This window comes from Corynebacterium sp. HMSC074E01, assembly GCF_001808885.1.
Taxonomy (GTDB): Bacteria; Actinomycetota; Actinomycetes; order Mycobacteriales; family Mycobacteriaceae; genus Corynebacterium.
Genome location: NZ_KV794854.1, coordinates 292,712 through 340,262 on the forward strand (window position 1 = coordinate 292,712; position 47,551 = coordinate 340,262).

Here is a 47,551-nt window from a genome sequence, read left to right on the forward strand (position 1 = left end):
CGGGAACCCTACTGCTGATTTCCGGCATCATCGTGGCCCTTATCTACATGACCTTCAACGAGAACGGCCGCTACAAGCTGGAAGCTTCCGAGCTGCTGGCTAAGTTCGGCGAGGTTATCTCCCGTATGAAGTTCTCGGCGCTGACCATCATCCTGGTCCTGGCGCTGGCCTACACCATGAACTACTCCGGCCAGACCATCTCCATCGGCCAGTTCGTGGCTTCCGTTGGCGGCATCTTCGCGCTCTTCTCCCCCGTCCTGGGCTGGATCGGCACCGCGGTGACCGGTTCGGATACCTCCGCCAACGCACTCTTTGCCAACCTGCAAGTCACCGCCGCCGAGCGCATCGGCGTCAACCCGGACCTGATGTTGGCCGCCAATACCTCGGGTGGCGTTGTGGGCAAGATGATCTCCCCGCAGTCACTGGCCATCGCGGCCACCGCCGTGCAGATGGAGGGCGAGGAATCCCGCATCTTCAAGGCGGTCGTGGGCTACTCCGTGGCCTTCCTCGCCGTCGTGTGCGTCATCGTCTTCCTCATGAGCAACGTGCTGGGCTTCCTGGTTCCTTAAGTTCTCAGTCCTCAGCACCATCTACCCCCAGAATCGGGCACTTCGCTCCCCGCGTCTGGGGGTTTTCGCGTGCCCACGTTTTGTGACCGCTTTATCTCTGCACGTAAGGAATTTCACAACATTAGTGTTGCGATAAAACACCAGGTAGGAGGACTAATCCCATCTCGATAATGTGAGTTTTGGGCGGTAGGCTCAAAGATACAAACTCGAAAAATGCCCAGTGCGGCTGTCCTGGTAGCGCGCATCCGAGCACAACTCCGCTGTGCACAGCACGGGACAAGCCACATGGAGGCAGATTAAGGAGCGCTCACAAATGCGAATAGCATTGTTTTCCACCTGCATCGGTGACTCACTTTTCCCCGATGCCCACAAGGCCACGGCCCTGATCCTCTCCCGCCTGGGCTACGACGTCGTCTTCCCCGAGGAACAGACTTGTTGCGGCCAGATGCACATCAACACCGGCTACCAGGAGCAGACCTTGGGCATGATCCGCACCTACGCGGACGCCTTTGCGGACCCCTCCATCGACTACGTGGTCTCCGCCTCCGGCTCCTGCGTGGGCGCCGTGCGTGAGCAGCACGAGATGATCGCTGATCGTTTCGGTACCTCCGCCGATGTGGACGGCGCCAAGAAGGCAGCCGGCAAGACCCTGGATCTGCCGGAGTTTCTTGTCGACGTCGCCGGGGTCACCAACGTCGGCGCTTTCTTCCCGCACCGCGTGACCTACCACCCCTCCTGCCACGGCCTGCGCTTCCTCAAGTTGGGTGACCGCCCCTACCAGCTCCTTAAAGAGGTCGAGGGAATCGACCTCGCCCCGCTGCCTAATGCTGAAGAGTGCTGTGGCTTCGGCGGCACCTTCGCGCTCAAGAACGCCGAGGTTTCTGCCGCGATGGTGGGTGACAAAACCCGCCACATCCGCGAAACCGAGGCCGAATACGTCACCGGCGGTGACTCCTCCTGCCTGATGAACATCGGTGGCGCTTTGGCTCGCCAGCGCTCCGGTGTTCGCGCTATCCACCTGGCGGAAATCCTCGCCTCCACCAAGGAACACCCGTGGACTCCCACCTCCGCGGCCTACTCCAAGGAGAAGATGCTCTAATGACTTCCTTCCTCGACACCACCCCTCCCCGCGCCCCAGAAGGCTACGGCAACCTGCGCGGATCGAAGGCCTTCGTGCCGCTGGCTCACGTGGGTCTCAACAACGCCACCCAGCGCCGCAACCTGCACCACGCCACCACCACGATTCGTGACAAGCGCCAGCACGCCGTTGATGAAACACCGGACTGGGAGCAGCTTCGCGACGCCGGCTCTGCACTCAAGGATGATGTCGCCGTGCGCATGGGCGAACTGCTGCTCCAATTCGAAGAGCAGGTGACCAAGCGCGGAGGCATCGTCCACTGGGCACGCGACGCCAAGGAAGCCAACGAGATCATCGAGGGGCTTATCCGCGAAACCGGTGAGACCGACGTGGTCAAGATTAAGTCCATGGCTACCCAGGAAATCGCTCTCAACGAGCACCTGGAAGAGGCCGGCATCCACGCCCAGGAAACTGACCTGGCGGAGCTCATCGTCCAGCTGGGTGAGGACAAGCCTTCCCACATTCTGGTCCCGGCTATTCACCGCAACCGCGCGGAGATCCGTGACATCTTTGTCAACAAGATGCCGAATACGGATGACTCCCTCAAGGCCGAGCCGGCGGAGCTGGCCGAAGCATCCCGCCAGTTCCTGCGCGAGCAGTTCATGAAGGCTAAGGTCGCCATCTCCGGCGCCAACTTCGGTGTGGCAGAAACCGGCACCATCAACATCGTGGAGTCTGAGGGCAATGGCCGCATGTGCCTGACCCTGCCGGAGACCCTCATTACCGTGATGGGTATTGAGAAGCTGGTCCCGACTTTCCAGGACCTCGAGGTCTTCCTGCAGCTGCTGCCGCGCTCCTCCACCGCGGAGCGCATGAACCCGTACACCTCCATGTGGTCGGGCGTGACCGAAGGTGACGGCCCGCAGAACTTCCACATCGTGTTGCTGGATAACGGCCGCACCGCTGCACTGTCCTCCCCCAAGGGACACGAGGCACTCAAGTGCATTCGCTGCTCTGCCTGCCTGAACGTCTGCCCGGTCTACGAGCGCGCCGGCGGCCACGCCTATGGCTCGGTCTACCCGGGCCCGATCGGCATCTCCCTGACGCCGCAGCTGACTGGCATGAAGGACCACAACGATCCGTCGGCAAGCTTGCCCTACGCCTGCTCCCTGTGTGGCCGCTGCGATGAGGTGTGCCCGGTGCGCATCCCGCTCTCCCAGGTCATTCTGGAAAACCGCTACCAGAAGGTCACCCACGCCACCCCGCCGGTCGAGGAGAAGCTCTTCCAGGTCGTGGAGCTGGTGTGGAAGAACCCGAAGATTTGGAACCAGATCACCCACATGGTGGCGCTCGGCCGTGTCCTCGGTGGTTTCAACGGAGTCATCGACAAGCTGCCGCTGTTCATGTCTGGTTGGTCCGAGGTACGCGATACTGCCGTTCCGCCGAAGAAGTCCTTCCGCCAATGGTTCAACACCGACGAAGCTCAAGAACTCCTCGCCCAAGCCAAGAAGGAGGGCATCAAGTGACCACCGCCAAAGAGGAAATCCTCAACCGAATTTCAGCCGCCCAGAAGCAGGCCGGCCTGCCGGAGCACGTAGACATTCCGCGCGAGTACCAGAAGCAAGGCACGCTCAACGAAGATGAGCTGCGTGAGATGCTGGTGGACCGCCTCGAAGACTACAAGGCTGATGTGCACGTCACCGATGAGTCTGGACTGAACTCCACCCTTGTGGACATCCTCACCGAGCGCGGCTGCTCGAACGTCGTCTACGCACCCGGCATGGACGCTGGGCTTCTCGACGGCTTCGAGGGAACCATTACCCCGGATGACAATGCCAAGGACCCGCGCGAGCTCGACGCCGTCGATGCAGTGGTGACCGAATCCCACGTCACCTCCGCCCAGACCGGCACCATCGTGCTCGAGTCCAATGAGACCTGTGGCCGCCGCGCGCTGACCTTGGTGCCGGACCGTCACGTGTGCATCGTGCGCAAGGACCAGATTGTCTATGGCGTCCCGGAGATGGTCTCCCGCATGAACCCGGAGCGCCCGGCAACGTGGATCTCGGGCCCTTCCGCGACCTCGGATATCGAGCTCTCCCGCGTGGAGGGTGTCCACGGCCCGCGTGATCTCATTGTGGTGATTGTTAAGTAATGTGACGTTCGGGGGCACCCGCCCCTTCCGAACACTCGGCTCACATCACCCCCGGCGCATAGGATAAGGCACGTACTAATTAACGATTCTAGGAGCCTTATTCTATGCGTCTTTCTCGCGTTTTAGGTTCGGTTCTGGGCCCAGTAGCTGTTGCTGCCGGCCTGGTTGCCGTGCCCGCTGTTGCTCACGCCGACCAACCCACCATCAACTGGGGCCCGTGCCCGGAGGGGGTCACCGAGGAGCGCGCCGAGTGCGGCCACGTCACCGTGCCGAAGTACTACGACGCACCGGACAAGGGCACCATCGACGTCGGTTTCATCCGCCTCAAGGCCACCGGCGAGCGCAAGGGCAGCCTGTTTACCAACCCGGGCGGCCCGAGCGGCGATGCATACGCCTGGGTGAACAACGCGAATTGGCCAGACGAGATTGAGCAGGAGTTCGACATCATCGGCGTCCAGCCGCGCGGCCTGCGCGATTCCGGCGCGCTGAACTGCTCCATGACCGCAGCCACAGGCAATCCGCTAGAGACTCTCACGAAGGCAGGTGCCGTTACCCGCAACAACTGCGAGAAGAACACCCCGGGCTACACCGACTCCCTTACCACAGAGAACACCGCCCGCGACTGGGAGGTTGTACGCCAGGCACTCGGCGATGAACGCATTAACATCGCTGGCCTGTCCTACGGCACCTTCCTGGGGTCGACCTACGCCACTCTCTTCCCGCAGCACACCGACAAGGTGGTGCTGGATTCCGGCATGAATCCGGACATGGCCTGGAACCAGATCTTCGCATCCCAGCAGGCAGGCTACGAAAATGCCCTGCATGACTTCTTTAACTTCGTGGCGAAGAACGATGACACCTACCACGCGGGCAAGACTCCGCTGAAGGCCTACGAGCGCTGGTCTCAGATTGTCGCCGCCGAGGCCGGCGTGCGCCCCACCGTATTGCCGCCGGACGCCGAGATTGGTGATCTCCCGCCGGGCCTCGAATTCGCCGGCCAGCCGGGCGCGAATATCATGACCGCCACGGGCGAACTGCGCGTGCAGGCCGAGCACCTCGCAGGCAAGGCATCCAACCCGCAGGGCATCCAGGCTACCTCCCCCACCCTCCAGGTAACGCGCGACCAGGTAGTCCCGCGCCCAGAGGCCTGGGACGCGATGGCCAAGCACATCGGTGGCATCGAACCGCTCGACTTCAACGCAATCGAGCCGCAGGCTAGCGAAGCGGACCAGGAAGCTGCGATCCAGAGCCTGGTGAATACCCAGAGCATGCAGAACATCATCATGTGCAACGAGAACACCGCCCCGATGGATCCGACGCGCATCCCGGCCTTCCTGTGGTCCAACTACGTCACCGTTGACCCCTTCACGCTGTTTAACTCCATGTACGCCTCCGGCGTCGGCTGCGGTGGCCGCGCACCAATCACCAAGCCGGTACAGGTCAGCGGCGCGCAGCTGGCTACCAAGCCGCTGCAGATTCAGTCCACCGGCGACCCGCAGACCCCGTATGCCTTCTACCGCGGCCTGTCTGACCCGATGCAGTCCCGCGTGGTGACCGTCCACGGCCCGGGCCACGGACACTTCGCCATGGGAAACCAGGCTGTGAACCAGATTGTGGTTGATTACCTGCGCACCGGTGAGGTCCACACCGCAGATGCGCCGGGCTTCTTTGACCAGCCCCAGGCTCAGGAGCAGCCCACCCAGTAACACAGGTGCGGAGCGATGAAGGGGCGGATTACTTACCTAGCCGCCCCTTCCTCCCATCACACCCCCATCGGCGTGAGGCCAATTACTGCGCTTCAGTCTTTATAGGCTAGAATCGCATCGTTGGCATTTCGCCAGCAATGCCCTTGTAGCTCAGCGGATTAGAGCATCGGTTTCCGGTACCGAAGGTCGCAGGTTCGATCCCTGTCAGGGGCACTTTTTCATGCCTAAACCGCCCCGCACTATGCCGCGCCTCGGCCCACCGTTTCAACGACGCCACGTGTGCGGGGCCGCAACCGTGCGCATTTTGCATTCCCCCAGACCTGAAACCCGCAACCTGCCCAGGTGGGCGTCGCCCAGCGCTTGCCGACGTCTCACCACCCACCAGGAGGTTTCGGGATCGAGGTCTGGGGATATGGAACTAGCGCAAGCGCGACTCAATATCCGCGACCACTTCTTCCGGATTCTTCGCGGAGGCAATCACGCAGCTGCTGCCCTGTTCAATGCGCACAGTCGGCCCGGACACGATGTACGCCGAAGCTCCGTCGACAATGCGCGGGCCTGCGCCTTCCTTGAGCCCGGTCGCGGGACCGACGCTCGCCCCGGTGATATCGCTGAGTGGAATCCTCTTCGTGAATATGCCCAGGATGGAGACCGCAACGTCGTCGTCACTCACGACGATCTTCACCCGCATCAGAATGCAAGCCACAGTTGCGGCGAGCACCAGGGCGCCGAAGAGGATTGCCGCCCACGTGGAGTCAATCATCGTGGGAACCACCGCGGCCACGACGGCAAAGCCAACGATAATTCCCAGCCACAGGAGCGGGCCGTTGAGATAGCGAACGTAGATGCGAGAGTCCATGGAGTTCAGGCTATCGGATGAATACACTCCCTGCCTGATAGATACTCCCTTCGCGCTCACCGAGCATGTTTGTGGCAGCAGATTAAGGCCCACGGTGAGCGCGAAGGGCGCGGGCGAGAAGTGAGTGAGCGCGAAGAGAGACGGATGAAAGGTTGAGAGGGTGGCAGGTGAGAAGGATGAAGCCCCAGCAGGCAATTCTGCTGGGGCTTGAAGTCAGCTGTTTTCCCCCGCTTGGCGGCAGCGTGAGGAGCGAACCAGTTACTGGGTGATGTACTGGTTGACGATCGGCTGGGTGATATCCAAGGTGCCGTGCTCGATGTAGTACATGCCGAACATCAAGGCGCCCAGCATCACCACGGAGAGAAGCATGGAGGGAATCCACTGAACGAAGACGGATACCCAGCCGTCAGCCTTGTCACGTGCAGCTGCTTCGCGCTGCTCCTGAGCCAAAACGCGCTCGCCGATCATGTTTAGTCCTTTCACTTAGCTCCCCTAGCCAGACTGCGCTCTCATTGAAGCTGTCTTTAAAAAGCATGGGGGATGCTCGCCCTTTAACACAGAGTATCTTAGCAGTTTATGCAGAGCCGTCCGTAGTTAAACGCAGATATTTCCGCCGCTATCCGCCTTTAGTTTGACACCGACTGTGGGCTAGACCCCAGGGTCCTCGTTGTTATTGAGCGCTTCGACGAAATCTTCGCGGTCCTGGAACATGCGCTCAATATCTTCTTCCGCGCCGACGATCCACAGCTGCGAAGCGTCATCGAAAATCAATGCACCCTCCGGATGCTGTTCAAGGGCAGTCTCAAGTGCGGTGGCTTGTTCCTCAGTGAGCTCCTCTAGGTCCTCAACGGGGCCTACCTGAGCGCTGAGCTCTGTCAATGGGGTGATGCCATACGTGGTGTACTGACGCTGCGGATGCTCAAACAGTTCTTGTCCCATCATGGTGCGGGAAAGTCACCTCCTAGTGCGTAAACGGACGGGCCCTACTCTACTCGCGCTAAGCGGAGCTAGTCGGCGTGGAGGCCCAAGCGTTCATCCGGAACGAAGCCCTCATAGCCCGGAAGGTTGCTCTCTGAGAGGACCCCCTCACAGAATCGCAGGAGTGCAGGGGCATCGGCAGGATCGAGGTGATCAAAGACCATGCGGCGTACGGACTCAACGTGCTCAGGCACCGCCGCCTCAAGGCGCTCCTGTCCGAGCTTCGTCATAACGACTTCAACACCGCGCGCATCGCCCGCGCACTTTTCTTTGCACACCAAACCCCGCTTCTCCATGCGGGTGATTTGGTGGGAGGCGCGGGAGCGGTCCCAGTCCAGTTCCGAGCACAACTCGCGCAAACGCAGCGTGTGCTCAGGTGCCTCCGAAAGCGAGACGAGGACTGCAAACTCCGCCGCAGAGATATCGCTACAGGCTAAGAGAGTTTCCTCCATGCCGCGATTAATCTTGCGAATGCTGGCCAGAATATGCCGCCAGAGGTTCTGTTCGCTTTCGGTGAGCCATCGAGTGTCCGCTGTCATGGCTCATACCCTACACGCTAGGACTTAGGAGCTTGTAAGTTTCTCCATATCTAAGTCCGTGCGCCCAGATACCCACGAGTAGCGCTGCGGCATACAGGTCAGCACAATGACCTGCGTGTTCCTTCCAGCCTTGCTAAACAACGCCGCCATGAGCTGAAGGCGCTGTGAGTCAGTGGAGCCCAAGGCGTCATCGATGATGACCGGCACCGGTTCTTCAGAGACCAGCTGCGCTATGGCAAAGCGCGTCAAGATGCTCAACTGCTCCTTGGCGCCACCGGACAGCGCGTTGAAGGCTACGGTCTCACCATTGCGGCTGCGAGCCTGGACCTTGAGCTCTTCTGAGAGTTCAAAGTCCACATCGCCACCGAAGACCGTGCGGGCCAAGCCGTTGAGCGCCGCGACAAACGGCGCGGCATAGCGCTGACGGGCGGCATCGCGATGGCGCAGCATGAGCGTGCGGAGGTAGCGCGCGGCATTCGCTCGGCGCTCGATGGCAGCGTGCCGCTCATGCGCTACTTCCAGCTCCGCGGTGGCTTTCTCCGCGTCCTCAGCCGCACCGGAGTGCATTGTGATGAGCCCATTGAGCTCGCGCATATCGCCAACCGCCGTGTTTACCGCTGACTTCAGGGAGTCCAGGTGTGTGTGCGCTCCCTGAGCTAAGTGCTCGGCAGTTTCCACGTCCACAGCAGACATCTCCTCTAAAGCCGCCTTCTCCTTCGCCAGCTCAGTCTGTGCTGCCTCAATTGCTGCAGTCACGTCGGCATCACTGAGCTGAGCACGGGCAGCCTCCACTGCTGCGGCCTTGGCATCGCGCTGCGCGGTGGCCTCCTCCGCGCGCACGGTGGCTACCTCCAATGCCACGCCTGCCTTGTTCTCACGGTAGGGAGCCACAGCGCGGTCAAGCTCATCGAGCTTCCTGCGCAGCTCCTCTTCCTCGCGCTCCACCACGTCCAACTCTCGCGGCTTCGCAGAATCCTCGGCAATCCCGGCGGCGTCCACGGCGTCCTCATTATCCTCTGCACTGGCCTCAAAACGCGCACGCAGCTCACCGAGGTCCTCCCCGCCGAGTGCGGCGGCCAGTTCGCGAGCGGCAGTGTCGAGAGCAGAGGCGAGTTCGGTGTGTTTCTCGTGAGCGGCACGGGCGGACTCAAGATCCTCGCACCCGGCATCTTCCAGTAGGCGCGCGAGCTCAGCGCGGGCCTTCTCCACGCCTTCCTCACCGGTTTCACCAGCGCCTGCTGCATAGCGGGCTGTAACCTCACCGAGCTGAAGGGTGGTGCCCTCACGCAGCTCAACTGCCAGTTCTTTGCTACTCTCCAGCGCGCGTTCCTCACCATCAACGACGACGGAGCCTTCTCCTGAAAGGTGAAGCTTGGCCGCCGCGGCAGCCCGCAGACGCTCCTGGACGGTGACCTCACGAGCCGCAGCTTCCAGATCTTGAAGGTGTGGTACGTCCGGAGTGGCAGCCAGCTCGCGGCGGCGGGAGGCCAAAGTCTCTTCCAACTTGTTCAGTGTTTCGAGGCGGGTGCCCAGGGCCTCGCGTTCAGCGCGTTGCTGGGCGCGGCGGGCGCGCTGGCGCTCCTCGCGCACGGCCTCATAGCGCTGATGAACCTCGGCGCGCTCCTCCTCTAGTTTCCTACGGGCGGCGGCTTCTTCCTTGGCCCGCTCGCGGGCTTCCATAACCGCTGCGGCGGCGCGCTCAGCAGTATCAATAGCCGCGGCATGCTCAGCAACCACAGCTTTACGGCGCTCCGCTTCCGCCTCCGCGCGCGTTACAGCCTCCGCCGCCCGCGTCACGGCCGCCTCCTGCGCCGTGACCTTCTCCTGGGCGGCCCGGGCAGCAACAAGCTCACTGTCCCGGCGCTCGCACTCTTCCGCAGCGTCCGGCAAAGCGGCTTCGGCCTCAGACTTCTTCAGCTCGGCAGCTTCATAGCGCTCCACCACTCCATCGAGTTCGCGCAATGCAGACTCGGCAGCAGCCTGCTTCTCCTTTGCATCTGACAGCGCGGCGATGGCGGCCTTAAAATCCCCCGCCGGCTTGTCCGTCTTCGCGGTGAAGTACTCCTTATACTCCGCCTCAATGCGCGTGAGCAGCTCGGAGTCTTCCGCCGCGGAACTCGCCCCGGTTTCCTCCTCCAGCGCTGCGGTCAGGGAAGGAATGCCCACTGCGGCGATGCCTTGGTGGGGCTCGTCCTGGCGGACGAAGAGGGCGTCGAGAAGCGCGCGGTCCACGTGCTCACTGAGGATGCGCTCCAACTCCCCATCCGCCTCGGCACCGGTCCACTGGCCCGGGCGTGGGGCGAAAACATGCAGCTCCGACGTGCGTTTCTTCACCCACCGCTTGCGAATGCGGAAGCGGTAAGGCCCCACGGTCGCCTCCAGCGTGACCTCAGGTCCCACATCGCGACCTGCAGGCTGCAGCGCTCTCACCGGCTTGGAATTGGCCGTGTGCTTTTCCGTCAGCACGAAGTCAATAGCCTCCACCAGCGTGGATTTGCCGGCCTCGTTCGGCCCGCCGATAACCACCACGCCGTTCTCCGGGAGGTCTTTGACCTCTAGGTGCTCCACACCGCGGACGTTGTTCAGTTCAACAGAATGTAGCTGCATCATGGTTTAAGCTCCCTTCGCGCTGAGGCGGAACAGCAGGTTGGCGGCGTCGCGGGCGGTGGGATTATCTAGGTCCTCGAGCAGCTCCGCCAGGGCATCCGCGGCATAACCGCTCAAGCTCAATTCGCTGAGCTCCTCTTCGGAGGGCGCTAGGTGCAGATCCATGGTTCTCTCGCGCGGCTTGAGGGAGGCGAAGACCTCCTCTAGCTCCGCCAAGCCCTGCTCCAAACGAGCCTGCGCGCTCAACCCCACAGTGCCACGCAGACTGTATTTCACCGCGGTGCGGATCTTCTCCGGAACGGCGTTTAGCCCCGCAAGAAAAGCCTCGACCTCCTCCAGTGAATTAACGTCCGCATCAATCGCCCGGAAGTCCCAGCGACCGACGCGGTGCTTGGCGACGTCCACCCGCGCCCCCTCAACGGTCACCACCAAGGCATTGCCCGAATCGCGCTCCCTATCGTCGAAGGCCGTGGTCTCCGGGCTGCCGGAGAACCACACCTTGCCGGTACGGCCCAAGGATTCGGTGGAGTGCGTATCCCCCAGCGCCAGATAATCAATAACGCCTTTATCCAGGCACTCCTCCACGAAGGAGAGGTCGATAGTATCTGCGTCAGAGTCCTCGCCCTCGCCCGCGCGGGACTCCACCTGGCCATGTCCCACCGCGATGCGAACCGTGCCCTCATCGGCAGGCTGCAGCGGCTCCAGCGCGCGGCGCACGAGGTCATAATTGGCCCGCTTGGACAAGTAGGGGGCGCCGACGATTTCCACGCCTGGGCGCACCTCGATGGGCTCTGAATCCGCGATGACGTGCACGTTATCCGCAAAGGAGTTGAAGAAGATGGAATCCGCCACGAGAGGATCGTGGTTGCCAGGCAGCAGGTAGACCGGCACCGGCAGGCGCTTGAACATGTCCTTGGCGCGCAGCAGCGTGGACGTGCTCAGGGAATTGTGCTCAAAAACATCACCGGCCACGACGATGAACTCGGCACCTGTCTCGGTGGCCAACTCCCCGAGCCGCAGGACCGCTGCTTCGCGGTCATCATCAAAGCGCGACTGCGCGGCGGGATTTAAAAACCAGCGTGTCATTCCCAGCTGGAAATCTGAGGTGTGGATGAACGTGACCGCGGCCATGCAAACTCCCTACAACGTGGTCCAGGATTGGCGTGTCAGCCTTTCCCTTTCGGTGACTATGTCTAGTGCGTCAGATGATAGTAAAGGTCCTCGACATCGGAGACGGCCCGAAGCAAATCTATGTTCGTATGGCTGACAGACCTCATGGCCTTGCGCAGCAATTCCGGGTCGGAATCATCGACAGCTGGCGCTGTCTTTGGCTCCGGCAAGGGCGGCAATTCTCGCCCCTCCCAGAACAAAGCATTGCGTTCCTCGGCCGAGATTTCAGAGGCCGCGTTAGCGGAATAAGAGTCCTCCGAGGCCGCCTTGGCCTCCTCCATGACCGCTTGCTCGAGCCGCGCAAAATCGAGTCCGCGCAGGGCGAAGATGACAGACGGATCAGCATCCATGCGCGCGGCCAAGCGGTCCGCCACCGCCACGACGTGCTTGCACACGTACTCCGGATCGGGGCAGGTGCACGAGAAACGGAGGTCGTCGGGGTACTCGGCGATGAGGATGTCGAGGGAGGCGTCGGCAAGCATGCCCTCCCTAGCCTTCGCCACGGAGTTGGGGGTGCGCGCGAACATCTCCGACAGCCGCCCGATGTCCTCGTTGTTGCGGTAAGGCACCTGGATGAGCACCGCGAAAGGTTCATTCTGAGAGCCCGCAACCTTGCCGTGCACAGCACCATTGCGCACGTCGAGGCCCACGACATGACCCTCGGTGGCGTACTGGCGCCCGCGGCGAATGCGGCCGGAATCCGTTTGCTGGTTGACAAAGTTGAGCAGGCGCGTGGCCGCCGGCTGCATGGTGCGCACGCGATCGACGCGGTTGACCTCCTCAGGCGTGCTCACGCGCTTGCGGGTGCCGAAGTTGGCGTAGATGACGTTGTTGTCCTCAGGACTCTTCGGTGCCATTTACTTCTCCTGCTCCCTATAGCTCATGAGATCCGCCAGCTGCTCGGGGCTCAGTTCGGTGAGCCAGCCCTCGCCCTCGCCCACGACGGCCCCGGCCAGCTGCGTCTTACCATCAAGAATGTCCTGGATGGATTCCTCCAAGGTACCGGCGGTAATCATCTTGTACACCTGCACGTTGCGCTGCTGGCCAATGCGGAAGGCGCGGTCCGTGGCCTGGTTCTCCACCGCCGGATTCCACCAGCGGTCCATGTGCACGACAATCGACGCCGCCGTGAGGTTCAAGCCTGTACCGCCGGCCTTGAGCGAGAGCAGCATGACGGGTGCGCCATCCTCGGCCTGGAATTCCTCCACCATCTGGTCGCGCCGGTTCTTGCTCACCCCGCCGTGGAGGAAGGGAATCTCGCAGCCCAGTTGCTCAGAGAGGTAGGGCTGGAGAACGTCGCCGAAGGCCTTGTACTGGGTAAAGATCAGCACGCGCTCCTGAGATTCGATGGCTTGGTCAATGATCCGCATGAGCTCCTCCACCTTGCCGGAGCGGTGCTTGCCCTTGATGGTGACAGCGCTGCCATCGGCCAAGAAGTGCGCAGGGTGGTTGCAGATCTGCTTGATGCGGGTCAGTGACGCCAAGATGAGGCCACGGCGCGAGATCCCCTCCTTCTTCTTCGCCAGGGCCTGTTCCACGTCATTGACCAGGGCCTTGTAGAGAGCAGCCTGCTCATCGGTCATGCGCACGGTGATGATCTGCTCGGACTTCTCCGGCAGGTCATCGATGATATTCGGATCCGTCTTAAGGCGGCGCAGGATGAATGGGCCAGTGAGCAAGCGCAGGCGCTCCGCCATGACATCGCTACCCTCGCGCTCAATGGCCTTGGCAAAGTGGTTGCGGAAGAAGGAAGCAGAGCCCAAGATTCCCGGGTTGCAATAGTCCAGGATGGAGCGCATCTCCGACAGGCGGTTCTCAATCGGCGTACCGGTCAGCGCCACGCGGTGGCGCGAGGGAATGGCGCGCACCGCCTTGGAGGAACGCGTCGAGGCGTTCTTGATCGCTTGAGCCTCATCGAGGACCACGCGGTCCCACTCCACCTTGCTCAAGGTCAAAAAGTCACGGCTTACCGTGCCATAGGAAGTGATGACGATATCGGCCTCCTGAGCTGCGGTAACCAATTCCTCGCCCTTCAGGCGCCCGGTGCCGTGTTGCACCATGACCTTAAAATCCGGCACGAAGCGCGTAGCTTCCCTAGCCCAGTTGCCCACCACGGAGGTCGGCGCAACCACCAGAGTGGGCTTCCACGCCTCTGGCTCCCCATCGGTCTCATGGGCGGCTTTTTCTACCGCCAGCAGGGACAGCAGCTGCAGCGTCTTGCCCAAACCCATGTCATCTGCCAGCACCGCGCCGATGTTGTTGCGGGACATCCAGTACAGCCAGTCCACACCGCGACGCTGGTACTCGCGCAGCTCGGCATGGACCGTATCGGGGATGTCCACGCGGTCGGGTGCCGTACTATCCAGCCCGCCGAGCAGCGAGGTATGCCACTCGGATCCGGTGAAGGCCACGGGGTCCTCCGCCATGGACTTCAAGGCCATCTCGCGCAGGTCTGCAAGCGTTACCGCTTCTTCTTGCTCGCCCTCGTTGAATTCCTTGCGACGGCGCTCCACCTCGGCCACAAGCTCTTCCCAGCCGGGTTGTTCCAGCTGACGGGCCATTTCCGCGGTCGCGGCGAGTTGCTCCAGCTCCTTCAGAGCGCGCTTGCGTGCGGTATCGGCCAACTCGCGCATGTACTGCGAGATCTTGTTCAAGGCCTGGGTATCCGCCATGACCCACTCACCGCGCAGGCGGATCAGGCCGGACTTGGAGGAGATGAGCTCTTGCATTTCGGCGTCGGTTAGCTGCGTGTCACCCACCGAAAGCTTCCAGTCATAGCTGAACAACTTCTCCATGCCGATGTGCGCCTTGGTGGCGGCATCGGCCGGATCGCGCACCTCCGTGGTTTCCAGCTTGGCCTTGGTCTCCATGTGGGACCAGGACTTGGGCAGCAGCACGGTAAAGCCGGCTTTGCGCAGGGCGGCGGCATCGTGGGTGACAAATTCCACGAGCTGCTCCGTGGTCAGGTACACATCCCAGTCACCCGCGTTCCGGCTCGCCGGCGCGGAGTTGTACTTCAGCCGCGGTGCCACGTCGAAGGCATGGCGGCGGGCTTCGCGCAGCTTCTCGACGCTTCCCCGATCCAACTGCTCCTGCCGCACCGGCAGGGGTGAATCGGTCCCGGAGCGAACCAGCAGGCGGATGGGCCACGCTGCGTCTTCGACGGAGACATTCTCATTTGGTGGCTCCTCCACGAGGAACACCAGCTGGAGATCGACGGAGGTAATGGAGTCTTTCCACTCATTGAGTCCGCGCAGCAGTTGGGCGCGGCCCTTCTTCACCGGCGCGGTCTTCAGCAGCGCCTGGGCGAAGTCATGCCAGGGCGCGGCGCGCGGGGCGTCGATCTGCGGACGCAATTGGGTATAGGCAATCCAGTGCGTGAGCTCATCAGCCAAATCATCAGAGAGAGCCCGGTTATTTATGGAAAGGATGCCGGGCGCGGAGGCCAGCATCTCCGCCAGCCAGCTACGCTCACCCAAGCCAGAAGCCAGTTGCCACATGGGGTACCACTCGCCTGCTTGATAAGACAAGCGGATAGTCACGCGGCCGGCGCGTACAAAACGGTAAAGCCCGCGGTAGGCCCGGATGAGCCACAAGAGATCTGGCGCGATGGTCGCGCGCTGCTCCGGGGTGGCCGCTTGACTATCGGTGTCGAGGTATTCCAGCTTGGCCAATGTTTCCACCGCTTCATCCGGGGCGAACATAGCCATGGGCACCATGAGGGAGACATCTTTGCCCTTCGGTGTGCGCAGGGACACTCGCGCTCGGTTGCGGAAGGTCTTCTTGCTCAGGATGGAGTCCACCACATCCGGGAAGGTTCCCTCTGGGACTGCTGAGGGCATGATGATCTTGTGCCCTTCGACCTGTTCGATCCATAGACTCAGGCCGGAGACGGGCAGCCAGAGGCCATGCAGCAGGTAAGAAGCCATAGGGGCCAGTTTAGCAGCACGCCTTTTGGGGGTCAGGGTCGCAGAAAGTTCCCGAATCCTGCCCAAATAAGCAATCGTTACAGTCTCGTTATATAACGGCGTAACACCAGTAAGACCGTACATTAAGCTGTGACCAAGGTAACCAAATACTGGTCAACCAGCCAATTTTCAGTTGGGTAGGAGCATTTGCCTCGTTAGCGTGGGTGAGTCCTATTCTTTAATCTCAATCTCAAGGAGAGATCAGTGCAAGACTCCACTTGGTATGTCGTTGCGATGATCATCTACCTGCTTGCCATGGCCGCTATTGGCTTCTGGAGCTACAAGCAGACGGATGAGTATGACGACTACGTTCTCGCCGGCCGCGGCCTTCACCCGTTCGTAGCCGCCCTATCCGCCGGCGCCTCCGATATGTCCGGCTGGCTGCTCATGGGCCTGCCGGGCGCTTTGTTCCTGACCGGTATGTCCGAGCTGTGGATGGCCATCGGCCTCCTCATCGGTGCTTGGGCCAACTGGAAGTGGGTTGCGCCGCGTCTGCGCTCCTACTCCGAAATTGCCGGCAACTCTATTACCGTGCCCTCCTTCTTTGAGAACCGCCTGCACGATAAGTCGCGCCTGCTGCGCATTATCGCGGCGGCAATCATTATCTTCTTCTTCACCTTCTACGTCTCCTCCGGCATGGTGGCCGGCGGCCGCTACTTCGAGTCCAGCTTCGGCGGCGACTACATGGTCGGCATGCTCGTCGTGGCTGCCGTGACGGTCTTCTACACCTTCGTCGGCGGCTTCCTTGCGGTGTCCTACACCGATACCGTCCAGGGCCTGCTGATGTTCGCCTCTCTCATCATCGTGCCGATCATGGTGCTCTTCTCCTTGGACAACCCGGGCGAGATTTTCAGCTTCGCTGCTGAAAACCCCTATGCCACCGGTGGCGTCATTGAGAACCCCGACTACTTCTCCTTGTTCTCCGGCGTTTCCGCCGCCGTCATCATCGGTAACCTGGCCTGGGGCTTGGGTTACTTTGGCCAGCCGCACATCATCGTGCGCTTCATGGCGCTGCGCAAGCCTTCCGACGCCCGCGCGGGCCGCTTCTACGGTGTCAGCTGGATGGGAATCTCCCTCATCGGCGCTATTTTCGTCGCGCTCTCCGGTACCGTGTTCTTTACGAAGGATCCGAATATCTCCATCACCGACCAGGAGAACTACGAGACCATCTTCCTCGACATGGCCCAGGTTATGTTCCACCCGCTGTTTGCTGGTCTGGTACTGACCGCCGTTCTAGCGGCCATCATGTCCACGATGTCCTCCCAGATGCTGGTGGTCTCCACCTCCCTCATTGAGGACCTCTACCTCATCTTCGCTAAGAAGAAGCCACGCCAAGAAGTTCTGATCAACCTGTCCCGCACCGCCGTCGTGGCCATTGCCGTCATTGCGGCTGTGCTGGCTATCAACCCCTCCGACTCGATTCTGGGTCTGGTTGGCTTCGCGTGGGCCGGCTTCGGTTCCGCCTTCGGCCCACTGGTGCTGCTGTCGCTGTACTGGAAGCGCCTCAACTCCTCCGGCGCCATCGCCGGCATGCTCACCGGTGCCGTCGTGGCTATCGGCTGGGGCATGAGCCCGCTGGGCGATACCCTCTACGAGCTGGTACCGGGCTTCATCTCCGCTCTGCTCGTGACTGTCGGCGTTTCGCTGGCCACCAAGGCTCCGGATGAGAAGGTCACCCAGGAGTTCGAGGAGGCATCCCGCCTGGCCAAGCTCGTTGAGAAGAACGATGACTTGGACTTCGAGGAGGCAGCGGAGCAGGTTCAGAAGTAGGCCTCTCCCCTTCTCCCCTCACGCGCGAACCCCGCTCCAGTAGTCCAGTTATTGCTGTGGCGGGGTTTCGCTTGTGATCGGCTCGGTGGCTCTACAAGGTCGCTACTCAAAAGCCTCTACTCAAAAGGCATTTTTCAAAAGGTGCCTTTGCCTCGAAAACGCCGTGTGCGAGCCTCTAAAAGGTGTCTTTGCCCCCAAAGAAACCTTCTTACCAATGCCTTCTGGGAAGTGCCTTTTGACTGCATCCATGTAGCCCTTCTGTGTTCTCACAGGCTTCCTGCTCAAACGGGAACCGCGAACACCCCCGCGCAGTCTAAAAGTGCATGAACCTGCGCGCGGCCTATATCGGCTTCCTCTCCATAGCCACGGTGGCCTACGGCGGCTACCACCTCCTCCCCGGCCCCGACCTGGGCGTGGCTACCGTGCCCGCGCGCGTGGAGGTCCCTGGCTACGACCGAGAAGAGTTCGGCGGCTGGGCGCCGGGTACCCGCGATAGCGTTAAAGCAACGCAGACCATCGACGGCACCCTCTACGACCCCTATGCCCGCGCACCGGCACCGGCGCGCGTGGAAGTCGACCACGTTTTTCCGCTCGCCGCCGCCTGGGATCTCGGCGCATCAGCCTGGCCGCGTGATAAGAAAATGGCCTTTGCCAACGATCCGCTCAACCTTGTTGCCACCGCCCGCAATCTCAACCAAGCCAAGTCCGATTCCTTGCCGGCAGACTGGCTTCCACCGGCTGATCGTTGCGACTACTCGCAGCGCCTTGCCGCTGTGGCGCGTAAGTATCAACTCCCGCTTCCCTCCCGCGATTATGCGGTCATGCGCCACCAATGCCGATTCGATTTCATCTCACAGCACCGTTAGACTTTCGCTGGGAAAAGCCCCGTACAGAAAGGTAAAGCGCACTCCCCATGACAAGCTTGCTTATTTTCCTCCACGCCTTCGCCGCTATCTTGTTGGTCGGTACCGTGTGTATCTCCACCTCCGCCTTCCCTGCCCAGCTGGCAAAGGCTGGCGCCGGTGATGCTTCGGCTGCTGGTGCCGCCGGCATCCTCAACAAAATCACCTCGACCTATGGCTACATTTCCGCCATCGTTCCGGTCATCGGTCTGGCCGTTTTCCTCACTGACCTGGCCACTTACAAGTCCGAGGTCCAGTTCCACATCGCTCTGCTGCTTTCTGTCATCGCTTGGGTCATTCTGCTCGTCGTGGTTATCCCGAAGCAGAACCAAGCCATGGCTGCGATTGCGACCCCCGGCTCCGCGGATGTGGCCAAGCTGAAGAAGCAGCTGTCTATGTTCTCCGGCATCTTCAACCTGCTGTGGGTTATCTGCGCCATCCTGATGTACGTCTAAACTCTCCGGTTTAGGCCTCAACAGCGAAAACCTCCCAAGCTCTCATTGAGAGTTCGGGAGGTTTTCTCGTGCAGGATTAAGGCCGCTGCGGGGTTGAACGGAGCCTAGTCGCGCCAACCGCCGCGGCGCCCACCACGGTCGCGGCCATGTCCACCGCGGTCACGGTCGCGGTATCCCCCGCGCTCACCGCGTCCACCACGACCACGTCCGCCGTAACCACCACGGCCACGGTCGTCATCGTAGTTCCGACGCGGCGGGCGGCCGGTATCCTTCTGGATCTTGATGAGCTGTCCGGAGATGCGGGTGTCCTTCAGACGCTCCAGCACCGCCGGGTCCAGGTTCTTCGGCAGGTCCACCAAGGTGTGGCCCACCGCAATGGTGATGCGGCCGAAGTCCTTAGAGGACAAGCCACCCTCGTTGGCCAGCGCACCCACGATGGCGCCGGGGCGCACGTTCTGACGCTTGCCGACGTCCAGCCGGTACGTCTCAAAGTCCCCATCCGGGCGGCGCGGGCCACGGTCGCGGTCGCGGCCGCCGCGGTCACGGCCGCGGCCTTCACGATCGCGGTCACGCCCGCGGCCGTCGCGCTCAAAGCGATCGCGCTCGCGACGGTCCTTCTTGGATACCGGACGTTCCTTGAGCAGGAAGTCCGTCCCACCCTGCAGCTGCACAGCCAAAGCAGCGGCGATATCATCCATCGCCACGTTCTCCGCCGCGGAGTACTCACGCACCATGTCGCGGAAAAACTCGAACTGCTTGTCCTGCTGGGAGGCACCGATGGAAGCGAAGAACTTCTCCTTGCGCTTGGCGTTGACTTCATCCGCGGTCGGGAGATCCATCTCCTCCAAGCGGGCATTGGTCACGCGCTCGATGGAGCGCAGCATGCGGCGCTCACGCGGGGTGACGAACAGGATGGCCTCACCAGTGCGGCCAGCACGGCCGGTACGGCCGATGCGGTGCACGTAGGACTCGGTGTCGTTCGGGATGTCGTAGTTGACTACGTGGGTAATGCGGTCCACGTCGAGACCACGAGCAGCCACGTCGGTAGCCACCAAGATGTCCAGGCGGCCATCCTTGAGCTGATCGACGGTGCGCTCACGCTGCTGCTGGGCAATATCGCCGTTGATGGCGGCAGCGTTGTAGCCGGCCTCCTTGAGGCTATCGGCCACGTCCTCAGTCGCGTGTTTGGTGCGGCAGAAGACGATGATGGCGTCGTAGTCAATAACCTCGAGGATGCGGGTGAAGGCATCCATCTTGTGGCGGTGCGGGGTCAGCAGGAAGCGCTGCGTGATGTTGTCATTCGTGCGGCGCTCCGACTTCACAGTGATCTCAGCGGGGTTGTTGAGGTACTGCTTGGACAGGCGGCGAATCGAGTTCGGCATGGTGGCCGAGAAGAGTGCGACCTGCTTGTCTTCCGGGGTGTCCTCAAGAATGCGCTCGACGTCTTCCTGGAAGCCCATGTTGAGCATCTCGTCCGCCTCATCGAGGACGAGGAAGCGCAGCTGCGAGATGTCCAGGGAGCCCTTCTCCAGATGGTCGATAACACGGCCCGGGGTGCCCACGATGATTTGGGCGCCACGGCGCAGCCCAGAGAGCTGAATGCCATAAGCCTGGCCACCGTAGATAGGCAGAACTTCGATGCGGCCCAAGTGGTCGGCGAAGGACTGGAAAGAATCCGCAACCTGGAGGGCGAGCTCGCGCGTGGGCGCGAGGACCAAAGCCTGCGGGTAGCGGGCCTCGGTATCGATCTGGGAGAGAACCGGCAGCGCGAAGGCCGCGGTCTTACCCGTACCCGTCTGGGCCAGGCCGACGACGTCGCGGCCCTCCATGAGGATCGGGATGGTTTCTTCCTGAATTGGGGATGGCTTGGTAAAGCCCACCTTGGACACGGCTTCCTGAACGTCATCGGGAAGGCCGAGGTGTGCAAAACCCTGGGAGTTGTCGTTGGCTGAAGTTTCTTCAGCGCCGGTGTCCTCAGGGTTATTCGCAGCCCCGGTGTCCTGGTTCGACACCTGCGAAGCGTCCAATGCTTCGCCACCTTGCGAGTTTTCCTGAGATTCCGACTTATTGAATTCTTCCGGCTCGTTGACGCCGCCGGTGGCGTTATCGGTAATGCTCATTGCTCAAACCAGAGTACGGCACTGCGGTGAGATTAGCTATTTCTCCCCACGGCCTGCCGCTACCCCATGCTGCGCCCCAGTCTCCTTTGAGCCTCAGCCCGTTAAAACCCACACAGCAGCTCGTGAGGAGCACTCTGCAACCTTTGGATCAGCCCCCCAACCCCCGAATCCCAAGGCTCGGAGAAAGACCAAAGGCACCAAACTAAAGGCACCATTTGCGGCTTTCGAAAGATAAAACCCCAGGTTAAAGCATGCGGTTTCCTTCATAAGGTGCCCTTCAAAAGGTGCCTTTGCGGCTGGGTTTAGCCCTAGCACGCCCAACGCGCAGGCCACACGTAATCAACACGCGGGCCAGACGTGATCTGCGCCTACACCTCGCGGCCGCCGACAAAGGTCTTGAACGTCATCGGCATGCCCGGGCGGTAGGCCAGGTGGATAGCGCTCGGGGCATCGAGGACGTGCAGGTCCGCGGCAGCGCCGACCACCAGCGAGCCCTTGGCCGGGCGGCCCTTCGCGTCCTTACCCTCACCGACATCCTGGCGGCGCAGCGCGGTGGCACCACCCAGCGTGCCGGCGGCGATGGCCTCATCGAGAGTCAGGTGCTGCTGGAGCACGGCCGTGGTCACGCAGAAGTTCATCGAGGACGTGTACGAGGTGCCCGGGTTGAGGTTGGAAGCGATGGCGACGGTCGCGCCGGCATCAATAAGCTTGCGGCCAGGCGCCAGCGGCTCACGCGTGGACAGGTCGCAGGCCGGCAGCAGCGTGGCCACCGTCTCGGAGGAGGCCAGCGCCTCAACATCGGCATCACTGAGGTAGTTGACGTGATCCACGGAGGCCGCGCCCAACTCCACTGCGAGTGCTACGCCTGGACCCTCGCCGAGCTGGTTGCCGTGCACGCGCACGCCCAAGCCCCGGGCCTTGCCAGCCTCGAGCACGCGGCGCGACTGCTCCTCGTCGAATGCACCGCGCTCGCAGAAGACGTCAATCCACTGCACGTGCTCGGCCACGCCGTCGAGCATCGGGCCCACAACCTCGTCGAGGTAGGTTTCAGCCTCCGCCCCCGGCGGCACGAGGTGCGCGCCGAGGAAAGTCACGTCATCGACGTGGCGGGCCGCCACGCGAGCAGCCTCCACCTCGGATTCGGTATTAAGACCGTAGCCGGTCTTGGTCTCCAGGGTCGTTGTACCGCCTCGGCGGGCCGCTGTGATGCGCTCCACCAGGAGCTTTTCCAGGCGCTCCTCCCCCGCCGAGCGGGTCGCATCCATGGTCACGGCGATACCGCCGGCCTGGTAAGACTCGCCCGCCATGCGGGCTTCGAACTCGGCGGAGCGGTCACCGTCGAAGATCATGTGGGTATGGGAATCCACCCAGCCCGGCAGAACTGCGCGGCCGCCAAGGTCGACCTTCTCGTCCGCGGCCGGCGCCTCGGAGGCTGGGCCGATCCAGGCGATGGTGCCGTCGGTGTTGGCGATGAGTGAGGCGTCGGCAAGCGTGCCTGTCTCCGACACCGTGCGCAGCTCTGAGATTCCAGTAAACAGGGTGGACATGATCTTCTTTTCCTCTCTTGTCTAGTCGCGGGCCTTGAATTCCATCGGGATACGCACGCCGCGCTCGTCGGCGACTTCCTTGGCGCGAGTGTAACCGGAATCCACGTGGCGGATAACGCCCATGCCCGGGTCGTTGGTGAGCACCGCGCGCAGCTTGGCGGCGGCCAGCTCGGTGCCATCGGCGACGGTAACCTGGCCCGCGTGGATGGAGCGGCCCATGCCCACGCCACCACCGTGGTGGATGGACACCCAGGTGGCGCCGGAGGAGACTGCGGTCATAGCGTTGAGCAGCGGCCAGTCAGCCACGGCGTCGGTGCCATCGAGCATGGCCTCGGTCTCTCGGTACGGGGAGGCCACGGAGCCGGAGTCCAGATGGTCACGGCCGATGACGATCGGGGCCTTGATCTTGCCTTCCTTGACCAAGTCATTGAAGAGCAGGCCGGCCTTGTGGCGCTCGTTGTAGCCCAGCCAGCAAATACGCGCCGGCAGGCCCTCGAACTCCACGTATTCCTCGGCGGCATCAAGCCAGTTGTGCAGGTGCTCGTTGTCCGGGAAAAGCTCCTTGAGTGCCTGGTCGGTGACCTTGATGTCCTCCGGGTCGCCGGAGAGCGCTGCCCAGCGGAAGGGGCCAAGGCCCTCGCAGAAGAGCGGGCGGATGTAGGCCGGGACGAAGCCCGGGAACTCGAAGGCGCGCTGGTAGCCGGCCTTGCGGGCCTCGTCGCGGATGGAGTTGCCGTAGTCGAAGACCTCGGCGCCCTCATCCTGGAATTCCACCATGGCCTGGACCTGGGCGGCCATGGCCTCGCGAGCCTTCTTCGTGAAGGTGGTCGGGTCCGCCTTGGCCTCGTTGTGCCAATCCTCGACGGTGATTTCGGTGGGCAGGTAGCTCAGCGGGTCGTGCGCGGAGGTCTGGTCCGTAACGATATCCACGGTGAACTCACCGGCGCGCTGGCGGCGCAGCACCTCCGGGAAGACCTCGGCGGCATTGCCCACCAGACCCACGGACAGCGGCTTCTTGTTCTCCTTGGCGTCGAGCACCAGCTTGAGGGCCTCGTCGAGGTCGGTGACGACCTCATCGAGGTAGCGCTTGGACTGGCGGCGCTTCAGTCGGGTCTCGTCAACATCGACGATGAGGCAGGCGCCGCCGTTCAAAGTAACGGACAGCGGCTGCGCGCCGCCCATGCCGCCGCAACCACCAGTCAGGGTGAAGGTGCCGGCGAGCGTGTCGTTGAAGCGCTTCTTGGCCACAGCCGCGAAGGTCTCAAAAGTACCCTGCAGGATGCCCTGGGTAGCGATGTAAATCCAGGAGCCGGCCGTCATCTGGCCGTACATCATCAGGCCCTCGTCCTCGAGCTTGCGGAAGTGCTCCCAATTGGCCCAGTCACCGACCAGGTTGGAGTTGGCGATGAGCACGCGCGGCGCCCACTCGTTGGTCTTCCAAATACCCACCGGCTTGCCGGACTGCACCAGCAGCGTCTCGTCGGACTCGAGATCCTTGAGCGACTCCACGATGGCATCGAAGGCTTCCCAGCTGCGGGCAGCGCGTCCAGTGCCGCCGTAGACCACGAGATCCTCGGGGCGTTCGGCAACCTCGGGGTCAAGGTTGTTCATGAGCATGCGCAGCGGGGCTTCGGTCTGCCAAGACTTGGCGGTGATTTCGGTTCCGCGCGGGGCGCGTACTTCGCGGGGTTCAGACATGACTTCCTTTCGCTCGTGCTTTTCGACGCCCTCCCAAACCCCCAAGGCCGGTTCCCCGGGGCTGTCCCTTTTAGGGCTTGGTCAGCGTCACACCGAACAAGTTACTGTGACCCACGACCATGAACTAGCACTCTTTCGGGCCGGCTGTCTCAGATACAAGACTGTTGCACGACCAGTACTGCAGCGCCGCGCTTCCCGCCTCTACCAAACCCAAAAGTGCAGACCTGGAAGTGCATTCATGCAGCGTGCTGTCGTGAAGCGCCAAGGCAGTGCCTGACGACGACCAGCAGGTCTGCACTTCCAGGTCTGCACATCTACAAACGCGGGCCGCGCGCCAAGTGCTTCCCCACCGTCTCCTGGAAATAGTCAGGCCGCGAACTCAATTGTTCTGGGCTAAACCTCAAAACGATGTAGCCCTTATTGAGGATGGCTTGCTGGCGCCGATGCTCCGCGCGAATTACCTCTTCGGCCTCGAAGCGGTACTTGACGTTCCCGTCAATCTCAATCACGAGCCACCCATTAATAACCAGATCCGCTCGATACTTTTCAATCACATATTGCGCCTTAACCCAGCGCAACTCCGGGTAATCCGCCGCAAGAATCAAGGCACGGGCATAGGATTCCCACGGTGACTCCGCACAATTGACGCTTTCAGCAACCGCCCACCGCGCGGCGGCAACACCCTTAACTCTTCCCATAGCGCCGAGCGTCTCGTTAATCCCGAACTGACCTACATTGCGCGCCCGCACGGCATCGACGGCAACGAGCCCCTCCTCAAATCCATAGAACCGCGCAATATCAATGGCCGTGCGTTCTAGGGTTGACACGCGAATCCCGTGCACGACTGTTTCTTTACCGCGCAAATCCATGCGGCGATAACGGACAGTGGCTTTAGATTGTGGAGGTACCGAGTTCGAGGGCAACGTCGCCTCCCATTCGGTCGGCGGCACAACCAGCGGAATTCCGTGAATAAGAGCGGCGGACTTTCCCACTAATGTCGCCTTGGGCAAGGTCAACCCGAGCACGTACGCCTTCGCGGTCTCCTTCTGCCACGGCTTGAGTTCGTGCCAATGCATCATCGGCAGTACGAAGCACCACGCCAGCTTGGCCACCTTGCCAGCATGCACCTTCTTCCACCGGGGATCATCATTGGGTAGCTTGCGAAGGTCGATAAGATGTTGGTCTAAAAAGTTAAAGAGTTGTTCATTGTTCATGCACTACTCATAACCCAGCTTTGTGTGCCTCGCCACAGATAGGCTTCCGTTCTTCACCTCCCCGCACTACCTGTAATCCGGTGACCGGCCTAAAAGTGCAGACCTGGAAGTGCATTCATGCAGGTGGGCGTCGTCAAGCGCGAGGACACTGCTTTACGACGACCACGGGGCAGGTCTGCACTTCCAGGTCTGCACTTTTGGAATTAAGACGGCAAGAGAAGGCCCCATGGCACATGCCACGGGGCTGGGGCGGAGTTAGCGCAGCGTGCCGACGGCCCCCTCTACCGCATCCACCAATGCACCTTCCTTGACCAGGCGCACGGTCTCCTCAATCTCCGGGGAGAGGTAGCGGTCGGTGCCTGGCCCCTGGACGGTCTGGCGCAGCGCATCGATCACCGCGCCAGTTCCCTTGGCCGGCTTGCCCTCGCGCATATCGATGGCGCGAGCGGCGGTGAGAATTTCGATGGCGAGCACGCGCTGCAGACCGTCGACTGCCTTGCGCAGCTTGCGCGCACCCGACCAGCCCATGGAGACGTGGTCTTCCTGCATCGCCGAAGACGGGATGGAATCCGCCGAAGACGGGTTGGCCAGGCGCTTGAGTTCAGAGACGATGCCCGCCTGCGCATACTGCGCAATCATGTGGCCGGAGTCCACTCCCGGATCATCGGCCAGGAAGGCGTTGAGGCCGCGGTTGCGAGCGACGTCGAGGAAACGGTCGGTCCGGCGCTCAGAAATGGAAGCCAGGTCAGCCACAACAATGGCCAAAAAGTCCAGCGCATAGGCCACCGGCGCGCCGTGGAAGTTACCGTTGGAAACCACGCGCCCATCCTTGGCCACAACCGGGTTGTCGACGGCCGCGGCCAGCTCGCGCTCAGCCACCAAGGCGGTGTGCGCCAAAGTATCGCGGAAACCACCGGCCACCTGCGGGGCGCAGCGCACCGAATAGGCGTCCTGGACCTGCTTCTTCTTGAAGTCCTCGAGGGCGGCTGCGAGAATCTCTGAGCCTTCCGCCACCGTCAAGATATTGGCCGCGGCATCCGCCTGGCCCGGGTGCGGGCGCAGCTGCTGCAGGTCATCGGCGAAGACCACCAGGGTGCCCAGCAGGCCTTCCACGGTCATTGCGGTGGCAATGTCCGCGGTTTTGGCCAGTTCTCGCAGATCTGTAATAGCCAGGCACAGCTGGCCCAGCATGCCGTCGGTGCCGTTAATTAGCGCCAAGCCTTCCTTCTCCCGCAGCTTGAGCGGCTCAATGCCCGCAGCCGCAAGAGCTTCTGCGGCCGGGGTGATGTCGCCGCCGTCGACGCGCACCTCGCCCTCACCCAACAACGCCAGCGCGCAGTGTGCCAGCGGGGCCAAGTCGCCGGAGCAGCCCAAGGAGCCGTATTCGCGGACCACCGGGTGGATGTTGGCGTTGAGCACCGCAGCATAAGTCTGCGCCACCACCGGACGCACGCCGGTGCGGCCAGTACACAGGGTGGACAGGCGCAGCAACATGAGCGCGCGGATGACCTCTTGCTCTACCTCCGGGCCCGTGCCCGCAGCATGGGAGCGCACGAGCGAGAGCTGCAGCTGCGCGCGCATCTCCTCCGGAATATGACGGCGGGCCAGCGCGCCGAAACCAGTAGAAATGCCGTATACCGGAGTCGGGTCCTGGGCCAGCTCCTCGACGCGCTCGCGAGTGGAAGCGATTTCCGCCAGGGCATCCTCAGAAATTTCTACCTGTGCGCCATAGCGCGCTACGGCTACAACCTCTTCGATGCTCAGCGCACCGATACCCACGGTCACGGTGGAGGGATAAGAATTGGACATGCAAGGCTCCTTCGACGTCACTGCATTACCCGCACCTCACCCCTTTCAATAAGGGGTAGAAAAGGCACGCGAAAATACGTACTTGCTTTCACAAGTTTAGAAAAATAGTGATACGCGCGACAGCCTTACGCGCTGCGCTCATAGTACAACAGGTTCCCCGGCGCGCAAGCACCTCGCACACCCACGCGCACTAACGGCGCCCGTACATCCTCGCCGCAACCTGCTGCGCAGCCGCGTGTAATTTCTCCGCCACGCCCTCGGCATCAACGGTGCCCACGGGAAAGGTCACCGCCAGCGCCGCCGCGGGCCTGCCCACGTGGTCCACCACCGCCACGCCAACCGACGCCTGCCCGCGCGCCACCACCTCAATTTCTTCGGCCCAACCACGCTCGCGCACCTGGCGCAAGATGTCCTTGTATTCGCCAAAGCCTAGAGAACCAGGGAAATATGCCGCCCGCCATTCCGCTTCTGGTAGCAGCGCCAGCATGGCGCGCCCGGAGGCCGTGCGCTGGGCTTGCAGCCGCACCCCCTTCTCTGTGACCAATGACAGCGCCCCCGGCGCGCGCACCTCGTTGAGGTAGAGGATCTCCGAACCCGCCAAGCGCGACAGGTGCCCCGAGCCGCCCACGGTGCTGGCGATGCGTTCAAGGTGCCCCTGCGTTGCCTTCACGAGGGGCTGCTGCGTGGCATAGGCCGCGGCCATAGAGTAGGCGGCGAGCCCCAAACCATAGGTTTGGTTTTCCGGCAGGTGCACCACGAATCCCGCGTCCACCATCTCCTTGAGCAGGTGGTAGGTGGACGAGCGCGGCAGGTCCAGCTCACTGCGGATGCGTGCGGCGGAAATCGGCACGTCGATGGTGGACAGCAACCGCAGGATCTCCAGCGCGTTGCGCGCCGCCGGGACTCGGGAGGTACTCATGGGCCCACATTCTAATGAGACCTCATTTAAGTCCCAGCTAAATCACCAGGAAAGCAATCGGCGTCGCAATAATGATGGTGAGCACCACGCGCTCGAACCAGATGACCACGATCTGCCACAGCTTGATCGGAATCTTGGTGGCCAAGATGCACGGCACCAGCGCGGAGAAGAAGATGATGGCGGAAATCGCCACCACGCCGATAACGAACTTGAGCACCATGCTCTCAGAACCCGCCACAGCTGTCGCCGGCAGGAACATCTCCGCAATGCCCATTGCCGCGGCCTTGCCCGCCAGCTCCGGTTCTGGCAGCTGGACAAGCCACGCGAATGGATAGAACAGGTAGCCCAACCAATCGAAGAGCGGGGTGAAGTTGGCCAGCAACAAGCCAATCAGGCCCACGGACATGATGGAGGGCACAATCGCCGCCGCCATGCGCACGCCATCGCGCAGGTTCTCCCAAATGGCAGCACCCAAGGACGGCGCGCGGTCCAGCGCCAGCAGCGCCTCACGCCACGCTGCCTTAAAGAAATTGCCCTTCACTGGCTTTTCCGGATCCGCTTCCACACCATCGATGTAGTCATCAGGAATCCTGCTCAGCGGCGGAATCCACACGGTAATCGCCGTAACCAGGAAGGTCACCACGAGGGATACCGCGAAGTAGATGCCCCACATATCCATCAGGTCGAGCTGCTTGGCCACGATCACCATGAAGGCAGCTGAGACCGTCGAGAAGCCCGTCGCAATGATGGAAGCCTCACGCGCGGTGTAGCCGCCGCGCTGGTACACGCGGTCAGTAATGAGGATTCCCAACGAGTAAGAACCCACGAAGGAGGCCACCGCATCGATGGCGGAGCGCCCCGGCGTGCGCCACAGCGGGCGCATGATGGGCTGCATGAATACGCCGACGAATTCTAGGAGGCCATAGCCAATCAGAAGGCCGAGGAAGGCGCCGCCAATCGGCACGATAAGGCCTACCGGGGTGGCAATGGAATTCCACAGGAAGGGCACGATGTCCTCGTTGGCCAGCACTCCCGGCAGCGTTCCAATGACCATGAGGAAGGAGACCACCAGGCCCACCACGTTGAGCGCGGTGAAAACCGCCTGCAGTGGCCCCTCCCGCCAGTTCTTGTTCACGATGCTGCGCACCGTGCCATAAAGCGCCAGCGCCAGGATGAACCATGGCACGAAAGCCTCAGCATAGGTGCGGATGATGGTGACCATGTGGTCAAGCGGGATGGACTTCTTTCCGTCATAGCTGATGGGAAAGAAGAATACGAAAGCGCCAATAGCGCTGTAGACAAAGAGGCGCCAGATGCCCTTCTTGGAGGGGACATCGTCGTCGCTTTCGTAGAAGGCGTCAACAATTGCGTCTTCAGAGTTCATGTTCTACCTCACGGTGGTGGAAACTACACGTCACTAGCACGGCCACAACACGCTCACTTCTTGAACGCGCCAAGCAATCACAAACCAAAAAGGGCGGTTGCTTTTAAGCCATGCCCACGCGACAGCCACACGCAGGTCTTCCACATACTAGCGGCACCATAAACAAATGTCACCCACGTCACCCCCACGCAAAGAATGCGGCCCCCGCCATACACCCAATCGCACCACCCCCACCACAAAATTGACCCCACGTCTGAACTAGAGGAAAGTAACTCCCAGACCCACCCGCACCAACTACTCCCCTTAATGCGCGGTGCCAGGACCACCAAGCGCCATACAGGGGACAGAGGAGGACGCATCCCCGTGGCAGAAACCACCCCCAAGCGCCCCGGCTTGAAACACCGGCACCTGCACTTCATCGCCTTGGGCTCGGCCATCGGCACCGGCCTGTTCTATGGCTCCGCCGGCGCCATCCAAGCCGCCGGCCCCTCGGTGCTCTTGGTCTACCTTCTCGGCGGCGCCGTGGTCTACTTCCTCCTGCGCGCACTCGGTGAGATGTCCGTACACCACCCCGTCACCGGCTCCTTCGCCGAATACGCCCGCACCTTCCTAGGCCCCTGGGCCGGCTACATCACCGGCTGGATGTTCGCCTTCGAAATGGTCATCGTGGCCCTCGCGGATCTCACCGCCATCGGCGTCTACATGCAATTTTGGTTCCCCGGCTCGCCCAAGTGGGTGTGGGTCGCGGCCACACTGCTCCTTGTCGGCGGCGCCAACCTCGCCACTGTCAAGGCCTTCGGTGAGCTGGAATTCGCCTTCACCATCGTCAAGGTCGGCGCCGTCATCGCCATGATCCTAGGCGGCGTAGCCGTGCTCGTCTTCGGCCTCTCCACCGCGGAGACCACCGGCCCGGCCAACCTGGTCAACGATGGCGGCTTCTTCCCCAACGGCGTCTCCGGCATGGTCGCCTCCTTCATCTTGGTCCTCTTCGCCTTCGGCGGCACGGAGATCGTCGGCGTCGCCAGTGCGGAGGCAGAAGATCCCGCCAAGTCCGTGCCGAAGGCCGTCAACACCATCCCGGTGCGCATCCTGCTGTTCTACGTCCTAGCCATCCTGGTCATCCTCATGATCAACCCCTGGCGCAGCATCACCGGTGAGGAAAGCCCCTTCGTCCAGATCTTCTCCACCCTGGGCGTCACCTGGGCTGCGGCCGCCCTCAACATCGTCGTCATCACCGCGGCTGTTTCCGCCATTAACGCCGATCTCTTCGGCGCCGGCAACGTCCTTACCGGCCTGGCACGCCAGAACCTCGCACCAAAAGTCATGGCCAAAAAGACCCGCGGTGTGCCCGTCATGACCATGATCATCCTGCTTATCGTCATGATCATCGGCACCGCACTCAACGCGCTCATCCCGGAGAATGTCTTCGAAATCATCGCTTCCCTGGCTACCTTCGCCACCATCTACGTGTGGTTGATGATCCTCCTGGCCCACGTGGCCTCCCGCCGCCAGATGCCCACCGAAGAACGCGCCAGTCTGGAATACACCGTCCCCTTCTGGCCCTGGGGCCAATACTTCTCCATCGCCTTCATCATCTTCACTTTTGGCATCATGGTGTGGCAGGAGCAGTACCGTCCGGCACTGGCCACGGGCGTTATCTTCATCCTCCTGATGACCGCCATTTTCTACCTCACCGGCCGCCGCACCGCCGCCGCGAGCACCCCACAGGGAACAGCTCCGCAAGGAACAGACGCGAAAGGATAACCATGAACACCGTTGATGCCCCCGCCTACTCCCCTGCCCCCGAGTGGTCCGGCCGCTCCGATGGCCCGGGCCCCGAGCATGCGCGGTGGCACAGCGTGGTTCGCCCGCTGGACGTCGCCAAGCCCCAGGCAGAACCCGGCGTCGCACTCCTTGGTTTTGCCTCCGACGAGGGCGTTGAGCGCAACCATGGCCGCCCCGGCGCGGCTGCGGGCCCGGCCGCTCTGCGCGGTGCCCTGGGTTCCCTGGCGCTGCACCATACGCACCCGCTGTACGACGCCGGCACGATCACCACCCAAGGCACCGACCTGGAGGGCTCCCACGAGCGCCTCTCCGACGCAGTGGAATCACTCTCACGCGCCGGGCACCTGCCCATCATCCTCGGCGGCGGCCATGAAACTGCCTTCGGCTCTCACCGCGGCGCCTTCCGCGCCCTAGGCCCTCTGCAGATCATCAACTTGGACGCGCATTTCGATCTCCGCACCGCGGACGTGCCCACCTCCGGCACCCCGTTCAAGCAGATTGCTGACCTGGCGGGCCGCGAGGACTTCGACTATTCCGTCCTGGGAATCTCCCGCCCCAACAACACGCCGGTGCTTTTCGACGAAGCCGCCGCCCTCGGCGTCACCGTCGTCCTCGACGAGGAATTGCTCAACATGAACCGCACCCAGGTGCGCGACACCGTCGCGCGCATCTGCTCCGGCACCAAGCCCATCCACCTCTCCATCGACTTGGATGTCCTGCCTGCCGACCAAGCACCAGGTGTCTCCGCCCCCGCCGGCCTCGGCGTGCCGTTAAACACCATCCGGGAACTCGCACTCACCATCGCCGCCTCGGGACGCCTGGCGCTTGTCGACGTCGTCGAGCTCAACCCCACCTTCGACACCGACAACCACACCGCCAAGCTGGCCGCGCGGTTGATTGATGACATTGTGACGGCGCATTTTTCTGCCACCACGTCCGCGAATTCCTAGATAAGACCGGGGCCAGCCGGCATACTAGTGCCCATGAGTTCACCGATTCGTGTTGTCGGAGCCGTCTTCGTCGACGGCAATCGATTCCTAGCTTGCCGCAAAGCTGCAGGAAAGTCCCTAGCCGGCATGTGGGAATTTCCGGGTGGCAAAATTGAATCGGGCGAAACCCCGGAGCAGGCGCTCGCGCGTGAGATCAAGGAAGAGCTTTCCGTAACCGCAACCGTTGGTGACGAGGTCACCACGACGGTCTATGAGTACGACTTCGCCACCATCGAGCTTACGACGTTTCTGTGCCGCATCGAGTCCGGTGAACTAACCCTTAGTGATCACGACGAGACGCGTTGGGTAACCCCTGCCACGGCACGGGAACTCGACTGGGCTCCCGCAGACATCCCCGCCGTCAAACTCATTTCTTCGCGCCTATGAGCTCCGAATCCATCCTGCCCTTCGGCATCTACGAAACCCCGGTCACCGCTCGTATTCAGGAGCGAATCGAAGAAACAAAGAAGGCTCGCCCCACTGCTGCACTGGGCATCGCACACGAATCCAAGAAGGACGTAGACCCGCGGTTCGCGGCGGCAGTGTCCCAGCATTTCGCCAAAGCACTTGAACAAAAACTCACCGAGATGACGAAGGCGGAAGACCGCGTTGCCCTCATCAATGCGCTAACACAACATCTTGGTGCAGATGAGTCCATCTCCGCAGAACAGCTGCTCTACGCCATCTATCGATCAGAGCATGAAGAGCCACCAGAGCTTCCGGAAGTCTCGCTCAACTCCAGTGCCTTGTTTACCAACAGCGTGGACGATACCAATATGTCGGTCGAGATTGCCCGCGAGATCCGAACGGCCGACTCCGTCGATCTACTGTGCGCTTTCATCAAGACTTCAGGCATTGCGGTCATCAGCGATGAATTGGAGTACCTCAGGGATCGCCAGATCCCGCTGCGCGTCATCACCTCGACGTACTGCGGGGCGACCGAAGCAGCCGCAGTGCGCCGCCTAGTGGAAGACTACGGTGCTGAAGTCCGCATTTGCTATGAGCACAAGAGCACACGCTTGCATGCCAAGGCCTGGCTCTTTCGGCGCCAGTCTGGTTTTGACACCGCCTTCATCGGCAGCTCGAACCTCTCGCGCTCAGCGCTAGTTGATGGCTGGGAATGGAACGTCCGGGGCTCTCGTTCCTCCACGACGGAGATCATTGAGAAGTTCATCAAGACCTTCGATAGCTATTGGTACGACAATCACTTCAAAACCTTTGTTCCGGGGAAGGACTACGCGCGCCTCAAGGAGGCTCTCGGCAGCGCCAAGTTCCTCGAATCAAAGCCCGGCGAAAAGCTCGAGCTATCTGGCCTTCGCGTCGAGCCCTACCCCTACCAAGAAGAGATGCTCGAAGCTTTAGAGTCCGAGCGCGAAGTTCACGATCGTCATCGCAACCTCCTCATTGCCGCCACCGGTACAGGCAAGACGGTCGTGGCCGCATTGGACTACCGCCGCCTGTGCGAGAAGCTGGGGCGCAGGCCACGACTACTTTTCATTGCCCACCGGCGCGAAATTCTCACCCAGGCCCAGCGAACGTACCGCGAGGTTCTTCGTACTGCTGGCTTTGGCGAGCTCCTCCTAAGCGGTGAGCAACCCGCCCAGTGGGACCATGTCTTCGCGAGCATCCAGTCTCTGCATGGCAAGCGCCTAGCCCAGATTGCGCCAGACCATTTTGAGGTCGTCGTCATTGATGAGTTCCACCACGCCGAGGCCGCGACGTACCGCGCTGTTTTGGACTACCTGCAACCACGTGAACTCCTCGGACTGACAGCCACACCCGAGCGCGGTGACGGCGAGAACGTCCAGAAGTATTTCGACTACCGCGTGGCCCATGAGCTTCGCCTCTGGGATGCGTTGCGCCTCCAGCTCCTCGCACCGTTGCACTACTACGGAGTCGACGATGATACCGACCTGACGAGCCTAACCTGGAACCGTGGAAAGAAGGACTACCAAGCTTCGGAGCTGAGCGAGTTTTATCTCAAGGCCGGAGAGAAGCGCACCAGGTTCATCATCAATGAGCTCAACCGTCGCATCTTCGATCTCTCCGAAATGAAAGCCCTTGGCTTCTGCGTGACCATCGCCCACGCCGAATACATGGCGGAGCAGTTCAACCTTTTCGGCATCCCTGCCCTAGCGGTCAGCAGCAGGCTCAACGTTGATGAGCGTCGTCGCGCCATCGAGCAGCTTCGCGAAGGCACTATCAAGATTATCTTCGCGGTCGATATTTTCAACGAAGGCGTCGACATTCCATCGATCAATACGCTGCTGCTTCTGCGTCCGACGCAAAGCCCGGTGCTTTTCGTCCAACAGCTTGGTCGAGGTCTGCGTCTCCACGAGGGAAAGAATGCCTGCACCGTCTTTGATTTCTTGGGCCTCCAGCACGAGGAATTCGATTTCGAAGAGCGCTTCAAGGTGCTTACCGCCGCTCGCGGAAAGAACCTCGCCAAGGAGGTAGAGCAAGGTTTCCCCACTGCTCCGCCGGGCTCCAACATCACCTTGGACCGTGTAACGACCGAGCGCGTTCTCAAGAACATCAAGCGCTTGGCCCGTAACTCCGTTAAGAAGATACGAGCGCTCATTTCTGATTACGGCACAACCGATCTCGCTAGTTTCATTAATAGCTCCGGTGTTCCTGTGGAAGATATCTACCGCCGCAAGGGCATTACGTGGACCACGCTGCTGCGCGACGAAAAGCTACTGCCCTCCAGCCCCGCAAACGAGCACGAAGAATTCCTTCTCAGCCGAATCCGCGTACTGTTGCACATCAATGACCCTCGCCGCGTAGCGGCCTATAGCCTCCTTGTTTCTCCGGACGGTCCCAACGAGAAGGAAATGACTCCCGAGCAAACCCGATATGCCACCATGCTCGTGTTGGCGCTGTGGGCTAACTCAAATACGACGGTGCCGGAATCCCTCGATGAGGCCCTGCGCATCATCCGTGCCTGCCCTTCCTTCATCGCTGAGGTAACGCAGATCATGCAGCTCACGCTCGACCGCTCCCGCGTCATTCCAGAGAAGTCAACGAACAGCGTCTTGGAAACTCACGCCGACTACAGTCTTGCCGAGCTCGTTGGAGCTTTGGACGATGGCCCGTTGCGCAAATTGGCAAATCTGCCGCGCGAAGGTGTACGGCGCTTCGACGCATCAAACACCGACCTCTTCCTGGTCACCTTCCAAAAAGACGAGAGTGTCAGTGCTTCCACAAACTACCGCGACTACCCACTGGCACCGGATCGCTTGCACTGGGAATCCCAATCCACCACGTCACTCAAGTCCGCGATGGCACGGCGCTACATCCACCATCATGAGCTCAACGGCAACATCATCATTGCTACGCGCTTCAACAAGAGGAACAAGGTGGACACTGCATCGGCATACACCTTCCTCGGCAATGTCGACTACGTTACGCATAGGGGCGAGAAGCCCATCCAGTTTGAGTGGAGCCTTCGCCGTGACATGCCTAAACAGCTTTATGCCGCTGGACGCACTGTGGCTTAAGTCTCACATAAATATAAATAATGAAGTTGACACCCCCAACTAACCCACTTTAAGATTTCCTTAGCAGATTAAGAAAAGTTCAGTCTCTAATGCCTTGGTGCGGAAGTGTGGAGGACGGTTATGGGAGCCGCGAGTGAGCGAAGCCGAAAGAGGTGGAGCCGCCCAGATAACGGGTCTGAAACTTCCGTCTATGGCTTTACGCGCTTTCGGGAGCGTAGCTTCAAAACTGGCACCACCCCGCGATGGGCTGCGTGTAGCAAGAAAGCGCGCCGCACCCACTAGGACTTAACAGCCCTGAAGACTCCGTCAGAAAACTACCGACGGAGTCTTCCAGTTTTTGCCCATTACCGCCGTGGGCGGTAGCGGCGGCGCAGGCCGCGCAGAATACCTGTTCTCTCCCCCAAGGTGTCGCGGCCGAAAACCCACGCCACGACGCCAACTGCAGCCACTACTGCACAGAAGCCAAAGGCAGTCTCAAACCCGTACTTATCCGCCAGCAGTCCAATGACGATGGGGCCCAGAATTTGCCCGAAGTCACCAGCCATCTGAAAAGTTGATAACACCTGGCCGCCCGAGCGCTGCGAGCCGACGATATCCGCCACGGCTGCTTGCTGCGAGGGGGCAATAAGGCCTGACGCCGCGCCTGACAGGGCGGAGAGGATGAGGAGGGAGACGATGTTCGTCGCCAAGCCCAGCGTGCCCACGAACAGAGCGGAACCCACGAGCCCCGCAACGATGAGCGGGCGGCGCCCCACGCGGTCCGACCAGGAGCCGGAGAACTGCAAGACAATGGCGTTGCCTGCGGCAAAGGCCGCTAGCGCAACGCCGGATGTGGATGCGCCGTTGGCGAAGATGGCGGCCGCGAACAGCGGGAGGACCGCCACGCGCACGCCCATGTTGATCCAGCCCTGGGCGAAGTTCGACGTCAGCACTGCGCGGTATGCAGTATCCGCCCAGGCTTCCTCCAAGCGCATTGGTGTTAGGTGACGCCGACGTTCATCGGCCTCGTTGACCGAGGGCATAAGGATCCACACAACGAGTGCGGCGATGGCCACGCCGACGCCGTAGATGAAGAAGGGCCAGCGGAATCCTAAGAAGGAGAGGCTTGCGCCCACGAGCGGGCCAATTACGTTACCAAGCAAGAAAGACGTGGCATAAGTGGCCGAACACCGTCCGCGAATGCTGGGCGGCGCCAGACGCACAATGAGCCCCATCGCCGCGACAGTGAACATCGTCGAACCAATGCCGGCGATAGTGCGCAGCGCGACGATCTGCCAGTATTCCTGCGCCACGCCCACCAGGCCGGTCGTCACCGCAACGGTGAAGAGACCCGTCACGTAGACGCGGCGCGTGCCCACACGGTCGATGAGGAACCCAGCGGCCGGAGCGAAGATGAGGCGGCTGGCGGAAAAGACGGAGACAACGAGGCCTGCTGCGGCCATTGAGACGTCGAAGCTGACGATGAACTGCGGCAGCAGCGGTGCAATGAGTCCGTACCCCAAGGCAATGATGAACCCGGCGGTGACCATGACCCAAATTTCCCGCGGGATTTTAACCTGCGGCGCAGCATTATTTTTCATATCGCCACTCACTGTATCCCACTCCGCCAAATCATCGCACACGTGTTCGATACTCGTGGAGGGAATGTCCGCTCGGTTTTCTAGTGTGTGGGCCATGAAGAACTACAGCAGCATTTACCAATCCGTTCAGTCCCCGTCCACGCCCAGCCCCGGTGAGCTCACCGCGGAGATCCTCTACCACCACCATGAAACGCTTCGCTCCATCGAGAGCATCATCCGCCACCCACGCTCGCTCGCGCGGCCCACGCCGCAGTGGCGTCCACCATCGAAGGTGTTGCCACCAGTGGACATAGAGGGCGGCGAATCGCTACCGCTGACGTTTACTGTTTCACGCCACCGCGTGGGCGAGCGGGCCAAGGCCCGTGTGCTGGGCTATGGAGAAAAGCGCGTGCCTGCTTATCTCATTACCGTGCGCATCACCGATCCGACCGGACGTCCCGTCGCGCCCTCGTTAGCGGAAGCCTGGGTGCGGGCACTGGTCCCAGAGGAGCTTGTCTCCGCGGTGCATGAGATATCCAGCAGCAGTGCGGCGACGTTTGTGTGGCTGGTGGATAGCACCTATACCCCGGTGCATTCACCGCTCTCCCTCTTCGAAGGATTCAGCCAGGCTGCCTAGTACCTACTTAGCTCCTGTCCCATGTGGGTGTGTTCCGAGTGGGTGGAACTGCGCAGCTTTTAAAGCTCGTGAATCTTTTAGAAGTAGCGCTGCATCCGGCCCAAGAGGTTGCGGGGTGGTTCCTCATCAAGAGAAATCGAGAACCTGTCCTCCGTTAAGACACGGGCACGGGATCGGCGTGTCTCCGGGTAGTCATATAGACGGAGGATGGGCTGCGGCGCCAAGCGAATAGCTACGCAGACGACGAGGGCCGTGAATGTCTTATCAATCACGTCGGAGCTCAGACTCTGCAAAAGAACCGCCAGGCGCCCGTCATGCAAAATTAGCTCCCACAGCGCCATGAGCTTGATGGGTCCGCTTTGCCCATACTCACTGGGCAGGAGCAAGGTACACATCGTGGTCAATAGCCCGGCGACTACACCCACACCGGCGCCGGTGAGCATCATGACCAACATCCGCTTAAAGGCACCACGACGTGCCAGCCAACCAAATAGGTAGGCCACCACCACGGCCACCGGGAGGTACACCAAAAGCAGCGGGTTGTTGATGCTGGCCAAGCACGCAGTCAAGAGCGCCGTTCCCATCCCCAAGACGGGTCCGTAGACAATTGCCACGAATGCCGTGCCCATCATGTCCAGGTACAAGGGAATATTCACGTTAAAGATCAACGAGGAGAACACAAGGTTCACTGCCACCGCCAGCAACGGGTTAAGCAATGCGTGATGACCCAAAGAACGCCACTGTGCGGCAAGGAAGAGAAGGGCGCCGAGCAGGGTCAGGCACCACACACTGCTGGAGAGCACGGAGCCAAAAACATAGTCCCCGCTACCGTAGTTCGAATTCAGCGACAGGACCCAGGCCAGAGCCGCGCACACTAGTGCGGAGCCAACACACAGACGTTGACTCCGAGATGCCTTCTTGTCCGGCATGTGTTTTCGTCGCTCCTCATTAACGTAGGGAAAAGTACGCACTTACCCTACCCTGGGAGCTTTTAGTCCCCGGAGTCACCGTCGCTATCGGCGTCCTCTGTTTCGTCCTCGTCGTAATCATCGTCATCGTCATCAACGTCGTCGAAGAGAACGTCATCATCGTCATCGTCATCGGCGCCGAAGATGTCATAGACCTCGGGCTCGTCGAAGTCGGAGTCATCGATGCTAACCAGCTGGGCTTCCCAGTCCAGGGCTTGATCAGAAACCAGGCTCAGCACGTCAAAGAGACGGTCGAAGTCGGTGTAGGTGCCCAGTTCGAGAGCCTCGGCGGGAACCTCGATGATGGGGGCTAGCCCGCCCTCCTCGTCTTCCGCATCACCGAAGATGGCAACGCGCTCTTCCTCGCTCATGTCCTCCGGGGTACCGATCTCCCAGAGCTTGCTGATTGCCTCATCCTCTAGCTCATCGAGCTCTTCCTCATCGAAGTCGAAGGAGAGGAAACGCACGATTGCGCTCGGGACACCGTCGATGGTTTCCACCAGCACGCGCAGCTCCGAGTCGTTGGCCACCTCCGCCACGACGAGGTTCGGGTTGAACTCATCCTGGAGAAACTCCAACTCAGCGATGCGTTCATCGGTGCCCTCCAGCAGGTCACGCAGCACCGTCACCACCTGGTCGGTGGCGATGTGACGCGACACAGCCTCGACTGCATCCTCTACAGAGAACGCCACGGAAACTAAAACGGCCTCGAAGTCTTCATCGTCTTCATCCACATCGGCTGCGGCAATGTAAACGTTGGCCGCCGGCAGGATGGGGTCAATTTCCACAAACTGGATTTCCAAATCGGAGGTGATGGGCACGAACATCACATCGTCGTTGACGCGGGACTCAATGCCCTCCCCGTCCAGCGCAGAGGCGATATCTTCAAAAAAGCTCATGTGATTAACATCCGTCCATGTGGGAGTCTCACCCGGGCTGCTGCCAAGGCCCCACACATCTTACCTGCGATCCCCGTCAATAGCTCTCCTCATCGAGCAGGAATCCCAGTTCCTTCAGAATCTCCGGACGCCCGGTGCCCCACTCCAACATGTCGTAGGCCTCCCATGCTTGGCGACGCCCCTCCATCGGCGCCTCCTCCACGCGCGGCTCCACATCGAAAACCATGGTCGAGCGCTGCGGGGCGCGATATTGCGGCCAGTTTTCTAGAGGTGCGCCGTCCCGAATGAACTCGCCCCACTGCGCCTGCATGGTCTCGGTCACGTCCTCCATTTCGGCGGGCTTGGCAATGCTGTTCAGGAAGGAGACGCGCGATGCTCCTGGATCGCCAAAGATATTGGAGAGCTCCATCGAGTGCATCGCCCCCAAACCTAACCAGCGCAGTGCTGCCGGCGCGAAGTCGAAGCGGTACATCCACGTCGGATAGCGCTGCGCGTGTTCGGAGGCCACGCGGACGGTGGGGGCCCAGAAGAGGGCGTCGGTAAGCAGGTCCCCAAAGTCGCGGCGCGAGACCGCACCGCCGTAGGCCGCAATGACGTCCGGTGCGCTCTCCGGATCAAAGGAGGCCAAAAGCCGCAGGGCCGCGCGCTCCCGGGCACTCTGGCGTTGGAAGAGGAACTTTCCAAAGCTGGCCTCACCGGAGTTGGTTCCCACCAGCAGCGGCACCGGGTGTTGGTTGCCGTCCTCAAAGGCTTCGATGGGATGTTGCGGGATGAGGTCACCGTCGACAGTCGGCGCGTAGCAGGAGTTCAGGTACAGCAACTCGCCCGCGCGCCACATCATGGACTGACCGGAGCGCACCAAGTCCGCGAAATCCTCCCGACGCAGGTCATCCGCGGTGGTATCGCGCGGCAAGGCCATCTTGTGAACCAGCTCGCGGGCCCAAAACACCGACTGCGCCCGCGAATGAATCATGCCTATCGGCGGTGACTGCGCAATCGCGCGGTGAAACAGACCCTCGGCGCGCGGCACCGCCATGAGTGTCAGGACCGCCGCGCCGCCGGCGGATTCCCCCATGAGCGTGACGTTATCTGGGTCCCCGCCGAAGGCCGCGATGTTCTCGCGCACCCACTCCAACGCTAAGACCTGATCTGCCACAGCCGGGTTGGCGCAAGCCGCACCGCCAAGACTGCGGACGTCGAGATAGCCCAAGGCGCCCAACCGGAAGTTCACCGAAACATAGACAACGTCCATCTGGGCTGCGAACTCGAAGCCGCGCAGCATCAGCATGTGGGAAGAACCCACAATGAAGCTGCCGCCATGCAAATACACCACGACGGGCAGCTTCTCCCTTGCCTTAGAACCCGATGATGTATCGAGCGAACCCGAATGGTGCGGCCGGACAACATCGAGGGTCAGGCAATCTTCTGCGCCCTCGATGCGGTCGGTCCAGGAGTACACCGGCTGCGGGGCCACGTGTCCGAACTCGCGGCAATCTCGGATTCCTTCCCAGGCCGGGGCAGGCCGCGGCTCCATGAAACGGTTGGCACCCGAGGTATCCGCGCCAAAAGGGATACCGCGCCACGAGCGCACCGGCGCGGAAATCGGGCGGTCCGGACGCAAGTCCTCCTCGATGCAACCGCGCACCCAACCTCCTGTGGTGAGCACCGTGAGATCGTCGGCAAGCGCGGTGCGTGCCGCCTCCTGCGCGGCGCGGGCACGGGCATGCAGGGATTCGGCAAGCAAGCGCGCTGCAGCTGCGCTGACCTCACACGAGGGGGAAGGCTCAAACTCGCTCATGCCTCATACCCTAATGCGCTAACCTGCTGGCGCGCTGAACAAAACGTTTTCGATACGGTGGTAAACATACTGTTCAAATTCACACGCAGTTTTAGTAAAGAAGTTAGGTGAGACAATGTTGGACAAGGTCTTTGGCAAGGACGACAAAGGCAAAGCAGTTAGTCGCCGGGAAGGATTGGTCGATCAAGCCGGCCCCGCAGAGGGCGTGGGCACCTTAGAGGTAGACGAGGCCAACCGCATTACTAAGGGATTCCTGGGGGCCATCGACAAAATCGTTTCTGTCCAATCCTCCGTCATCATCAACTATGTCGAGGGCGTAAAGAAGCGTAACCCCGACGCCAGCCCGGCAGAGTTACAAGAGCTCATTGACAAGCACTTCATGAACATCATCACCGGAACCGGTGCTGCCGCAGGCGCCTCCGTGGCTATCCCTGGCATCGGTCTGGTCACCGGCGCGGCCACTATCGGCGCGGAATCCCTGGTCTTCCTCGAAGCCGCCGCCTGGTACATCCTCGCCTCCGCGCACCTGCGCGGTGACAACATCCGGGATAAGGAGCGCCGCCGCGCGCTGGTCTTGGTGGTACTCACCGGCTCCCAGGGCAGCGCGCTGGTCGATACCTTTGTGGGGGATGCAACCTCGCTGTCTGGCGTCACCTCCGCTGCTACCCTCTCGCGTTTTTCCGGTCCGACCCTCAGCGGCCTCAACGGACGCCTGACCAAGCTGTTTATGAAGCAGGCCACCAAGAAGCTCAAGTGGGCATGGGTATCCAAACTGCTGCCAATGGGTGTAGGCGCGGTGCTGGGAACAACCGCCAACCGTAAATTGGGCCGCCAAGTTATTGACCATGCCGGAACCCAGCTCTCCCCCCTGCAGGGGGAGTAAAAGGCGGGAAACCCGCCCGGGATAGTGGGCAAACTTACAAGGGCCGTATCATAAGGGGAGACACTTTTCGGGGTGCCTTTCGCACCCGTGGATTGGCCTACTAGAGTCGAATAAAGACAAACTTAGAAGCACAGAAAGAGGCGAGCATCTGCCGTGAGCAACTCGAGCATCTATGGCCCGAATGCGTGGCTGATTGACGAACAGTTTCAGCAGTACTCCAAGGACCCGAACTCCGTAGACAAGGAGTGGCGCGAGTACTTTGAGGCCAACGGAGCACCGAAGGCGGCCGCACAGTCCAAGGCTGCGAACGCTCAATCCAGCACCCCCACCCAGAGGAAGAGCGCGGCACAGGCTGCACCGAAGAAGAACCAGGCTGAGGAGAAGGCTTCCTCCGCACCCGCGAAGGCTGCGAAGAAGACGGAGAAGAAGTCCGAGTCCCCGCTGGACCGAATCAAGGAAGCACCGGAGCCGGGCTCCCGCGTACTCAAGGGTATGTTCAAGGCAATCGCCAAGAACATGGACGAGTCCCTGGAGATCCCCACCGCTACCACCGTGCGTGACATCCCGGTCAAGCTCATGTGGGAAAACCGCGCGATGATCAACGATCACCTCAAGCGCACCCGCGGCGGCAAGATCTCCTTCACCCACATTCTGGGCTACGCGCTGGTCAAGGCCGTTCAGATCCACCCGGATATGAACGTGCGCTACGAGCTTCAGGACGGCAAGCCCACCGTTGTCCAGCCGGAGCACGTCAACCTGGGCCTGGCCATCGACCTTCCGCAGAAGGATGGCTCCCGCGCCCTCGTCGTCGCTGCCATCAAGGAAGCGGAGAACAAGACCTTCTCCGAGTTCATCGATGCCTACCAGGACATCGTTGACCGCTCCCGCAAGAACAAGCTGACGATGGATGATTTCTCCGGCGTCACCATCAACCTGACCAACCCGGGTGGCATCGGCACCCGCCACTCCATCGCCCGCCTGACCAAGGGCTCCGGCTCCATCATCGGCGTGGGCTCCATGGACTACCCGGCCGAGTTCGCCGGCACCTCCGCTGACCGCCTGGCAGACCTCGGCGTCGGCCGCCTGGTTACCCTGACCTCCACCTATGACCACCGCGTCATTCAGGGCGCGGAATCCGGTGAATTCCTGCGCACCGTGGGCCAGCTGATTCTGGATGATGCCTTCTGGGACGAGCTCTTCGAGTCCATGGGTGTTCCCTACCAGCCCTTCCGCTGGGCTGCCGACGTCCCCAACACGGGCGTCGACAAGAACACGCGCGTCATGCAGTACATCGAGGCCTACCGCTCCCGTGGCCACCTGCTGGCGGACATCAACCCGCTGGGTTGGAAGCAGCCGGGCCTGCCCTGGCCGGATCACCGCGACTTGGACCTGGCTACTCACGGCCTGACCATCTGGGATCTGGACCGCACCTTCAACGTCGGTGGTTTCGGTGGCAAGGAGACCATGACGCTGCGCGAGGTGGTTACCCGCCTGCGCTCCGCCTACACCCTCAAGGTTGGCTCCGAGTACGCCCACATCCTCGACCGCGATGAGCGCGGCTGGCTGCAGGAGCAGATTGAGGCCGGTATGCCGAAGCCGACCAACTCGGAGCAGAAGTACATCCTGCAGAAGGTCAACGCCGCTGAGGCCTTTGAGAACTTCCTGCAGACCAAGTACGTGGGCCAGAAGCGCTTCTCCCTGGAGGGCGCTGAGTCCCTCATCGCCCTGCTGGACTCCATCGTGGACACCGCCGCTGGCCAGGACCTCGACGAAGTTGTCATCGGCATGCCGCACCGCGGCCGCCTGAATGTTCTCTTCAACATCGTGGGCAAGCCGTTGGCGGATATCTTCGGCGAGTTCGACGGCAACTACAAGGGCGGCCAGATGGGCGGCTCCGGTGACGTGAAGTACCACCTGGGAGCAGAGGGCGAGCACCTTCAGATGTTCGGTGACGGTGAAATCAAGGTCACCCTGGCCGCTAACCCGTCTCACCTCGAGGCCGTCGACCCGGTCATGGAAGGTATCGCACGCGCCAAGCAGGACATCCTGGACAAGGGCGCCGAGGGCCACACTGTTGTGCCGATCATGCTCCACGGCGATGCATCCTTCACTGGCCTGGGTGTGGTCCAAGAGACCATCAACCTTTCCCAGCTGCGTGGCTACACCACCGGCGGTACCGTCCACGTGGTGGTCAACAACCAGGTGGGCTTCACCACCACCCCGGATTCCGGCCGCTCCACCCACTACGCCACCGACCTGGCTAAGGGCTTCGATTGCCCGGTCTTCCACGTCAACGGCGATAACCCGGAGGCTGTTGTCTGGGTGGGCAAGCTGGCGACCGAGTACCGCCGTCGCTTCGGCAAGGACGTCTTCATTGACCTCGTCTGCTACCGCCTACGCGGCCACAACGAGGCTGATGACCCGTCCATGACTCAGCCGCGGCTTTATGACATCATCGACGACCACAAGTCCGTCCGTGAGCGCTACACCGAAGAGCTCATTGGCCGCGGTGACCTCTCCGATGAAGAGGCAGAGGCAGCTGCACGCGACTTCCACGACCAGATGGAGTCCGTCTTCGCCGACCACAAGAAGGCTGAAGAGGCTGGCCCGAAGGAGCAGACTGGTATCACCTCCTCCCAGGAGCTGACCCGTGGTCTGGACACCTCCATCACCGCCGAGGAGCTCGCCGAGATCGGTGATGCCTACGGCACCCCGCCGGAGGGTTTCGAGTACCACAAGCGCGTGGCCAAGGTGGCCAAGGACCGCCAGAAGTCCTCGCGCGAAGGCGGCATCGACTGGGGCTGGGGCGAGCTCATCGCCTTCGGTTCCCTGGCTAACTCCGGCAAGGTTGTGCGCCTGGCCGGTGAGGATTCCCGCCGCGGTACCTTCACCCAGCGTCACGCCGTGGCCTTCGACCCGCGCACGGGTGAGGAGCACAACCCGGTTGCTCACCTGGCCGCGTCCAAGGGCAATGGCGGTAAGTTCATGGTCTACAACTCGGCCCTGACCGAGTTCGCTGGCATGGGCTTCGAATACGGCTACACCGTGGGCAACCCGGATGCTGTCGTGGCTTGGGAGGCACAGTTCGGTGACTTCGCCAACGGTGCGCAGACCATCATCGATGAGTACGTCTCCTCCGGTGAGGCCAAGTGGGGTCAGCTCTCCAGCCTGATCCTGCTGCTGCCGCACGGCTACGAGGGCCAGGGCCCGGACCACTCCTCCGCCCGCATCGAGCGCTTCCTGCAGCTGTGTGCTGAGGGTTCCATGACGGTGGCCCAGCCTTCCACTCCGGCTAACCACTTCCACCTGCTGCGCCGCCAGGCCCTCGGTGAGATGAAGCGCCCGCTGGTGGTCTTCACCCCGAAGTCCATGCTGCGTAACAAGGCCGCGACCTCCTCCGTGGCGGACTTCACTGAGGTCAAGAAGTTCCAGTCCGTTATCAACGACCCGAACTTCGTGGACCTCAACGGCAAGAAGGTCGGCGACACCGACAAGGTCAAGACCATCATGCTGGTCTCCGGCAAGCTCTACTGGGAACTGGCTAAGAAGAAGGAAGCCGATGGCCGCGATGACATCGCCATCGTGCGCGTGGAGATGCTCCACCCGATTCCGTTCAACCGCCTGCGTGAGGCTTTCGAGGCTTACCCGAACGCAACGCAGATTCGCTTCGTGCAGGACGAGCCGGCTAACCAGGGCCCGTGGCCGTTCTACAACGAGCACCTGCGCGACCTCATCCCGGACATGCCGGAGATGGCCCGCGTATCCCGCCGCTCGCAGTCCTCGACTGCGACCGGTAACGCGAAGGTTCACCAGATTGAGCAGAAGAACCTGCTCGAGGAAGCCTTCGACATCTAAAGGCGCTTAACGCCACAGGCGCTGGCACACTGCGCAGCGCCGAGCAAGGCCCCGGCCACCACGAACTCACAGCGAGTGTGGTGGCCGGGGCCTTTTCTTGCTTGTGTAACCCGGGTTGCCTCCCCTACCAGAGCACTACAGCCGCGCTGCGCGCCTATGCCCCTTTCACCAAACAGCCCTTCGCGCTCACCCAATCGCCCTTCACACTCACCCCACCGCCCCTCGCTTTCCCCTACTCGCCCTTGGCGCTCACCGGGAACGCCCGTGGTCAGCGATTCAGGCTCCTGGTGAGCGCGAAGGGAGACACGCATAAGAATCTCTTCTCAGAAAATCCACGAAATGTTGGGCAGAACTGCGCGAGGAGATAAAGCTGTGGCGAAACCTCTAAGCGGTCTTCGCATCCACCAGCGCGTTCGACCACGATGACGCCCCAGCTGCCGACGATCGCGGCAGAACCCACGGCAGCACTAAGAGAGTCGTTGAGCTGGACAGCGAGCTCCCCAATCTTGCTCACCTCGGGTCGAGTGGTGCTTCACGCCGAAAGCAGACAGACCTAACTCGATATGACCCCGAATTTCGAGAATGCTTTTTCGACTGCCGCAGTGCAATTGAGCAAAAAGAAACGCCCGAGCTATTGCTCGGGCGTTTACTCGTGGTCTACTCAACCACTGCCGTGGGGCCGGAAGGGCCCCTGCGGCCACCTAGCGTTTAGGAGTCCTTGCGGCGGCTAGGACGCAGAATCAGAGCTGCACCAGCGATGAGTGCCAGCGCCACACCAATGAGGCCCAGGACGTTAGCACCGGTGTTGGCAAGCTTGCCAGACGAGGTGCTCTTGGAAGAGGCCGGGGTGCTCGTGGTCGCGCTTGGCTGGCTGCCCTGGCTCGGCTGAGCACTCGGGGTCTGCTCGGCCGTCGGCTGTGCTTCCTCGCTCGGTGCCTCTGGTGCCTTCGGCTCCTCAGGCTTCAGCGGCTCAACTGGCTTGGCCGGCTTCGTCGGCAGCTCCGGAAGGTGCGGAAGCTTAAAGAAGTGGGCCAATGCCGGCGGGATAATCACCAGCGGGATGAGCGGCCACAGGCTGCTGAGGTTCGGGATGGTCGAGGTGCCTGGCTTGTCCGGGTTGCCTGGCTTGTCCGGGTTGCCTGGCTTGTCCGGGTTGCCTGGCTCGTCCGGAGTGTCCGGCTTGTCCGGGTTGCCTGGCTCATCCGGGTTGCCTGGCTCATCGGGGTTGCCTGGC

At 61.6% G+C, this 47,551-nt stretch carries 35 protein-coding genes and 1 tRNA gene (1 of these 36 only partly in view); 16 read left to right on the forward strand and 20 right to left on the reverse strand.

Going from position 1 to position 47,551, the window contains the following annotated elements; translation table 11 throughout:
• The 6 genes from HMPREF2537_RS10795 to HMPREF2537_RS10820 all read left to right on the forward strand — a co-directional run.
• On the forward strand, positions 1 to 569 hold the final stretch of the coding sequence (locus tag HMPREF2537_RS10795; protein WP_070528841.1) for an L-lactate permease. 1,084 nt of this gene lie to the left of the window's left edge; only the last 569 of its 1,653 coding nucleotides appear in the window; the start codon falls outside the window, past its left edge; its stop codon occupies positions 567 to 569.
• A gap of 313 nt (positions 570 to 882) precedes the next feature.
• Positions 883 to 1,668, forward strand: coding sequence for a (Fe-S)-binding protein (locus HMPREF2537_RS10800; protein WP_010187137.1), 786 nt, complete (start codon positions 883 to 885; stop codon positions 1,666 to 1,668).
• On the forward strand, positions 1,668 to 3,173 hold the full coding sequence (locus tag HMPREF2537_RS10805; RefSeq protein ID WP_070443742.1) for a LutB/LldF family L-lactate oxidation iron-sulfur protein: 1,506 nt from the start codon (positions 1,668 to 1,670) through the stop codon (positions 3,171 to 3,173). Before HMPREF2537_RS10800 ends, HMPREF2537_RS10805 begins: the two co-directional genes overlap by 1 nt.
• Positions 3,170 to 3,799, forward strand: a complete 630-nt coding sequence (locus tag HMPREF2537_RS10810) for a LutC/YkgG family protein (RefSeq protein ID WP_070528844.1) — start codon at positions 3,170 to 3,172, stop codon at positions 3,797 to 3,799. Before HMPREF2537_RS10805 ends, HMPREF2537_RS10810 begins: the two co-directional genes overlap by 4 nt.
• Before the next feature lie 104 nt (positions 3,800 to 3,903).
• Positions 3,904 to 5,505, forward strand: coding sequence for an alpha/beta fold hydrolase (locus HMPREF2537_RS10815; protein ID WP_070528847.1), 1,602 nt, complete (start codon positions 3,904 to 3,906; stop codon positions 5,503 to 5,505).
• Between the two features lie 139 nt (positions 5,506 to 5,644).
• A tRNA-Arg gene (locus tag HMPREF2537_RS10820) sits at positions 5,645 to 5,718 on the forward strand.
• A gap of 205 nt (positions 5,719 to 5,923) precedes the next feature.
• Here HMPREF2537_RS10820 and HMPREF2537_RS10825 read toward each other — a convergent pair.
• The 8 genes from HMPREF2537_RS10825 to HMPREF2537_RS10860 all read right to left on the reverse strand — a co-directional run bounded on the left by HMPREF2537_RS10825 (position 5,924) and on the right by HMPREF2537_RS10860 (position 15,587).
• Positions 5,924 to 6,364, reverse strand: a complete 441-nt coding sequence (locus tag HMPREF2537_RS10825; RefSeq protein ID WP_070529498.1) for a hypothetical protein — start codon at positions 6,362 to 6,364, stop codon at positions 5,924 to 5,926.
• 258 nt (positions 6,365 to 6,622) lie between these two features.
• Positions 6,623 to 6,847, reverse strand: coding sequence for a hypothetical protein (locus HMPREF2537_RS10830; RefSeq protein WP_246818716.1), 225 nt, complete (start codon positions 6,845 to 6,847; stop codon positions 6,623 to 6,625).
• Between the two features lie 165 nt (positions 6,848 to 7,012).
• Complete coding sequence (locus HMPREF2537_RS10835; protein WP_070528852.1) at positions 7,013 to 7,306, reverse strand: molecular chaperone GrpE; 294 nt, start codon at positions 7,304 to 7,306, stop codon at positions 7,013 to 7,015.
• A gap of 65 nt (positions 7,307 to 7,371) precedes the next feature.
• The gene (locus HMPREF2537_RS10840; protein ID WP_070443726.1) at positions 7,372 to 7,881 is read right to left on the reverse strand and encodes a MarR family winged helix-turn-helix transcriptional regulator; all 510 of its coding nucleotides are present in this window, start codon (positions 7,879 to 7,881) and stop codon (positions 7,372 to 7,374) included.
• A 24-nt stretch (positions 7,882 to 7,905) separates the two neighbouring features.
• The gene (locus tag HMPREF2537_RS10845; RefSeq protein ID WP_070528855.1) at positions 7,906 to 10,491 is read right to left on the reverse strand and encodes an AAA family ATPase; all 2,586 of its coding nucleotides are present in this window, start codon (positions 10,489 to 10,491) and stop codon (positions 7,906 to 7,908) included.
• Between the two features lie 3 nt (positions 10,492 to 10,494).
• Positions 10,495 to 11,619 carry a metallophosphoesterase family protein gene (locus HMPREF2537_RS10850; protein WP_070528861.1) on the reverse strand — a complete coding sequence of 375 codons (1,125 nt, stop codon included), beginning with the start codon at positions 11,617 to 11,619 and terminating at the stop codon, positions 10,495 to 10,497.
• 62 nt (positions 11,620 to 11,681) lie between these two features.
• Positions 11,682 to 12,515 carry an SWIM zinc finger family protein gene (locus HMPREF2537_RS10855; RefSeq protein WP_070528864.1) on the reverse strand — a complete coding sequence of 278 codons (834 nt, stop codon included), beginning with the start codon at positions 12,513 to 12,515 and terminating at the stop codon, positions 11,682 to 11,684.
• Positions 12,516 to 15,587: a DEAD/DEAH box helicase gene (locus HMPREF2537_RS10860; RefSeq protein ID WP_070528867.1), complete on the reverse strand. Its 3,072-nt coding sequence runs from the start codon at positions 15,585 to 15,587 to the stop codon at positions 12,516 to 12,518. It abuts the gene before it with no gap.
• Between the two features lie 243 nt (positions 15,588 to 15,830).
• Between HMPREF2537_RS10860 and putP the strand changes: the two genes are divergently transcribed.
• The 3 genes from putP to HMPREF2537_RS10875 all read left to right on the forward strand — a co-directional run bounded on the left by putP (position 15,831) and on the right by HMPREF2537_RS10875 (position 18,753).
• Positions 15,831 to 17,396, forward strand: coding sequence for a sodium/proline symporter PutP (gene putP / locus HMPREF2537_RS10865; RefSeq protein ID WP_070528870.1), 1,566 nt, complete (start codon positions 15,831 to 15,833; stop codon positions 17,394 to 17,396).
• Positions 17,397 to 17,719: 323 nt separating this feature from the next.
• Positions 17,720 to 18,262 carry an HNH endonuclease family protein gene (locus tag HMPREF2537_RS10870; RefSeq protein ID WP_070528873.1) on the forward strand — a complete coding sequence of 181 codons (543 nt, stop codon included), beginning with the start codon at positions 17,720 to 17,722 and terminating at the stop codon, positions 18,260 to 18,262.
• Positions 18,263 to 18,309: 47 nt separating this feature from the next.
• Positions 18,310 to 18,753: a DUF2269 domain-containing protein gene (locus HMPREF2537_RS10875; RefSeq protein ID WP_070528876.1), complete on the forward strand. Its 444-nt coding sequence runs from the start codon at positions 18,310 to 18,312 to the stop codon at positions 18,751 to 18,753.
• A gap of 104 nt (positions 18,754 to 18,857) precedes the next feature.
• Here the strand turns inward: HMPREF2537_RS10875 and HMPREF2537_RS10880 are convergent, their stop codons facing one another.
• The 7 genes from HMPREF2537_RS10880 to HMPREF2537_RS10910 all read right to left on the reverse strand — a co-directional run bounded on the left by HMPREF2537_RS10880 (position 18,858) and on the right by HMPREF2537_RS10910 (position 29,444).
• Positions 18,858 to 20,873, reverse strand: a complete 2,016-nt coding sequence (locus tag HMPREF2537_RS10880; RefSeq protein WP_070528878.1) for a DEAD/DEAH box helicase — start codon at positions 20,871 to 20,873, stop codon at positions 18,858 to 18,860.
• Between the two features lie 368 nt (positions 20,874 to 21,241).
• Complete coding sequence (gene hutI, locus HMPREF2537_RS10885) at positions 21,242 to 22,420, reverse strand: imidazolonepropionase (protein ID WP_070528880.1); 1,179 nt, start codon at positions 22,418 to 22,420, stop codon at positions 21,242 to 21,244.
• Between the two features lie 21 nt (positions 22,421 to 22,441).
• Positions 22,442 to 24,118, reverse strand: a complete 1,677-nt coding sequence (gene hutU, locus HMPREF2537_RS10890) for a urocanate hydratase (protein WP_070528883.1) — start codon at positions 24,116 to 24,118, stop codon at positions 22,442 to 22,444.
• A gap of 314 nt (positions 24,119 to 24,432) precedes the next feature.
• Positions 24,433 to 25,332 carry a DUF559 domain-containing protein gene (locus HMPREF2537_RS10895; RefSeq protein WP_070528886.1) on the reverse strand — a complete coding sequence of 300 codons (900 nt, stop codon included), beginning with the start codon at positions 25,330 to 25,332 and terminating at the stop codon, positions 24,433 to 24,435.
• Between the two features lie 255 nt (positions 25,333 to 25,587).
• Positions 25,588 to 27,141, reverse strand: coding sequence for a histidine ammonia-lyase (gene hutH, locus HMPREF2537_RS10900; RefSeq protein ID WP_070528888.1), 1,554 nt, complete (start codon positions 27,139 to 27,141; stop codon positions 25,588 to 25,590).
• A gap of 190 nt (positions 27,142 to 27,331) precedes the next feature.
• Positions 27,332 to 28,060, reverse strand: coding sequence for an IclR family transcriptional regulator (locus tag HMPREF2537_RS10905; protein WP_070528893.1), 729 nt, complete (start codon positions 28,058 to 28,060; stop codon positions 27,332 to 27,334).
• Positions 28,061 to 28,097: 37 nt separating this feature from the next.
• Positions 28,098 to 29,444, reverse strand: a complete 1,347-nt coding sequence (locus HMPREF2537_RS10910; protein WP_070528896.1) for a YjiH family protein — start codon at positions 29,442 to 29,444, stop codon at positions 28,098 to 28,100.
• Positions 29,445 to 29,807: 363 nt separating this feature from the next.
• Between HMPREF2537_RS10910 and HMPREF2537_RS10915 the strand changes: the two genes are divergently transcribed.
• Genes HMPREF2537_RS10915 through HMPREF2537_RS10930 form a run of 4 tightly spaced genes read left to right on the forward strand, consistent with a single transcriptional unit; the run spans position 29,808 to position 35,718 of the window.
• Positions 29,808 to 31,208, forward strand: coding sequence for an amino acid permease (locus HMPREF2537_RS10915; protein ID WP_070528899.1), 1,401 nt, complete (start codon positions 29,808 to 29,810; stop codon positions 31,206 to 31,208).
• A gap of 2 nt (positions 31,209 to 31,210) precedes the next feature.
• Positions 31,211 to 32,179 (forward strand): formimidoylglutamase, encoded by a 969-nt coding sequence (gene hutG, locus HMPREF2537_RS10920; protein WP_070528902.1) that lies wholly within the window; start codon positions 31,211 to 31,213, stop codon positions 32,177 to 32,179.
• Between the two features lie 33 nt (positions 32,180 to 32,212).
• The gene (locus HMPREF2537_RS10925; RefSeq protein ID WP_070528905.1) at positions 32,213 to 32,605 is read left to right on the forward strand and encodes a (deoxy)nucleoside triphosphate pyrophosphohydrolase; all 393 of its coding nucleotides are present in this window, start codon (positions 32,213 to 32,215) and stop codon (positions 32,603 to 32,605) included.
• The gene (locus HMPREF2537_RS10930) at positions 32,602 to 35,718 is read left to right on the forward strand and encodes a DUF3427 domain-containing protein (protein ID WP_070528908.1); all 3,117 of its coding nucleotides are present in this window, start codon (positions 32,602 to 32,604) and stop codon (positions 35,716 to 35,718) included. The genes HMPREF2537_RS10925 and HMPREF2537_RS10930 overlap by 4 nt, the downstream gene beginning before the upstream one ends.
• A gap of 344 nt (positions 35,719 to 36,062) precedes the next feature.
• Here the strand turns inward: HMPREF2537_RS10930 and HMPREF2537_RS10935 are convergent, their stop codons facing one another.
• Entirely contained in the window at positions 36,063 to 37,298 is a 1,236-nt protein-coding gene (locus HMPREF2537_RS10935) for an MFS transporter (protein ID WP_070529501.1), read from the reverse strand.
• Between the two features lie 94 nt (positions 37,299 to 37,392).
• On the opposite strand from HMPREF2537_RS10935, the gene HMPREF2537_RS13065 reads away from it, so the two are divergent.
• Positions 37,393 to 37,914 (forward strand): hypothetical protein, encoded by a 522-nt coding sequence (locus HMPREF2537_RS13065; protein ID WP_246820314.1) that lies wholly within the window; start codon positions 37,393 to 37,395, stop codon positions 37,912 to 37,914.
• Between the two features lie 77 nt (positions 37,915 to 37,991).
• Here the strand turns inward: HMPREF2537_RS13065 and HMPREF2537_RS10945 are convergent, their stop codons facing one another.
• The 3 genes from HMPREF2537_RS10945 to HMPREF2537_RS10955 form a co-directional block, all read right to left on the reverse strand.
• Positions 37,992 to 38,843, reverse strand: a complete 852-nt coding sequence (locus HMPREF2537_RS10945) for a hypothetical protein (protein WP_070528911.1) — start codon at positions 38,841 to 38,843, stop codon at positions 37,992 to 37,994.
• Between the two features lie 62 nt (positions 38,844 to 38,905).
• Entirely contained in the window at positions 38,906 to 39,781 is an 876-nt protein-coding gene (locus HMPREF2537_RS10950; RefSeq protein ID WP_070528915.1) for a DNA primase, read from the reverse strand.
• Between the two features lie 76 nt (positions 39,782 to 39,857).
• The gene (locus HMPREF2537_RS10955; RefSeq protein ID WP_070528917.1) at positions 39,858 to 41,579 is read right to left on the reverse strand and encodes a carboxylesterase/lipase family protein; all 1,722 of its coding nucleotides are present in this window, start codon (positions 41,577 to 41,579) and stop codon (positions 39,858 to 39,860) included.
• A gap of 115 nt (positions 41,580 to 41,694) precedes the next feature.
• On the opposite strand from HMPREF2537_RS10955, the gene HMPREF2537_RS10960 reads away from it, so the two are divergent.
• Positions 41,695 to 42,462, forward strand: a complete 768-nt coding sequence (locus tag HMPREF2537_RS10960) for a hypothetical protein (protein ID WP_070528921.1) — start codon at positions 41,695 to 41,697, stop codon at positions 42,460 to 42,462.
• Positions 42,463 to 42,615: 153 nt separating this feature from the next.
• Positions 42,616 to 46,317: a multifunctional oxoglutarate decarboxylase/oxoglutarate dehydrogenase thiamine pyrophosphate-binding subunit/dihydrolipoyllysine-residue succinyltransferase subunit gene (locus HMPREF2537_RS10965; RefSeq protein ID WP_070528925.1), complete on the forward strand. Its 3,702-nt coding sequence runs from the start codon at positions 42,616 to 42,618 to the stop codon at positions 46,315 to 46,317.
• Positions 46,318 to 47,025: 708 nt separating this feature from the next.
• On the opposite strand, the gene HMPREF2537_RS13070 is transcribed toward HMPREF2537_RS10965, so the two are convergent.
• Positions 47,026 to 47,551: LPXTG cell wall anchor domain-containing protein (locus HMPREF2537_RS13070; RefSeq protein ID WP_148138153.1), on the reverse strand; the 526-nt coding region annotated here is incomplete at its 5' end.

Bases quoted from the DNA above. Each gene is read 5' to 3' on its own strand.
- HMPREF2537_RS10945 (WP_070528911.1), bottom strand. From the start codon at position 38,843: ATGCCGGACAAGAAGGCATCTCGGAGTCAACGTCTGTGTGTTGGCTCC.
- hutH (WP_070528888.1), bottom strand. From the start codon at position 27,141: ATGTCCAATTCTTATCCCTCCACCGTGACCGTGGGTATCGGTGCGCTG.
- HMPREF2537_RS10800 (WP_010187137.1), top strand. From the start codon at position 883: ATGCGAATAGCATTGTTTTCCACCTGCATCGGTGACTCACTTTTCCCC.
- HMPREF2537_RS10950 (WP_070528915.1), bottom strand. From the start codon at position 39,781: ATGAGCTTTTTTGAAGATATCGCCTCTGCGCTGGACGGGGAGGGCATT.
- hutU (WP_070528883.1), bottom strand. From the start codon at position 24,118: ATGTCTGAACCCCGCGAAGTACGCGCCCCGCGCGGAACCGAAATCACC.
- HMPREF2537_RS10870 (WP_070528873.1), top strand. From the start codon at position 17,720: ATGAACCTGCGCGCGGCCTATATCGGCTTCCTCTCCATAGCCACGGTG.
- HMPREF2537_RS13065 (WP_246820314.1), top strand. From the start codon at position 37,393: ATGAAGAACTACAGCAGCATTTACCAATCCGTTCAGTCCCCGTCCACG.
- HMPREF2537_RS10845 (WP_070528855.1), bottom strand. From the start codon at position 10,491: ATGATGCAGCTACATTCTGTTGAACTGAACAACGTCCGCGGTGTGGAG.
- HMPREF2537_RS10880 (WP_070528878.1), bottom strand. From the start codon at position 20,873: ATGAGCATTACCGATAACGCCACCGGCGGCGTCAACGAGCCGGAAGAA.
- HMPREF2537_RS10825 (WP_070529498.1), bottom strand. From the start codon at position 6,364: ATGGACTCTCGCATCTACGTTCGCTATCTCAACGGCCCGCTCCTGTGG.
- HMPREF2537_RS10875 (WP_070528876.1), top strand. From the start codon at position 18,310: ATGACAAGCTTGCTTATTTTCCTCCACGCCTTCGCCGCTATCTTGTTG.
- hutG (WP_070528902.1), top strand. From the start codon at position 31,211: ATGAACACCGTTGATGCCCCCGCCTACTCCCCTGCCCCCGAGTGGTCC.
- HMPREF2537_RS10850 (WP_070528861.1), bottom strand. From the start codon at position 11,619: ATGGCCGCGGTCACGTTCATCCACACCTCAGATTTCCAGCTGGGAATG.
- HMPREF2537_RS10910 (WP_070528896.1), bottom strand. From the start codon at position 29,444: ATGAACTCTGAAGACGCAATTGTTGACGCCTTCTACGAAAGCGACGAC.
- HMPREF2537_RS10835 (WP_070528852.1), bottom strand. From the start codon at position 7,306: ATGATGGGACAAGAACTGTTTGAGCATCCGCAGCGTCAGTACACCACG.
- HMPREF2537_RS10805 (WP_070443742.1), top strand. From the start codon at position 1,668: ATGACTTCCTTCCTCGACACCACCCCTCCCCGCGCCCCAGAAGGCTAC.
- HMPREF2537_RS10960 (WP_070528921.1), top strand. From the start codon at position 41,695: ATGTTGGACAAGGTCTTTGGCAAGGACGACAAAGGCAAAGCAGTTAGT.
- HMPREF2537_RS10855 (WP_070528864.1), bottom strand. From the start codon at position 12,515: ATGGCACCGAAGAGTCCTGAGGACAACAACGTCATCTACGCCAACTTC.
- HMPREF2537_RS10955 (WP_070528917.1), bottom strand. From the start codon at position 41,579: ATGAGCGAGTTTGAGCCTTCCCCCTCGTGTGAGGTCAGCGCAGCTGCA.
- HMPREF2537_RS10860 (WP_070528867.1), bottom strand. From the start codon at position 15,587: ATGGCTTCTTACCTGCTGCATGGCCTCTGGCTGCCCGTCTCCGGCCTG.
- HMPREF2537_RS10925 (WP_070528905.1), top strand. From the start codon at position 32,213: ATGAGTTCACCGATTCGTGTTGTCGGAGCCGTCTTCGTCGACGGCAAT.
- HMPREF2537_RS10930 (WP_070528908.1), top strand. From the start codon at position 32,602: ATGAGCTCCGAATCCATCCTGCCCTTCGGCATCTACGAAACCCCGGTC.
- hutI (WP_070528880.1), bottom strand. From the start codon at position 22,420: ATGTCCACCCTGTTTACTGGAATCTCAGAGCTGCGCACGGTGTCGGAG.
- HMPREF2537_RS10815 (WP_070528847.1), top strand. From the start codon at position 3,904: ATGCGTCTTTCTCGCGTTTTAGGTTCGGTTCTGGGCCCAGTAGCTGTT.
- HMPREF2537_RS10905 (WP_070528893.1), bottom strand. From the start codon at position 28,060: ATGAGTACCTCCCGAGTCCCGGCGGCGCGCAACGCGCTGGAGATCCTG.
- HMPREF2537_RS10895 (WP_070528886.1), bottom strand. From the start codon at position 25,332: ATGAACAATGAACAACTCTTTAACTTTTTAGACCAACATCTTATCGAC.
- HMPREF2537_RS10935 (WP_070529501.1), bottom strand. From the start codon at position 37,298: ATGAAAAATAATGCTGCGCCGCAGGTTAAAATCCCGCGGGAAATTTGG.
- HMPREF2537_RS10840 (WP_070443726.1), bottom strand. From the start codon at position 7,881: ATGACAGCGGACACTCGATGGCTCACCGAAAGCGAACAGAACCTCTGG.